Source organism: Phycisphaerae bacterium (assembly GCA_035384605.1).
In the GTDB taxonomy this organism is placed as follows: domain Bacteria; phylum Planctomycetota; class Phycisphaerae; order UBA1845; family PWPN01; genus JAUCQB01.
Genome location: DAOOIV010000033.1, coordinates 1 through 46,025, shown reverse-complemented (window position 1 = coordinate 46,025; position 46,025 = coordinate 1). Strand labels below are relative to the sequence as shown.

Annotated in this window: 33 protein-coding genes; 17 read left to right on the top strand and 16 right to left on the bottom strand. The window is 60.8% G+C overall.

Going from position 1 to position 46,025, the window contains the following annotated elements:
- Positions 1–160 precede the first annotated feature (160 nt).
- The 4 genes from PLL20_09665 (at position 161) to PLL20_09650 (ending at position 4,531) form a co-directional block, all read left to right on the top strand.
- On the top strand, positions 161–532 hold the full coding sequence (locus PLL20_09665) for an STAS domain-containing protein (protein HPD30250.1): 372 nt from the start codon (positions 161–163) through the stop codon (positions 530–532).
- A 235-nt stretch (positions 533–767) separates the two neighbouring features.
- Positions 768–2,144, top strand: a complete 1,377-nt coding sequence (locus PLL20_09660) for a dipeptidase (GenBank protein HPD30249.1) — start codon at positions 768–770, stop codon at positions 2,142–2,144.
- A gap of 213 nt (positions 2,145–2,357) precedes the next feature.
- Positions 2,358–3,323: a PEP-CTERM sorting domain-containing protein gene (locus tag PLL20_09655; protein ID HPD30248.1), complete on the top strand. Its 966-nt coding sequence runs from the start codon at positions 2,358–2,360 to the stop codon at positions 3,321–3,323.
- A 164-nt stretch (positions 3,324–3,487) separates the two neighbouring features.
- Positions 3,488–4,531, top strand: coding sequence for a DUF2225 domain-containing protein (locus tag PLL20_09650; GenBank protein ID HPD30247.1), 1,044 nt, complete (start codon positions 3,488–3,490; stop codon positions 4,529–4,531).
- Between the two features lie 425 nt (positions 4,532–4,956).
- On the opposite strand, the gene clpB is transcribed toward PLL20_09650, so the two are convergent.
- Entirely contained in the window at positions 4,957–7,572 is a 2,616-nt protein-coding gene (gene clpB, locus PLL20_09645; protein HPD30246.1) for an ATP-dependent chaperone ClpB, read from the bottom strand.
- Between the two features lie 872 nt (positions 7,573–8,444).
- Between clpB and PLL20_09640 the strand changes: the two genes are divergently transcribed.
- The 3 genes from PLL20_09640 to PLL20_09630 all read left to right on the top strand — a co-directional run bounded on the left by PLL20_09640 (position 8,445) and on the right by PLL20_09630 (position 12,152).
- Positions 8,445–10,658 (top strand): hypothetical protein, encoded by a 2,214-nt coding sequence (locus PLL20_09640; protein ID HPD30245.1) that lies wholly within the window; start codon positions 8,445–8,447, stop codon positions 10,656–10,658.
- Positions 10,659–10,688: 30 nt separating this feature from the next.
- Complete coding sequence (locus PLL20_09635; protein ID HPD30244.1) at positions 10,689–11,315, top strand: hypothetical protein; 627 nt, start codon at positions 10,689–10,691, stop codon at positions 11,313–11,315.
- A gap of 390 nt (positions 11,316–11,705) precedes the next feature.
- The gene (locus tag PLL20_09630; GenBank protein HPD30243.1) at positions 11,706–12,152 is read left to right on the top strand and encodes a hypothetical protein; all 447 of its coding nucleotides are present in this window, start codon (positions 11,706–11,708) and stop codon (positions 12,150–12,152) included.
- A 427-nt stretch (positions 12,153–12,579) separates the two neighbouring features.
- Here the strand turns inward: PLL20_09630 and PLL20_09625 are convergent, their stop codons facing one another.
- Together PLL20_09625 and PLL20_09620 are read right to left on the bottom strand one after the other, a co-directional pair.
- Positions 12,580–13,251, bottom strand: coding sequence for a hypothetical protein (locus tag PLL20_09625; protein ID HPD30242.1), 672 nt, complete (start codon positions 13,249–13,251; stop codon positions 12,580–12,582).
- A 60-nt stretch (positions 13,252–13,311) separates the two neighbouring features.
- On the bottom strand, positions 13,312–14,652 hold the full coding sequence (locus tag PLL20_09620; protein HPD30241.1) for an SH3 domain-containing protein: 1,341 nt from the start codon (positions 14,650–14,652) through the stop codon (positions 13,312–13,314).
- Positions 14,653–15,002: 350 nt separating this feature from the next.
- Here PLL20_09620 and PLL20_09615 point away from each other — a divergent pair, with 350 nt between their 5' ends.
- The 3 genes from PLL20_09615 (at position 15,003) to PLL20_09605 (ending at position 18,215) form a co-directional block, all read left to right on the top strand.
- Complete coding sequence (locus PLL20_09615) at positions 15,003–16,064, top strand: aminotransferase class IV (protein ID HPD30240.1); 1,062 nt, start codon at positions 15,003–15,005, stop codon at positions 16,062–16,064.
- A 12-nt stretch (positions 16,065–16,076) separates the two neighbouring features.
- Positions 16,077–16,937: a 5'/3'-nucleotidase SurE gene (gene surE, locus PLL20_09610; protein ID HPD30239.1), complete on the top strand. Its 861-nt coding sequence runs from the start codon at positions 16,077–16,079 to the stop codon at positions 16,935–16,937.
- Positions 16,938–17,258: 321 nt separating this feature from the next.
- Positions 17,259–18,215, top strand: coding sequence for a sigma factor (locus tag PLL20_09605; protein ID HPD30238.1), 957 nt, complete (start codon positions 17,259–17,261; stop codon positions 18,213–18,215).
- 347 nt (positions 18,216–18,562) lie between these two features.
- Here the strand turns inward: PLL20_09605 and PLL20_09600 are convergent, their stop codons facing one another.
- The 3 genes from PLL20_09600 to PLL20_09590 all read right to left on the bottom strand — a co-directional run bounded on the left by PLL20_09600 (position 18,563) and on the right by PLL20_09590 (position 21,739).
- Complete coding sequence (locus PLL20_09600) at positions 18,563–19,183, bottom strand: OmpA family protein (GenBank protein ID HPD30237.1); 621 nt, start codon at positions 19,181–19,183, stop codon at positions 18,563–18,565.
- A gap of 343 nt (positions 19,184–19,526) precedes the next feature.
- Positions 19,527–21,134, bottom strand: a complete 1,608-nt coding sequence (locus PLL20_09595) for a radical SAM protein (protein ID HPD30236.1) — start codon at positions 21,132–21,134, stop codon at positions 19,527–19,529.
- A 71-nt stretch (positions 21,135–21,205) separates the two neighbouring features.
- Positions 21,206–21,739 (bottom strand): thioredoxin domain-containing protein, encoded by a 534-nt coding sequence (locus PLL20_09590; GenBank protein HPD30235.1) that lies wholly within the window; start codon positions 21,737–21,739, stop codon positions 21,206–21,208.
- A gap of 302 nt (positions 21,740–22,041) precedes the next feature.
- Between PLL20_09590 and PLL20_09585 the strand changes: the two genes are divergently transcribed.
- The gene (locus PLL20_09585) at positions 22,042–23,436 is read left to right on the top strand and encodes a Gfo/Idh/MocA family oxidoreductase (protein HPD30234.1); all 1,395 of its coding nucleotides are present in this window, start codon (positions 22,042–22,044) and stop codon (positions 23,434–23,436) included.
- A gap of 36 nt (positions 23,437–23,472) precedes the next feature.
- Here PLL20_09585 and PLL20_09580 read toward each other — a convergent pair whose 3' ends face one another.
- The 8 genes from PLL20_09580 to PLL20_09545 form a co-directional block, all read right to left on the bottom strand.
- Positions 23,473–25,164 carry a tetratricopeptide repeat protein gene (locus PLL20_09580; protein ID HPD30233.1) on the bottom strand — a complete coding sequence of 564 codons (1,692 nt, stop codon included), beginning with the start codon at positions 25,162–25,164 and terminating at the stop codon, positions 23,473–23,475.
- A gap of 12 nt (positions 25,165–25,176) precedes the next feature.
- Entirely contained in the window at positions 25,177–26,424 is a 1,248-nt protein-coding gene (locus tag PLL20_09575; protein ID HPD30232.1) for a tetratricopeptide repeat protein, read from the bottom strand.
- Between the two features lie 221 nt (positions 26,425–26,645).
- Positions 26,646–28,679, bottom strand: coding sequence for a nucleoside-diphosphate sugar epimerase/dehydratase (locus PLL20_09570; GenBank protein HPD30231.1), 2,034 nt, complete (start codon positions 28,677–28,679; stop codon positions 26,646–26,648).
- Between the two features lie 233 nt (positions 28,680–28,912).
- Positions 28,913–29,956 (bottom strand): hypothetical protein, encoded by a 1,044-nt coding sequence (locus PLL20_09565; GenBank protein HPD30230.1) that lies wholly within the window; start codon positions 29,954–29,956, stop codon positions 28,913–28,915.
- Between the two features lie 380 nt (positions 29,957–30,336).
- A complete protein-coding gene (cheB, locus tag PLL20_09560; protein HPD30229.1) occupies positions 30,337–31,407 on the bottom strand; it encodes a chemotaxis-specific protein-glutamate methyltransferase CheB in 1,071 nt (356 codons plus the stop codon).
- A 57-nt stretch (positions 31,408–31,464) separates the two neighbouring features.
- Entirely contained in the window at positions 31,465–31,824 is a 360-nt protein-coding gene (locus tag PLL20_09555) for a PilZ domain-containing protein (GenBank protein HPD30228.1), read from the bottom strand.
- A 172-nt stretch (positions 31,825–31,996) separates the two neighbouring features.
- Positions 31,997–33,112 carry a transcription termination factor Rho gene (gene rho / locus PLL20_09550; protein ID HPD30227.1) on the bottom strand — a complete coding sequence of 372 codons (1,116 nt, stop codon included), beginning with the start codon at positions 33,110–33,112 and terminating at the stop codon, positions 31,997–31,999.
- Positions 33,113–33,255: 143 nt separating this feature from the next.
- Complete coding sequence (locus PLL20_09545) at positions 33,256–34,125, bottom strand: homocysteine S-methyltransferase family protein (GenBank protein ID HPD30226.1); 870 nt, start codon at positions 34,123–34,125, stop codon at positions 33,256–33,258.
- 324 nt (positions 34,126–34,449) lie between these two features.
- Between PLL20_09545 and thyX the strand changes: the two genes are divergently transcribed.
- Positions 34,450–35,226 carry an FAD-dependent thymidylate synthase gene (thyX, locus tag PLL20_09540; GenBank protein ID HPD30225.1) on the top strand — a complete coding sequence of 259 codons (777 nt, stop codon included), beginning with the start codon at positions 34,450–34,452 and terminating at the stop codon, positions 35,224–35,226.
- A gap of 1,067 nt (positions 35,227–36,293) precedes the next feature.
- Here the strand turns inward: thyX and PLL20_09535 are convergent.
- Positions 36,294–37,154, bottom strand: a complete 861-nt coding sequence (locus PLL20_09535) for a PP2C family protein-serine/threonine phosphatase (protein HPD30224.1) — start codon at positions 37,152–37,154, stop codon at positions 36,294–36,296.
- 325 nt (positions 37,155–37,479) lie between these two features.
- Here PLL20_09535 and PLL20_09530 point away from each other — a divergent pair, with 325 nt between their 5' ends.
- A complete protein-coding gene (locus tag PLL20_09530) occupies positions 37,480–38,304 on the top strand; it encodes a sugar phosphate isomerase/epimerase family protein (GenBank protein HPD30223.1) in 825 nt (274 codons plus the stop codon).
- 71 nt (positions 38,305–38,375) lie between these two features.
- The gene (locus PLL20_09525; protein ID HPD30222.1) at positions 38,376–40,079 is read left to right on the top strand and encodes a GH3 auxin-responsive promoter family protein; all 1,704 of its coding nucleotides are present in this window, start codon (positions 38,376–38,378) and stop codon (positions 40,077–40,079) included.
- Positions 40,080–40,187: 108 nt separating this feature from the next.
- Here the strand turns inward: PLL20_09525 and PLL20_09520 are convergent, their stop codons facing one another.
- Positions 40,188–41,051, bottom strand: a complete 864-nt coding sequence (locus PLL20_09520; protein HPD30221.1) for a hypothetical protein — start codon at positions 41,049–41,051, stop codon at positions 40,188–40,190.
- A 1,032-nt stretch (positions 41,052–42,083) separates the two neighbouring features.
- Here PLL20_09520 and PLL20_09515 point away from each other — a divergent pair.
- The 3 genes from PLL20_09515 to PLL20_09505 all read left to right on the top strand — a co-directional run.
- The gene (locus PLL20_09515; protein HPD30220.1) at positions 42,084–43,379 is read left to right on the top strand and encodes a Gfo/Idh/MocA family oxidoreductase; all 1,296 of its coding nucleotides are present in this window, start codon (positions 42,084–42,086) and stop codon (positions 43,377–43,379) included.
- Between the two features lie 35 nt (positions 43,380–43,414).
- Positions 43,415–45,589, top strand: a complete 2,175-nt coding sequence (locus PLL20_09510; protein HPD30219.1) for a HEAT repeat domain-containing protein — start codon at positions 43,415–43,417, stop codon at positions 45,587–45,589.
- 9 nt (positions 45,590–45,598) lie between these two features.
- On the top strand, positions 45,599–46,025 hold a 427-nt coding region (locus tag PLL20_09505), incomplete at its 3' end, for a VCBS repeat-containing protein (GenBank protein HPD30218.1).

Genomic DNA, 46,025 nt, shown 5'->3' with positions numbered 1-46,025 from the left:
CCCATGCAGCATGAGGAGAGTACTCGGAGCGATGCCCCAGAGCAATTTACACAGGGGTTGACACTACCTCCGAAACGGCGATTGCCCTCTCGCCAAGGGCCTGGTCTTCGCTTAGAATTGCGGCTCGGATAACCAGGGACCCGTAGTGGCAGGAAGAGACATGCCCGAATCACAACGATTACTGATCGAGACCATCAAGGACGTCACCGTCGTCACCTTCCAGGACATCTCCATCCTGGATGCTCTTCAGATCGACGAGATCGGTGAGGAGTTGTACGAACTGGTTGAAAAGAAGGATTGCAGGCAACTGATTCTCGACTTCACGAACGTCAAGTTTCTGTCGTCGTCGGCTCTCAGCGTGCTCATCACGCTGCACAAGAAGGCTGCTCAGAACAAGGGGCAGGTCGTGCTCTGCGATCTGCGCGACGACCTCAAGAAGGTCTTTGAAATCACCCGTCTCGACCGAATGTTCACATTCTGCCCCACCCTTGACGATGCACTGGCGGTCTTCGGACGAACCACCGCCGGCTAGGCACCGCTCATCGTGGTCCTTACGAGGCCGCTGTCGGGGAATCGGCGCAGCGCGTACGGGATGGAGGCCGCCCAGACACCAAGGCGTTGCAGGTTCCGGTGCCCGGACGCGAGCGCCCCAGCCATTACCATGGAGGAAGGACGTACCCTTCCAGGCAGCCGGGCTATTATCCGGGCTGCGTATCCGGCATAATGTGCCCACGGTCGAGTGATGACCCTTGAAGCGAGGAAGCGCCATGAGTTCGAAAGCTGCAACACTGCTATTCGAGCGGAACAAGGACGTCTGGCTAGCCGAGCTGCTGACCTTTCTGCGTTTTCCGACCATTTCCACGCTGTCCGAACACGTGGCGGATATGGGGCAATGCGCTGAATGGATCCGCGACAGACTGATTGAGTCCGGCCTGCAAGCTGAGGTCGTGCCGACTGACGGTCACCCGGCGGTGTTCGGCGACACCGGTCCGGTCGCCGGTGCACCGACGTTCCTGGTTTACGGCCATTACGACGTCCAGCCGGTCGGGGACCTGAGCCTCTGGCAAAGCCCACCGTTTGAGCCGACCATTCGTGACGGAGCCATCTATGCACGCGGCAGCGCCGACGACAAGGGCCAAGTCATGATTCATCTGGCGGCTCTGCGCTGCTGGAAAGATACCGGGGCGTCCTGGCCGGTGCGGGTCAAGCTGCTCATCGAAGGCGAGGAGGAAATCGGCTCAAAGCATCTGTCGACGCTCATCGAGAACAATCGCGAGAGGCTGGCCTGCGACAACGTTCTGATCTCCGACACGGCCAAGCTCAACGCCGAAACGCCGGCCCTGACCTGTTCCACGCGCGGCCTGGTTTTCAAGGAGATCACCGTCCAAGGGCCGACTCATGATCTTCACAGCGGTGTCTACGGGGGTGCGGTGGCCAACCCGGCCAATGTGCTGGCGACGATCATCGCTTCATTGCATGACGAGCGTCGGCGGGTCGCCATACCGGGCTTCTACGATGACGTTGCGACGCTGTCGGATGAGCAGCGGCGCAACCTGGCCTCGTACGGCATTTCGGACGCGGATCTGCTGGCAGCCACTGGCAGCCCGACCCCCTACGGTGAGGAAGGGTTCTCCACCGCGGAGCGTTGCGGCGTTCGTCCCACGCTTGATGTCAATGGGATGGTCAGCGGTTTCACGGGCGAAGGCTCGGCAACCATCATTCCGGCCAGCGCGACGGCCAAGATCTCCATGCGTCTGGTAGCACACCAAAAGCCCGACAAGATCTCCGCCGCTTTCGACGAGGCTGTCCGACGGGTTGCACCCTCGGCCGTGCGTTTGAAGATCGTTACTCGGTCCACATGCGAGGCATACCTCTGCCCGCTTGATTCTCCGGGCATGCAGATGGCTCGGCAGGCTCTGGCCGAGGGCTTCGGGCGCGAACCCGTGCTGACACACGAGGGCGGCACGCTGCCGATCCTCCCACTCTTCAAGAGGGCGCTGGGGGCTGACAGCCTGTTGATGGGTTTCGCCATGCCGAACTGCAACTTGCATAGTCCGAACGAGTTCTTCCATGTTCGGGATTTCGAGCTCGGGGTGCGAAGCATTCTCAGGTTCATCGAAATCGCGGGCGACAGCGTCCGATAACAGAGCACAATTCCTCAGTCCCGCGTCGACAGCTCGAAAAGACGCATAAGCTCTGATTTCGCCGGCACTCTTGAGTTGAACACCTTCCACAGGACGGCCGATGAACATACAATAATGGTGACTGGGCGGTCGGGGTTTGCGCCGGCGGTTTCAACAGGCCGGGCGTTTCCAGTTCCGCTTCGATACCGGACCCGGGATACGGGAGACACGAGGATGAATACCCCGCAATTGAAACGGGTGACTGTGCTGGCCGTTCTGCTCGGCATGAGTGTCACGAGCATAGCCGCGGCTGGAATCGGCGATGATCTGCGATATGGGCTTCAGCTCTACGGCGTGAAGTTCCAGAAGAAGTACGACCCGCTAAGCAAGGGCTACGTGTTGAACGTGTCTTTCACCAATCCTGATACCGGATTGCCCTACTACAACAATACCCATTTCTATCTCGGTTTCGGCGACCTGGTCATGGAAAGCGGTGGGGTCTCCCTGAGCGCCACATACAGCGAAAGGCTCGTGCCGGCCGTCAGATTCGCGTTGTCAACCAGAGGCTCTCCGCTGGACTACCGCTACGAAAGCTACCTTGGCTCCGAGGACATGGTCATCGACGGAAGCCTGCTGCTGAACATCGACACCTATGTGAACCAGTGGGGTTTCTACGACATCACGCTTCAGGCATCCAACCGCGCGACCGCCACCAGCAAACATGGCGAGCTTGAAGACCTCTCGGCCAGGCTCGACTATGACATCGGCCCCATCAACCTGTCAGGGAATATCTGGTTGGATGCGGCGGCGGTTCTGACCAACCCGTTTTTCGAGCGTTTCGGAACCGAGAACCCCTTCGCGGCATTCGGCAGCAGCCTGGCCAGCCTGAGCGCGACGGGTGGCCGCATCGAGGACTTCATCGCCCGCCTCCAATCCGGTCAATTGCTGAATGACGACGAGTTGGCACAGTTGATCAACAACTCGCTGCTGGCCAGCCTGCTGGACAAGCAGCCATCAAGCGACCTGTTGTCCAAACTGATTATTCCCGACGGGTTGCTGAATGGTGATTGCCCGGCCTGTGGCGAGAAGCCGCAGGCAACGGTGCAATGGCTGGCGGTACCCGAACCGGGCATGCTGATCCTGCTGGCCGGGGCTGGTGCCGGTTTCTATCTGTTTTCGTGCCGTCGCGGCAAACGCTGAACCCTTCTGCGCGTCACGGGGCCTGCAGGATCACCATCAGGCACGACTTTCCGCCGAGTCGGTATGAGTCCGTCCTGCCATCGAGCCGCCCGCAGCGGCCGGCGCATCTTGGTTGCCGTTCCGGGTTTGCCGCGAGAGAATGTGCACATTGGGCGAGGCGAATCATGATCGGGTTGTGTCTTTGGATGGTCATCGTCGCGGCGGGCCCTGCTGACGACAGGGAGGACGCTCCCTCGATCCTGGGAAGGACACAGCTCGAATGTCCGGCCTGTCATAAGAGCTTCACGACCATTGTGTGCGTTCGCAGCAATACCCGTGCCGGCGTCGATCGCGACCTGTTCGCAAGGTCACTTGGGGCACAACCCGAATTCTACCGCATCTCGACCTGTCCGCACTGCGGCTACAGCGGCTATCTCGCCGATTTCGATCCGAGCGTCACGTTGATGCCCGACGTGGCAAACCGGATTCTTCGATCGCCGGGGCTGAAGCTGCCGCCCGGCTTCGGCCCGGACAGCGATCCCAGCGAATTGGATGCCTCCGTGCGTTATGCGCTGGCGGTAACCTGCTATCAATGGCGACAAAAATCAGATGAGGCGATCGGGTGGCTGTATTTGCGGTCATCCTGGGTGGAACGTGAGAAAGGGGCGCACGTCCCGCCTGAATCTCGTTTGAGACGCGCCCTTGCTTATATCGAGCGATGGCGGCCTGCGCTCGGCCCGACTGATAACCAGTTGGATGTCGAGATGAAGCTTGCCACGCGCACAAGCGAGGCCCTGTTGACGGGCAGATTCACGCGCTACCAGCGGCCCTACATTGAGCTTGCGTTGGCTTTGATCCTCCGGAGGCACGGCGAGAACGCGCAAGCCGGATCGATCCTCCGCCGCCTGCAACAGGCCGATGGCAACCTTTTTTCGGAAGATCTTCGGACAGGCATGACCGCCATGCAGCAGTCGATCATTCGGGAAAAAGAACACCAGGAGCAGGCAGCGAACGCCTTTGAACGAGCGTTGCTCGCCGGTCTGGTGTCTGCGGATAACCGGCCGGCGGCAATGTACCTGCTGGGGGAACTGTTCAGGCGGTTGAGCCGTGAGGCTGAGGCCGTGACGTGGTTTGACAGGGCACTGAAGGAACCCAATTTGCCCGCCAATCTCCGGGAATGGGCAGAGCAACAACGGTCTCACTGCCTGGGATCCCGGCCCCGACAGTGACGCCTCGCCTCGCGTTGAATGCGTGCAGCTCGCTTCTCATCTGCGTCCTTCTCGTTTCTTATAGCGGCAACCGGCAGCAACGGGCCAACGGGGGTGTGAGCCCTACACTGGTCGGATAAGGATCAAGTCCCCGCAGGGCGGTGGACGTGGCGCTTGGCGGGGGCGCCGGCACGTACTAAGAAACCAATAAGGTCGGCACCTGCGGATGGTCAGGACGACAGAAGCGATCTGCGGGACGGATACAAGAATCGCATGTGATTTCGACAGGTGTCAAAACAACCTGCCGTCAGACGATCATATCAGCCCAGGGATCGGGCCGGAGCACAGACCTATGCTTGTCGGCCCCGCCGGCAACTCCTGCGGCAACCCGGGCCGCAGACGCCGGCGGCATACGCTCATCACGTTGAGAAAAGCCGCGTGCCGGCTCAATTCGCCGTCGCCGGGGCGACAGTCGTAAAGCGGAACATCTCGCCGTCGCTGTCGATTTCGATGCATTGGTTTTCGCCGAAATCGCCGGCCAGCAAGCGCCGGGCCAGGGGGTTTTCGATTTCCTTCTGGATCAGTCGCTTGAGCGGCCGGGCACCGTAAACCGGGTCATATCCGTCGCGGGCCAACTGCGCCTTGGCCGCATCGGTCAGCCGCACGCTGATCCGTCGGTCCGCCAGCCGCTTTCGCAGCAGATCCAGCTGGATGTCAACGATCCGGGCCAGATCCTCCTGGGTGAGCCGGTGGAAGATGATCGTCTCATCGATGCGGTTCAGGAACTCCGGTCGGAAGTGTTTCTTGAGTTCCTCCCGGACCCGAGACTCGATCTCCACGTCGATGGCCTCATTCTCGGCCATCTGCTGAATCATGGCTCCGGCGATATTGCTGGTCATGACGATGATGGTATTGCGGAAGTCGACGGTCCGTCCGTGACCATCGGTCAACCGCCCGTCGTCAAGCACCTGCAACAACACATTGAACACGTCGCGGTGAGCTTTCTCGATCTCGTCGAAGAGGACCACGCAATACGGCCGCCGGTGGACCGCCTCGGTGAGCATCCCGCCTTCCTCGTAACCGACATACCCCGGCGGGGCTCCAATCAGCCTGGCCACCGCGTGTTGCTCCATGAACTCGCTCATGTCGATGCGGATGAACGCCGCCTCATCGTCGAACAAGAACTCGGCCAGCGCCTTGCACAATTCCGTCTTGCCCACGCCGGTCGGCCCGAGGAACAGGAACGACCCCACCGGCCGGTTCGGATCGCCGATGCCGGCGCGACTTCGCCGCACCGCATCGCTGACCGCGCGAATCGCCTCTTCCTGCCCTACCACCCGGCGAGCCAACCGCTCTTCCATCTTCAGGAGCTTTTCCTTCTCGCCTTCGAGCATCCGGGACACCGGAATGCCCGTCCACTTGCTGACCACCTCGGCGATCTCCTCGGCGGTGACCTCCTCGTGAACCAGCATGCCGCCCTGCTCGCGCAGCCGGGCCATGAGTTCTTCCTGTTCCTTGATCTGCCGCTCCAGCTCCCGAATCTCGCCGTACTGGATGCGCGCTGCTCGTTCCCAATCACCGCGCCGCTGAGCCTCGGCCAGCTCGGTCTGCTTGGCATCAAGTTGTTCACGAAGGGACTTCGTCTGCTTGAGCATCCCGACTTCTTTCTCCCAGCGTGCGGTCAGGGATGCGTTCTGCTCGTTGAGATCCGCGAGTTGCTTTTCGACCTGTTCGAGTTGCTTTCGCGAGGCTTTGTCCTTCTCCTTGCGAAGGGCCTCGCGCTCGATCTCAAGTTGCATGATTTTTCGGCGGATCTCATCAAGTTCCGACGGCATCGAGTCGTTCTCGATCCGCAACCGCGAGGCCGCCTCATCCACCAGGTCGATCGCTTTGTCCGGGAGGAACCGGTCGGCAATGTAACGATGGGACAGCGTCGCCGCCGCGACCAGGGCCGAGTCTTGGATCCGCACCCCGTGGTGGGCGTCATATCGCGGCTTGAGCCCGCGCAAAATGGCGATGGTGTCCTCGACCGTCGGCTCGCTCACGTACAAGGGCTGGAACCGTCGCTCCAGGGCCGCATCCTTCTCGATGTGCTTGCGGTACTCGTCCAGGGTGGTTGCACCGATGCATCGCAGCTCGCCGCGAGCCAGTGCCGGCTTGAGCAGGTTTCCCGCGTCAATGGCTCCCTCGGCGCGGCCGGCCCCGACGATGGTATGCATCTCGTCGATGAAAAGAATCACCTCGCCGTCGCTTTCGACCACCTCGCGGACCACGGCCTTGAGGCGATCCTCGAACTCGCCGCGATACTTGGCTCCGGCGATCATCGCACCCAAGTCCAGGGCAATAATCCGCTTGTTCTTCAGTACCGTGGGGACGTCGGCGTTGACGACGCGGAGAGCCAACCCCTCGACAATGGCCGTCTTGCCGACCCCGGGCTCGCCGATGAGCACGGGGTTATTCTTGGTCCGGCGAGACAGGACCTGCATGATCCGGCGGATTTCCTCGTCGCGCCCGACCACCGGGTCAATCTTGCCCCGGCGAGCCAGCTCGACGAGGTCACGGCCATACCGCTGCAAGGCCTGGTACGTGTCCTCGGGGTTCTCGCTGTCGACCCGGTGATGTCCGCGAACTTCTTTCATGGCCGAGAGAAGCACCTCCCGGCTCGCTCCGGCCAGCGAGAGCACCTCTTTGGCTTGTGAATCCACGTCGGCGAGGGCCAACAGCAGGTGTTCACACGAAATGAACTTGTCTTTGAGTCGATCTGCTTCCTTGTGCGCTTGGGCGAGGACTCGCTGCATCTCGGGCGCGGGCACGAGCTGGCCCCCGCTGACCCGAGGCCGCCGCGACAGCTCGCTTTCCACGAGTTGGCGGACCCGCCCAACGTGAACCCCGGCCTTCTCCAGAATCGGGGCCACGACTCCCCCGCCGTTGGCAGCCCCCTCGTTCAGCAGAGCCAGCAACAGATGCAGCGGCTCCAGCTGCGCGTGCCCGGCTTGGGCAGCTTGCTCCTGGGCCGCCTGCAGGGCCTCTGCTGCTCGCACGGTGAACTGATCTTGACGCATGGCAGAAAACCTTCCTGGAACAGCGCACTGTGCTCCGCGGTTCAGCCAGCAAAGCGCATGCCAGGCGGAAACGGCTCTGGCGAGGCAGAAAAAGCGGCTTCAGACGGCCTAAGCCCCCTTGCTGCCAAATTGGCAGGGCAGGCGTTCGGCATCTGGGAAGGCCCATTCAAAGTGCCGCAAATCCTCGACGCCCCGATGGACCGAAAGGATCTGCAGCCGGCCCCAAGACCTCGGAAACTGAGCGGGCGGAGACCCGTCACACACGGGTTTGTATCAGGACCCTGACAGGTTCGAAGGTAAACGGAGTTAATTAATAATTTGAAAGATTCTACCGACAGATTTGACTGCTAATCAGAACAAATGCTTCTTGTGGGGTCTTGCCTCAATCTTTGGAGTCGATAGAATTCATTATACAGACTAGCCTTCCATAAACAGGCCAGCCTTTCACGGAGGCTTCGGAAGATTGTGTGTCAGGACGACAGCGTTCCGAGAACTGTCGGCAAGTTCGGTTCCTTGTGTATCCGAGTTGATACTGAAGACTGCCGGCGCCGCTACTAAGCTATCATGTTGCAGTTCGGACGAGGTCCTTTGTTAGGAGTACGGATTCGAACCAAGAAAAGTTGATTTGACAGTCCGCGCTTCAGACTTGAGTGCTTGCCCTCGAAATCCTCGAAGGGGGCAATTCCCTGAGTCGTGTTGGGCGCACGAGGACTGGACGCACTCCCGCTTGGGAGTGTCGTCCTTCCCCGTGTCAACACGAAGGGTTTGGCGACCCTCCAAGGCGGCATGGGCGGGTGGCATTCCCTTCTTTGTTTCGGCAACCTGCCCCAGAGCATCGGAGTCCTAGCAGGGCAAAGCCCGGGAGGTCGTTCATGAGTAGGTTCACCAAGCGGCACATGTCGGTGCTCAGTATCCTGTGCGTTGGACTGGTACTGAATCTGGACCTAGCACGCGTTCGCGCACAGGCACCGCCGCAAGAGTATGTGCTGAAGATAGAGCGTATCGAGACGGAAAGCACCGTGATGATGGGTCAAAGCTTCAGGGAAAACGACCTCCTGATGTCCTTCCTCCCCGCAGCGCGGCCCCTCTTTCCCTGTCGGGTCACCAAAATGCAGATCTGGTGGCAGCGTCCTGCTGGACAGTACCGATATCCGGTGAAGGTTGAACCGTTGCTGTATGACGCTGACGGTTGGCTTCGTTATGATTCGGACATCGCGGTCTTGTCGCCCGGAGGACTGAACCAAGTGCCGCTCGCCCGGACATGGTGGTACGACGAGAATCCGGAAAACCGGTTTCTGACGCCGGCGATCTTCGACGAGCCGCCGGTCTCGTTCCAGACCGGAATATACGGGGGGTTCCGGATCGACGGCGAGGTGGACCGATTGATGTCGGAGAACTCGGCCAATATAGTGTGCTCGACAGAAGGCCCCTGGGAATTGTTCAATATCCTCTGGCGGAATGGCTCGTGGTATCTTCTTGAGGATGAAGGCTTGCCCGGCAACCTGGGGATTCGCTTGGTCGTCGAGCCGCTTTGTCCCGCCAAGATCGGCGATATGCCGGTCTGGAACGGTTCCGAGTGGGAGTGGGATGGAGACATCGATCAGGATGATCGCGCCATCCTCCAGAATCAAATCAACGCCTTCAACCCGGCCGATCCCATATTCGACGATTATCGGGTCTACATGGACCTGGATAACGACGGCGATCTGGATGCCGATGACATGGCGATCCTCGACGCCCATTCCACCGGCTCGGGAAACGTGGTCGTTTGCCCAAGGATCGAGATCCTCACCCCGGAGATCGGGAAGACCACGCCAACCGGCGTCCGGCCACCGGACGAGACCTTCCAGGTAAGGAATTCCGGCGGATGCACCCTTGATTTTACGGTGCAGTCGACTGCTTTCTGGCTCAGCGTGTCGCCCGCTCAAGCCAGTTCTACAGGCCAGATCCAGGACTTCACCTTGTCGTTTGATACGGAATCGCTCGGACCGGGGAGCTATCCGGCGTGGCTGCGCGTCGACGGGAACGCCGGCAACTCACCGCAGTGGGCCCACGTCATGCTCACCATCGGGACCGAGGGGGACCTGGACAGGGATGGGGACGTTGACACGGATGACGTCGACCTTTTCGAGAAATGCGCCACCGGCCCGGGCCTGTCTTACGACCCCGAATCACTCCCTGCCGGCTGCACTCTGGTCCCAGACGGCGACGGGATCATCCTCGCCGATCTCGACCACGACGGGGATGTCGATCAAGCCGACTTTGCCGGGCTTCAGGCGAACTACGGCTTGCCGAACGGGATGACCTTGGCGAGCCGGGCCTCCGCAGCCAAAGGCCAACTCACCAGGCCTGTGCTTCTGGTGAACAAGTCCCTGTCAAGAATACCATTGGCGAAAACCGCCCCAGAAGAGAATGGCCTACCCGATGTCCATCCAGCATCTGTATCAGTGAGCGAGCCGGGGGCCGTGTCCGGCGTGTGTTCTCCCGATTCCCGACTGAAGGCGCCGGAGTTCGACGAACAGGCCGCGAAGCAGAACCGGCCGTTGGGTACGCTGGGCCTTATCTTTGGTATTGTGGTGGTAGTCGGTGTCCTGTTGTTCGCGTACTGGCTTTGGGGGTTGTTGAGTCCGGGGGAGTTCTTTGGGAATTCATCATTCCCCGATTCCGGCCAAGAGATCCAGCGCATCCGAGCGGCAATAGACCGGCTCAACTCTCTCGGGCACCCGGATTCGAACCGGGCGTTCGCCGAATTGCTCGGCCAGGACAAGTGGTACAACGCCGAAATCTTTGGTGGGATCGTCCTCAACCGACAGTCGCTTGACGACGTTAGCTTGAAAGCATCGGTATTCAAGGCCTCGAAGACCATTGCCATCCATGAAAGCCTGGTAAATCCGCCGTTTTGGGACGACAATGCCCTGAAGATACTGGCGGTTGCACTCTTTGCCGAGTGGCAGCATACGGATCAGCCGGGAAAGACTGAGAACGAATGCCAGACCTGGCTCGAGCAGTGGCTGCAACAGGTGGGATGGGATAATCTGAACCTTCCTTTCCACCATGGCACAAACGAAGCAGCCGATGACGATTAAGGTCTTCGTCCAAGATTAGAGGGTGGTTACATGTTTCATGATATCGGACATGAAGCGTTCATGTTGGGAGTGTCAGGGCTGCTCGTGTTGGCCGTCGCCTGGCTCATACGCCGAGACAGAGTTAATCTCTGCCCTGCATCGCTGATTCTGCCTTTTCTGTTCCTTGCCATCCTTGCCTTGGATGGGGGCCTGTTCAGGCTGCTCAGAATCGTCGGCTTAGTGGCACGAATGGGTGAAGCGTGGCCACCCATCGGCCCGTGGCAAGCATGGTACAGGGCAGTGTCGCTCGTGCTGGCTGTGGTTTTCGCGGCTTGGGCACTCTGGGTTTTGATCAGAGCAAGATTCCCGCTTCGGCTTACCGTTGCGACCTCGCTTGTCGCGGCAGTAGCCCTGGTGCGCGGGCTGGAGAGCGTCCGTTGGGTCAAGGCATGGCGCGTCGCGGGCGTGTTCACGAGCCATCCGCTTGACGGACCGTGGATGGCGATCTGGGCGGCAGCGCCGGGGGTGTTTGTGGTCACCGCAGTCGTGCTCGTTCTGTGGACCTCCCGTCGGAAGAACGGCAGTGAGGCTCGTCCTGTTCTCGGCGATCGGTGCCCCGAAGAGGGAATTACGCAGCTCCCACACCATGATCGGCCAACTGAAGGCGCGAACGGCTGAAGCCTGGTCCCGTCGCAGCGTGCCGATGAGCCGAACAATACCGAAGGCCAGTGCCAAACCTGGCTTGAGCAGTGGCTGCAACAGGTGGGATGGGGCAACCTCAACCTTCCGTTCCACCATGGCACGAATGAGGCTGCCAGGGATTAGCCCGGCCTGACACCGGGAGCGCGAGGAGCGAGGAATGCTTCGCAGCTTTATCTACATCGGCATCGGCGGTTGGTTGCTCCTGTTGGGAATGCTAGGGCTAATTGCGCTGGCAATCTCTTGCATGATACGCGGGGACAAGCTTCGCTTTCCGGGGCTGTTTCTGTCGTTCATTCTCTTGGCATTTCTGTCTCTGGACGGGGGCTACTCACATTCTACTCGATGCTCAGCGACACGGCCGGATGGATGGGCAAGACTTGGCCGGCTTCCAGCGTAACAAACACATGCTGCGCAGCCGCGCCATTGGTGCTGGCCGTCGCTTGCGGTGCGTGGGCCCTATGGGGCCTGGCCAAGGCGAGATTCCCGCTTCAGCTTACGCTTCCGATCTCGATGGTAATGGTGGTCGCTGTGTGGCAGGGACTGACTCGGCTGGGTTGGGTCTCGGTACGGCGGGTCATCGGACTGTTCACTGGTCTGCCCTTGCACGAGCCCTGGATCACCATCCGAGACATCCGCCCTCGCACATTGGTGGTCGTGGCGATCATATTTGTCCTGTGGACCCCACCATTGCGGTCCACAGATGGCAAGGCCGGGACAGGTGGCTTTCCCATTCTCAGCGATCCCCATTCGAAACGATGGCATCCTGACGCCTCCGCACAGGATGATCGGTCGAGCAATGCTTCAGACGGGTAGGACACGAACAGCGTCATTTGTGCCACGGGCGCTTCAGGGACTTGCGTCTGTCAAGAGACAAGAGAGATGGGCGCCCCGCTTAAGCGAGGCCTTCGGCCTCGTCGATGCTACGTTAGCCAAGCAAAAACGCAAGCGAGTTCTCACCATCGCAGAGTTCTTGCACCCCTCACCGCCCTAAGGGCAGGGCAGCCCAATCATGTCGGGAAACGCATGAAAGTAGGTTATATTGGGCGATAACCCAAAGCGGCCTTTGTCCGCAGTAACAGCCACCCAAGCGGTTGACCCGTGGCTTCAGCCGTGGGGTCGGCAACTCCTGCCACAGTTCGCTACCCCACCCGGCTTCGCCACAGGCTACGCCGGGGCGAACCCGCTGAAGCGGTGGGCCACCCAACAGGAAACAAATGGAAGCCGTCGCTTGACTAACGCCTTACAGGCCGTACAACGAGAAGATGCCGCCCGGCAGGCCGATCTGTTCGTACACCCAGTTGCGGATGAACGAGGTCACAAAAGACCCGCTGGCGTAAAGAATGGCATTCTGAGCCAGCGCGAACTCGCCAGCAAACGCTTCAGGGTACAGGTCGGTGGGCAGAAGCCCCCGCCCGTATTCGAGCATCCATACGCCGGTATCCGTCCGAAATTGTCGGGACTCAAAAGGACCCAGCGAGAGGCTATCGCCGGGCCCCAGAGTCGGGGGATTGAGTTCGCCCGCCGCGTATGCCGTGAGATCTCCAAACAACACATAATCGTGGACCTCGAAGCCCAGGCCGGGTGCCATCGACCACTGAGCCCCGGGGTTGACACCAGCCACGACGAGATACTCATTCGCGTACAGGTAGAATGCCGCAACCTGCCCCGGCACGCCCCTTCCGCTGTTAATCACCCAGTTCGGCTCGGTTGCGACGGGGTATCCTCGGTCCAGTAAGGCGTCATGAACCTGCTGCACCGCATCCTCGCCCGAGGTCGCGGTGATCTGGTCGACGATCTCCTCGAGATCGGAAGGATCGAAGACATACCCGCGAGGCAGGAAGCCACAACCGGCAGCCAGCGCACCCGCCAAGAAGACAACCACCCAGCCAGCACAGTTCCGACTCTTGAACACGTCATCCCCCATCCGGGCTCCACCGTCCCGGGCCAATGATGCCGTCCGCTGGGAACGGGCTCACTTTGTTGTCACCGGCCCGGCGGGACGAGTCATCACCCCGGCCGGCGGTTTGCCGCGAGCAGGCCGCTCAGCCAATTTGATTTGCCGAACAGTGTAGACCGGCACGGGCATCGCCGCCGAACTCAGCTTGCGGGCTTCGGCTTTGATCTCAACATACTTGTCCAGATAGTCCGACGGGTTGATCGAACTGCCCTCGGGAACTTCGATATATGCCAGCGTCTTGGCGGGCGTGACGCCCGGTTCGACCACCCGCCAGCGCTTGGATCGGCCGCCAGTACCGTCAAAGAGCCCGCTGAGACGAATCTCCCCGCGCACGTCGACCCAGTCCGTCGGAAACTCCTCGATCCTCTTTCTCCGCAATTCCTCGAGCCTGACCCGTTCGGCATCGGCCTTCTCTTCGGCCTCGTTTTTCAGCCTGCGCATCTCCTCAATGGCCCTTGAGGCCTCGGCCAGACTGCGAATCTGCTTGATGCGCGTCTCGGCATACAGTTTCGCGACCTCATCGTCCGACTGGGACGCCAGCGGCTCCAAATCCTTGATAAACTGCTCGAAATTCCGCTGCTTGGCAGGCTTGGCAGACTCAGCGTCGATTCCGGCCTCGATCTTGGCAATCGCCGCGCGATGCTCATCATTTTTTGTGGTGAGCAGCTCGGGTTTGATAGGTTCCAGACCGGTCGTTTTGACAATGTTCTCGCCGAAGGCAGGCTCGCTGCCCTTGGCCACCGGCGTCAGCGCCGGTTCCTTGGCGGGTCTGCTTGTCGTGACTCCTGCCTGAGCAAGACTCAGTGTGCCGGGCGGGATCCGCTCACCCGTCGCGGGCTGGTCGCCGCCCGTGGCCCCGGGCCGGTCCACGAAATCACCATGAACCCAGACAGTGGCCCCGAGAGGGGGGGCAATCTTATAGCACTTCCCGTCGGCCGTCTCGCCGAGAATCTGGACCTTCTCGCCCTTCTTGAGCTGCACCTGTTTGGCGTATCGGCGCTCGTCGATCTCGCTGCCGGCATAGACCCACGCGTCGCCATTCAGCGTGCCGCTGCCGTCGTCGGCTTTTTCGACGTAGTTCTTGTCGATCACGCTGAAGCAGCCTTTGGGAGGCAGGATCTCCACCCAGTTGAACGATTCGTGGACGATGGTCACCGTGTCGCCGCGGTTGAGCTTCGTCACGACGTAGTAGTTCGTATCCGCTCCGCTCCGCACGTTGACGTTGGTTCCCTTGATCTTACCTTGAATCATGCGACCGGCCGCCGCCGGCTGCGTGGTCTGACCCAACGCCGAGGCCACCAGACTTGCCGTGATGACCCAGGACATCCATGCCGCTCGTCGTGTGTGCAGGTTCATTGCACCGCTCCTCAGTCCTTTGTACTGGTTAATCGTTCCGTGTCCGCGCAATCCCGGCGCTCAGCGGTCCGGACACGCGGTTTGTCGCCGATGCGAACCGGCGAGCACGGCCGCGCGCCACCGCCTCGCCACTGGTGTGCACAGTACATCTCTGGTTATCGGATGTCAACCAAGGCTACCCTGAACCGTTGCGGCACCGGCCGCATAACCAGTCCTCGCAGCGTCACTTGCGGGCTGTTTCCAACCGGCGTGGCAACGCGGCCTTGGTTTGCCAGCCGGACACAACCTGCCCATGCGGTCTGGTTCGGAGGGGGCCGGATCGCTCCAGGGAAGCCCCAAGGATTCCTCGCGTGGCGGTCGTAAGTCGCCCCATCAGGATCATCGGCACAAAAACCGTCTTCCCTGTACCGTGCCGGGCCGGCTTGTCGGCCGATGGCATGACGGGTGAAGAGTATTCGCGAACGGTGTATACTGCGCCGAATGTGGGCAGACGAGATGCCGCAGGCGATGATCGCCAGCCCGACCTGCGCGAGCGCGATAAGGCAAGGCTGCAGATGAATGAAAAGGTTTATCTTAACGGCGACATCATCGACCTAGCCAAGGCTGTCGTGACGGTGTCGAATCCCTCGCTGCTCCACGGAGTGGGCCTCTTTGAAACCCTGCGCGCCTATGACGGTCGAGCTTTTCTCCTCCAACGACACATTGACCGGATGACCGACTCTGCCAAGCACTTCGACATGCCTGTGCTTCAACTGGTGGAGCAGATTCCAGACGCGGTGGCTGCGGTGCTCGCCGCCAACAGGCTCAAAAACGCCCGCATTCGATTCACCGTCATGCCGCCGGGTGCGCAAGACGGCCACGAGCGATCTACCCTCCTGGTTGCCGCTCAAGAGACGGCCGGCTACCCGCCCGTCCTGTATGAACGGGGGATGACCGTCCACCTAAATACCCGTTGGAGACAATCCGATCTCGACCCGCTGGCCGGGCACAAGACCACGAGCTATTTCTCCCGCCTGCTGGCTCTTCGGGATGCACAGGCCGCGGGCTGCGGCGAAGGATTGTGGTTCACCCCCGAAAACCGGCTGGCCCAGGGATGCATCAGCAACGTTTTTGTCGTTAAGGAAGGCGTACTTCGCACCCCGCCGCTGGATACTCCCGTTGTGCCCGGAATCACCCGTCAAGTGGTCATCGAACTTGCGACAGAGGCCGGCGTTAAGACCGAACAAGTTCCCCTGACCGTCAACGACCTGCTCGATGCCGACGAGGTCTTTCTCACCAACTCGGTCATGGAGATCATGCCGGTGACCCGGATCGAGAGAAAAGCGGTCAGCAACGAGAAGCCGGGACCGATCACCGGGCAATTACAGCAAGCCTACAACGCGATGACGCGACAGACCAAATCGACAAGCTGAGGCGATGGTATCTTGCGGTTCCTCCTGACCAACGACGACGGTTACGACGCCCCAGGCCTGCGAGCCCTTCATGAAGCCGTTGGCAGCCTGCCCGGCGTAGAGATCGGCATCATCGCCCCCGCCGTTGCTCAGAGCGGCACGAGCCATTCAACAAGCGAGAGTTTCATCTGTCGCCAGGTCTGCCTGGAAGGCATGGGGCAGATCACGGTGGCTGAGGGTACTCCGGCCGATTGCGTCCGCGCGGCGCTTCATCTGCCCGGTCATCCAAGGCCGGATTGGGTCATCGCCGGAATCAACCGCGGGAGCAACCTCGGCGTTGACATCTTCTACTCAGGTACGGTAGCCGCCGCCCGCGAGGCTGCCATCCTCGGAGTGCCGGCCATCGCGATCTCGCAACTGGTGAAACCATCGATGCCCGACGATTGGCTCAGCTCGGCGCGCCTTGCCGCCGCGATCATGGCCGCGATCACTTTGCCTGAGCAACCTCCGTCGCCTTGGGTAGACCAGAAGTGCTTCGACATGGTGCGCAGGGCGTTGCTCGACGCCGCCCTATCGGCCGCAGCCTTGTCCCCAAGCCACCCTGTCGCTCCCGTCCGGCCGATGACTGGTTTCCCATCCCAGGGTTGCCCGGCCGCACCCTGCTGGAACGTGAATCTCCCCAGATCATCAGATGGCCGCCCGCCGCTGGGGGCCTGCGTCGCTCCGATCAGCTCCGATCCGCCCGCCTTCGGCCTCACCCCTATGTCCCAGGGCAACGGCATCACCCGCTTGACGTATGTCGGCCGATACCACGAACGCCAAGCCACCCCGGGTACCGATGTGGCATTGGCTTTTGCCGGATACATCACCTTGAGTCCACTGGCCCTGGTGTGACTTGCCCTGATGACTGAGATCCACAAGGGACAAATTGGATTGGGCCGCTTGACTTTGTCGTATGTTTGGTTTATGTTAGGTATATGCGAAATGTCCATTGAGGGGGCGGAGGGGATGGCGATGAAGGTTGGGGCGGGATTCCCTGTTGCGGCGAGGGCGAACTGTCGATGGTGTCGAGGGGGTACTCAAGAAGAGGGATCAGGGCAGCGCAAAACGGAACGGGAGGAGACAACGGGACCAATCCCGGAGGCGAAAAACGGTCCGGCAATTCGATCCTCCGAATCAAGGCGACCCTCGCCAACAGCCGGGTCGGACCAGCGAATGATCGGGCGGGATGCTTTTGCCGGTCGGCTGACGGAGGCGCAACAAGAACTGGTCGTTCAGAACATCGGCTTGGTGGGGCTGCATCTCCGCAACCGCGTCCCGACACCCCGCCGACCGACCCGAATGCGAGAGCGCGCGGATCTGTTCCAAGTGGGTTGCATGGCACTGATCCGTGCAGCCATAAGGTACGATCCGGCTTCACACGGTCCGTTTCCCGCCTACGCCCTGCCGCGCATCCGCGGGGCGATTTTCACGGCCGTGCATGAATACTTCGCGACCATCCGCGTGCCGCGTGACGTCATCGTGCGTCGGCGAAAGGAGCTTGCTCTCAACGGCCGGACGTCGATCCAACGGTTGCCGATCGTGCACCAGTGGCGCGGCCAGGCGAACATTGTCACTCCCCACCGGGCGGTCACGGAAACGCAGGAATGGGGTGATCCGACGATCCGGGCGCTGGCTCGCAGCCGATTCGAGCGAGCAGTGCAGGCCGCCTTGGAAGAGCTGAAATCCCGCAGGTGGCGTAGACGGGACACTTCCGAGGTCATGGCTCGCATCGCCGCCGAGCGAATCCTTGTGTCACCGAGCCCTCAACAAACGCGTACACGGCAGCTATCGAGCCTCCTGGGCGTCTCCTCGGGCCGCATCAGCGAGTACGAGCAGCTTCTTCGCGAAACCATTCAGCAACACCTCAGCCGAGACGCGCTGCTGCCGCTTCTCCTGCAGTTTGCTCGCGAAGACCCTGCGGGGATGGACGGCTGCATCACGTGCGAACGTCGCGAGCGCCTGCACACCGCCGAAATGAAAGCATTCGAGAGTCAACTGGCGGCCATGGAGCGAAGCCGGCGCGCTGAGCTACTCTACGGCCTCGTCGAGCAGTCCGGCAAGAAGCCTGACGACGTGATCCGCAAGCTATACCGCAGACAAGTATGGAACAAGAGTCTGGTGCCGATGTAGCCTTCTTGTCGTGCTGCCCGGGCGGAAATGTTGCAATGCACGCGGAGACGCGATCAACGGGGCGCCCATTATCTCATACACGCCGCAAAAGGAGATGTCTTGAATACGTTCCGGATGGTTTGTCATATTGGCTTGGGATGCACGGCCACTCTCCGGTCCCATGCCCTGGTCGACCTTGTTGGCTGCATGCCTGTTGGGCCCCCACCGCCGATGGGGACCGTCACAGACAAAGAGCCACCCTGCCCGGCAGCGACCAGCGACAAACGCCGGACCTTCGGTTGGCGGCCTCTTTGACGATGTCTCTTCTCGCGCCTCGAATACGGCGATGGGGGCCGACACGGATCCCACTATTTTGCAGGAGTCACGTAGATCTCTACGCGACGGTTGCGGGCCTTGCCCTCCGGCTTGCGGTTGTCCGCAACCGGTTCCGTTTCCCCCTTGCCGATGGTGGTGATCCGCGAGGCGTCGATGCCATTCACCTCGAGCACAGCGGCCACCGCCTCGGCCCGGGCCCGGCTCAGACCCATGTTGTCCACACTCTTGCCAAGCTCCTTAAGCATTGCGATGGTTGCCGGCTTAACCACTCGGTCGGTATCGGTATGGCCGACGAGTGTGACCCTGCGGTCCTTCACCTCATCCTCATTGAGAATAGCCGCGAGTTTCGCGAGCGCCGCCTTCGCTTCGGGCTTCACGGTGGCCGAACCAGAGTCAAACGTGGCATCGGCGCTGAAATACAACAGTCCCTTGTCTTTGTCGAACTTGAACAGGTCGGGATACTTCTCGTTCAGTTCTTCAATTGACTTCGTGACGGCCGGCGGAAGCGGCTCCGGAGTAGGCGGAGGTGGCGGTTCCTTCAGAACGGGGGGCGGAACCTCGGCGGGAGCTTGCTCAACCTCCGGACACCCGCAACCTAAGGTAGCAAACAATATCGCAGACAGCACGAACGCAGTTTTGATGTACCCAAACATCGCCATCTCTCCTTGAATTGGGTTGACCGGCATATTTCGGACGGATTGGCCCAGCCCGGTCGGGATCACCCGCCGCCACCAGCCCAGCCGTCCCCGGTTCGCAACCAGAGTTAATCCCAGAAACGCACAACCAGTTGACGTAAGGCAGACCGCCTTTTTGCGGGCCGCAATCCACATACACCGCGATCCAGAAACGTGCGCGCAAGCCGCACAGATGTCTGGCCGCAAGACTCTAAGCCCCGCCGACCTGCGACAGGCCTGGTATAAGGCTCGCGCCGCGTCCCTGGCCTCCGACCATAGTGGTCTGTCGACACCGGCCGATCGAGTGGGCTTCAATACCTTTCTATCGACAGATAGGCGCCTTAACCGTTAAGGGTTTGACTGTCGGATTGCCGCCACTGCTATTGTAGGGCTGTTCCGGGATCGTCCATTCTGTCTCCTTGCCAACGACGCCATATTTCTTTGAGAGTTTTTCCAGGATCGGGTTGCGGTACGGATACCATAGGCAAGCCGGAATGTACTTAACGCTGCCATCTTCGGCGTCCTCATAGGCAAAGACCGCTTTGCATTTCTCCAATCGGGCGGCGTCGATCGAGTGTTCTTCCTCAAACGGAAGCACACCCACGCGCAGGACCAACCGCGGCCTTCGTCGGATGTGCTTACCACCGCTCAACAGGCGACCCGGACGGCCAAATACCCGGCCACCCAAAGCCGACAAGTGGCTGCCAAGCAAGCGACCCAATCTGATCCTCACCAGCATCCACGGCAACAAGGTCAACAGGATCAGCACCTGCCCGCAGAGTCGCGGAAACCGTCGTGCCGGATCAAGCCGGTCAAGCTTGGGCTGAAGCTTGCGGCAAAGAGCGGCGCATTCCACCGCAACCTCGCGAAGGGGTTTCCTCAAATAGTGGTTCATGCCACGATAGGACTTGCCGTCGGAAACCAGCAGAGTGATGGATTCGCAATTGGGGTGTACGCCGGCCAGCAACAGAACCTCGGATCGCAGGTTCTTCCGGAAAAACGACCGCGGCGTCTTCAAGGCCCATGAGAGCCCGGCGGGTACAAACTCAACCTGCCCGCCAGGGATAGCGTCTCGGACCATTGCCTCAACGTCTTCCATCGTCGTATGCACCCCCGCATCGAACGTACCCGGCCTCCAGTTCTCGGTCAGCGGAATGAGCCCGACGTCTGAAATCAGATCCCGATTCTCGTGGCAGAACTGGAAGAAGTCGCCAAGATGCTGATCGTTGAAACCCCGTCCGATGGTGGCCATGATCGTGTGCTTTCGCAGGCTGTACTTACGGAGGTTCTGGAGGGCCCTCATCTTCTTGTCATAGGCGGATCGATTGCGGCGAAGCCGCTCGTAAATCTCCGGACTGCGGCCGTCGAAGGCAAAACGGAACGAAACCCGAGCCTCACAGAGCCTACGACAGTATTGCTCGTCCGCCAGCCTGATGCCATTGGTCACCACGTGTGGCCTCAGACCGTGTTTCTTCGCGGCGGCAATGATCTCCAGCAAGTCATCGCGGACCGTAGGCTCGCCGCCAAAAAACAGCAGAACCGGCTTGGGCTCCAGGCGCGCCACCTCAGCAAAAAGCTTGTCAAAGTACGCGAGCGGCGGGTTGAAATCGAAACCCATATCCTTGATCGTGGCGATACATATGGGACAGTTCATGTTGCAGCGATTGGTGACATCGACGAAGACGATGTTGGGCTTGTGATCGATCTCGCATCGATCGCAGTTCATGCGGCAGGCAACGCGTTGCATGGGCACGTACTCCCAGAGCTCGCGCTTGGCCTGCCATGCGCGCGCATCGGAACTTACCATCGACTCGGTCGAACCACAGTCAGGGCACGTTTTCCGAAGCCACATCTGCCCGTCCCTGGCAAAGAACTCGCAAGGCACGCGCCCGCGGCACTTGTTGCACAGACCCAAATTGATGCTCTCCATACAGGCGTTGTCTCCCTTTGCCTCTGGGCGATCCGACAGCCTCGCCGCGACGGTCGTCCCGTCAGAACAACTCACCTCTTGGCCGGCGCGACAAACACCTGCGGCTTCGGGGTACCCAGGACTTCATCCAAGGCCTTCCGGTAGCTCTTCTCGTCGAAATGCGTCACCCACCGCTTTTTCTCCCGCCCGTGAACGAACAGAATCACCGTAGGATACCAGCCGATGTCATACTTGCTTCTGATTTCCCAGTTGGTAACGCCCCCAAGCCAGTCCTTCAGGCAATACTTAGCGAAAACCGCACGGCCGCTGTAATCGCCGGCCAAGCGGTCCAGGGCGGGTTCCTGCAACGAGCACCACATGCATCCGCTCTTGTAGAACTGCACGAGAACAGGCTTCCTGGAATCGAGAACATGCCGCTGGAAATCGGCCGAACTGTGGAGGGGGATGAGCTTACTGCCGCCGCAGCCTCCGGAGAGAAGGACAAGAAAGACAAGGCCGAATCCGGCAACCGATCCACGACGCCCCGCGCGGCCAAGGTGGGCCGGCCGGCGGTATAGCGGGTACACCTCGAAAGCCGCCGCGGAAGCCGTAACCCTGTTTGTCATCAGCTTGTCCCTTTCATGATGTTCACTTCGATTCGCATGGACTCGCCGGAAAAGGCTTAACCAAGACTGGCAGGTTTGCGCCACCTTCAGCGGCTCCGACCGTGCCCCACCGTTTGGAGACACATTCTTAGCCGCACTGAACACTGACAGTCAAGAGCCGAAACCTCGCATGGCAACGGTCCGGTGGCGGGGGCGTGTTGGGTGTCAAAGAGCCACCTGCCGCGACTGTTGGACCGTCCGGCCATCGGGCTGGTATAATCCCAGCCGTAAACCTCGATCCATTCTTTATATGGAGAACCATCATGAGCGGAACCTCATCATCCAAGGCGACGTCGCGACGCGAATTCCTGAAGACCTCCGGCCGGATCGCCGCCGTCTCGGCTCTGGCAGGCACGGCCGTGCCCGCCGTGCATGCGGCCGGCTCGGACACCATCCAGTTGGCTTTGATCGGCTGCGGCGGCCGGGGCGGGGGAGCAGTCAACAACGCCTTCGCGGTCAAGGGTGCGTCTATGAAGCTGGTGGCCATGGCCGACGTTTTCGAGAACCGGCTCAAGGGTTCTTACGAGGGCTTGAGTAAGGGCCGCGCCGACAAGGTGGACGTTCCCCCGGACCGCCGATTCCTGGGGTTCGATGCCTACAAGAAGGCGATGGATTGCCTGAAACCGGGCGACGTGGTGATCTTCGCCACACCGCCGGCGTTCCGTTGGGTTCACTTCGCCTATGCGATCGAGAAGGGCCTGAACGTCTTCATGGAGAAGCCGGTGACCGTTGATGGTCCGACGTCAAGGCGGATGTTCGCGCTGGGTGAGGCGGCGGAGAAGAAGAACCTCAAGGTGGGCGTGGGGCTGATGTCTCGGCACAGCCGGCATCTGGAGCAACTGGCCAAGCGCGTGCACGACGGCGAGATTGGAGAGATTGTGCTTCAGCGGGGCTACCGCATGGCCGGGCTGATCGGCAGCTTTGCGTCGACGCCCAAGCCCGAAGGCATCAGCCACCTGATGTACCAGATCCAGCGGTTTCACAGCTTCCTGTGGTCCGGTGGTGGGTGCTTCAGCGACTTCAACATCCACATCATCGATCACCTGGGATGGATCAAGAACGCGTGGCCGGTCAGGGCCCAAGCGGTCGGCGGTCGCCACTACAAGGTGAATGACAAGGGCGTGCCCTACGTGGACCAGAACTTCGACAGCTACAGCGTGGAGTACACTTACGCCGACGGGACGAAATTCTTCTTCGACGGCCGCTGCATGCCCGGTTGCAGCGACTTCTACGCGAGTTACCTGCACGGCACAAAAGGCTCGGGGATTGCCTCCGCGGGCGGCGACTGCGGAGCCCCTTCCAGTCTCTACAAGGGACTGAGCATCAAGGACTCGGACAAAATCTGGGAGTCCAAGAACCTGCCGGGCGATGAAGGTCCCTACCAGAATGAATGGAACGACCTCGTGGACGCCATCCGCAACGACAAGCCGTACAACGAGGTCAAGCGAGGGGTCGAGGCCAGCCTGGTGACCTCCATGGGCCGCATGGCCGCTCATACGGGTCGAGAGATTACGTACGAGCAAATCCTCAACTCCGACCACGAATTTGCGCCCGGGCTGGACAAGCTGACCGAGGATTCGCCGCCCCCCCTGCAGCCGGACGCCGACGGCAGGTATCCGGTGCCGATGCCGGGCAAGAAGACGGACCGCGAGTATTGAGACGAGGCCCGGCAATCGGCCGCGGGAACGCTGCGGTCAACCGGCGGTATGTCGAAAGATGGCGTGGCGGGCGCGCTGGGCGTGCTCGCTCTTGGGGGACATTTCGCAGATCCGGTGCCACATGGCCTTGGCCCGGTCGATCATCCCCATGCTCTCCAGGGCCAACGCCAAGCTTTCACGGAACTCGACGTTTTGCGGGTTGGCCGCGACTGCCTGCTCGAAATGCTCGACCGCCAGCCGAAACTGCTGCCGGTCGGCGAACATCACTCCCAGTCGATAGTGCAGCTCAATGTATTCGGGATGCAGGGCGAGGGCCTCTTGCAGGGCATGGATGGCCTCATCGGACCGCCCGGCTTCATAGAGGGCGAGGCCAAGTTTTATCAGAGCCTTGCTGTACACCGGGTTGATGCGGACGGCCTGCTGGAATTGGGCAATAGCCTCTTCAAGCCGCCCGCGCTGTCGGAGCAGCAAACCGAGCCGGTAGTGCAGATCGGCATGAGCCGGCCGCTCCCGTACCATCTCGCGGTGCCGTTCGATCTGGCGGTCAATCAGGTCGGAGATGCGGTCCTCGGGCGGCCCGACCTCGTCCGGCGGTGACAGGTGCAAGGACGCCTCGGCCTCCTGCTGAGCGGCGCACTTGAGGTGGATGCGGGCCATTTCGGAGTAAAGCAGTGTAGTGTTCGGCTCCACGCTGGCAGCCAGGTCAAAGCTCGACCACGCCTCGGCCTGCCGCCCGGCAGAGTGTTGGGCCACGCCCAGACCCACGTAGGCTGTCAGGAGCCGGTCGTTGATCTCGATTGCCCGGCTGAAGAATGCAGCCGCGTCGACATAACGGCCAGATCGCAGGTGTTGGGTCCCAACCTTGACCGTCGCTTCCAGATAGCCGGGGTGCAGCTCGAGGGCCCGGGTGTACGATTTCAGGGCCGCCTCGTCATGACCGATTTTCGCATAAAGATCGCCCAGTCGCAGGTGCGTTTCGGCGCACTCAGGGCGTTGCTCGCACATCATGTGGAGCTGTTCGATCGCTTCGCGATACAGGCCGGCCTGCTCGAGCGTCTCGGCCATATCGTTCCGGGCGCCCCAGTTGTCGGGCTCGATGAGCAGGGCTCGTTCGAATTCGCGAATGGCATCCTCCGCGCGCCCCAGCCGGAGATAGAGATTGGCGACCGTGATGTGCAAGTCCACATCCCCGGGTTCGTCAACGAGCATCTCCTCGTATTGCTCGACGGCCTCTTCAATGCGATTCTGGCGCAGGTAGATGGCCGCCAGGCGTTCGTGGGCGTTTCGCAACGAGGGGCAGAGGCGAAGAGACGCCTGATAGTGTTCGATGGCCTCGTTGGTTCGACCGGCCCGTTCCCGGCAATACCCCAACCCGAATTGAATGGCAACATCGTCGGGCAAGAGGTTACAGGCCGCCTGCAGATCGTTCGCGGCGTCGTCAAATAGACCCATCTCTTCCTGGCAGCAGGCCCGGCTGACCAGGGCCAGGATGCTGCTGGGGTTCAGCTTTAGCGCCGCCCCGAACGCATTACGTGCCTGGGAGATCCTGTGCCTGGCCAGCAGCGCAAAGCCGAGCTCCATATGCAAGTAATGCTCTTCGGGGTTCTGCTCGATGAGAGCCTGAAGCGTTTCGCAGTCGCGGGCGGGAATGCGCGTCAGACGATCTTGAAAGGCGTCCGACAAGCGTCCCAGCCACCCGCGACCCAGCATTTCGAGCAAATATGACATTCATTCCCCTCTTCACGTCCCGAGAGCTTCAAGCGCTTCGCGTGCCGCGGGAAAATCGCTCTTGAGGCTCAGGGCACGCCGGTAGGCCTGGCGGGCCTGCTCCGGCTGGTTGGCCTTCTGATAAAGCCGTCCGATGAGGTAATGCACGTCCGGATAGTCCGCGCCGGCATCAATCGCTTGGCGCAGCCGCTCGATGCCGTGGCCCCAGCGGTCGGTCTGCCCATAGAGCCGTGCGAGGAGGATAAGCGCGTCCACATATCGCGGGTTGATCTCCACCGCCTTCTCGATGTGGCGTATGGCCTTTGCCTCGCCGCCGAGACGGTGATAGACCCGCCCACAGTGGTAGTGCAGGTCGGCGTACTCGGGGTGCTTCTCCAACGCCTTTTCCAGCGTCGCCCGAAGGACGTTGAAGACCTCCTGATCCACCTCGGTCTTGGGCAATTGAAGAAAAGCGTCAACAAAGTCGGGTTCGGCGACCACGGCCTCCCCAAGCCGCTCGATATCGGCCTGATCGTATCGTGGCGAGGAATCACCAGGCTGCGGAATAGTGCTGAGACGCAGATTCCGGTCGGTGATGGTTCCGGCAAGGACGCTGATCTGCATCGCAACTCGGGCGTTTTCCGGATCAAGCGCATGGGCCTTCTGCAGTTCCTCCGCCGCCGCTCGCGCATCCCCGGCAACGCCATGGCACTGCGCCAGTCGCTCATGGGCTCCCGCGTGGGAAGGATCGATCTCTAATGCTTTTTCAAAGCATTGTCTGGCCTCATGAAACTGCTCGTTTGCGGCGAACAGGACGCCCATCTGGTAATGGAGATCGGCGTTGCCCGGGCAAGCCGCAAGACCTTCTTGGAGCGTCGCCATCGCCTGACCGGGCTGTCCGATCTTCCATTGAGCCAAGGCCAGCCTGACTCGGCTGCCCGCGTCGGCGGGATGATGCCGGACCCACTCGGCGTAGCGATGGGCTGTCTCAGCCAAGCGTTTATCGCCTCTGCAACAGCGGGCCAGGAATCCGGCAAACCCTCCTCCCGAAGGGTTAGCCTGCGCGGCCAGACGAAAGTGGTGACTGGCATCCCGAAACAATCGCTGGTCGAAGAACCGAACGGCGAGGCGGTAGTGCGCCTGGCCGAGATAGAAACGACTCATCACGCGTGTCGCCCCTTCGCCGTCTGAGGCCAAAGGGGTCAGCTTGCGAACGGCGTCCTCATAGCGGCCGGCATGATACGCAGCCATCCCCTCGCGGTAGGAATCGCGATCGCTCATAGCATCCTCGTGGTGCGCGTGGCCTGGCCGCGTTGTCGTTCGCGATAACGGCCGTCAGCGCGGTTCGTCCCGGCCTGTGGTTGTATCGGTTACGGCAACCGCGGCGTTAAGCAGCGCAGAATAAGACAATTGCGCCATTCGGACCGACCGGATCGCTGCTGAAACAGCCCGATAAAAGCCTGCAGGGCGCTGAATGCATCCGGGGTGGGGTCAGGAAGGTCTTATGCGGCGCCGGGCCCGGCCGGAGCCACGCGGGCGGATACGGGCCGTTCCCCCGTCCGAGCGGCCTGGGAAGCACGGTCAACACCGTGGGGGGATGGCGAAACATACGGCACATACTCGGGCACCGTTGCGGCCAGCTCGGCGCGGAGTTCCTCGGCCGAGGCTGTATCCGCCATCGCCGCCAACACGTCGATCCGCTGACGGATGCGGTTGAAGTCCTCCGGGCGCTTGCGCATGATGCCGATCTTGGGGTGCTGGGTGGGGCTGACATCCTCGCCTGCGATCGAGAGCTCTTCAAAAAGCTTCTCGCCCGGTCGCATGCCGGTGAAGCGAATCTCGATATCCTCGTTGGGGCGAAGCCCACTCAAGGTGATCAGGTCGAAGGCCAGGTCGACGATCTTCACCGGTTCGCCCATGTCGAGCAGAAAGATCTCGCCGCCCTTGCCCATGGCCCCGGCCTGTAAAACGAGCTGCGCCGCCTCAGGGATGGTCATGAAATAGCGGGTCATCTCCGGGTGCGTCACCGTGACCGGTCCGCCTCGGGCGATTTGTTCTTTGAAGATCGGCACCACGCTGCCGCTACTGCCAAGGACGTTGCCGAACCGGACGGTGACGAATTCCGTTTTGGAGCCCGTGTGGCTGCCGAGTTGCTGGACGTACATTTCGGCAATGCGCTTCGTACATCCCATCACACTGGTCGGGTTGACGGCCTTGTCGGTTGAGATCATCACAAACTTTTCGACTCCGGCCTCCGAGGCGCAGTCGGCCAGGATGCGAGTGCCGATCACATTGTTCTTGATCGCCTCGCCCGGGTTCCACTCCATCATGGGCACGTGCTTGTGAGCCGCGGCATGGAACACCGCCGTGGGACGGTGCTTCCGAAGCAACCCCCTGATTCGGGGAGCGTCGGCGATGTCAGCAACGCAGGGCAAGCGGCAGAGATCAGGAAAAAGCCTTTGCAGGTCACGGTCGATCTCGAACAAGGCGTTCTCCATCCGCTCCACCAGCAGGAGCATCTTGGGCTGGAAGCGGGCGATCTGCCTACACATCTCCGAGCCGATCGAGCCGCCGGCTCCGGTGACCATGACCACCTTGCCGCGGATGTATTCACCGATTGCATGGGTATCGAGGGTCACAGGTTCACGGCCGAGGAGGTCCTCGATGCTCACAGGGCGAATCTGACTGACCTCCACCCGGCCTTCGATCAGATCGCTTATCGCCGGTACCGTGCGAAAGAGAAGATTGCTGCCTTTGCATTTCTCGATCAGTTCGCGCACCCGGCGCTGGGGGGCCGACGGCATTGCGATCAACACTTCATCAACGTCATGCGATTCGCAAATCTGGCGTATGTCGGCGGTCGTGCCCAGTACACTTACACCGCGAATCCTTGCGCCCTGTTTATTCGGATCATCATCAAGGAAACCCACGACCTGATAGCGATCCTCGGATGACCGGATGATCTCGCGAAGAACGGAATCACCGGCATCACCGGCACCGACAATCAGCAATCTTGCCTGGGACGTGCTCTCCAGGGGCCTGAGTTCCTCGTTATAGAAACGAAAGCCGATTCTCGCCCCGGCGACCAGGCCGATCGTCAGCACCCAGTCCTGCAGGAACACCAGCCAGGGAATTTCGAGCAGGTATCGCTCCTGCAGCCATTCCCTCCCCTGGGAAAACGCAACCAGCAACCAAGTGTAGACCGCATAGAGAATGACGCACACAAAAATGCTGATATGACAGGCTCGAACAATGGAGAACAGGTCGCGAAGACCCACGTAGCGCCAGGAATCTCTGAATATGCCGAAAAGACCGAAAACGGTCAGTTTGACCGCGAGTGAGCAGGGTAGATAAGGCAAGTACTGCTTGAAGAACCACGATTCATCGGCTGCGGCCCCGCGGAAATCGTATCGCAGACCGAAGGCCAACAGCAGAGCAAGGCTGAACAACACCGTGTGCCCCAATATGGAAAGCAGCACACGGCTCGAAAAATGCACACCGGAGCCATTGTGTTGATCCGAATCCGCCATCGGCATTCTGGCTTCCTCCCCCAATCCGCCAACTTCCCCCCGGCCATCCTGGGCCCCGTTCGACAACCACTTCACAACAAAACATGCGGCAACATAAGCCCGGCAGCAGCTTCCTCAAACGAATTCTCCCTTCGTGCGAGGTGTCTGCACACCGCCGCAAACCTTCCCTGGTTATCGGGCATTTCTTTGTTCAAGTCCATTATGCTGTTGGCCGCCCGTTTGCGCCGCTTGCGGGATCTTCAACTTCCCTCCGAGCGTTCCCAGGGAAGGCGGACATCCGTCGCTCGCCCGCCTGTGCCTGACCCTTCCAGCCGGCCGCCGTACAGGGCGGCCTCGGCCGTAGCCATCGCCTGCGAGAGTGCTCGCCAGGGCAGCGGCAACTGGTTTGCCGTGAATCGAGCATTGATCCTCGACTCTCGGTTCTCGCCATCACTCCACAGCATGAATGCCCTGAGAGCAAGCAGTTCCACGAGTTCCCGAGTCGCCCCCTGGCCTCCCGCAACGGCCGCCTGCCGCTGCGCGGCTGCTACGTATCCGCCCAGCTCGGCGAGGTGAGCATCGAAGGCCCGCTTGTCCCCGTACTTCTCGCGGATATTCTTCACCGTCGTCAGAAATAGCGGATCAGGCAACTGACCCGTTGCAGCATCAGCCTTTCGGGTCGGGACGTTGCTGTCGACGGGCGTGAGGAGCCAGGTCAATTCGCCGGCGGCCTCTGAATAGCGGCCTGCGGCGACCGCGGCGTAGATGAATGCGACCTTGCTTTGTGCTCGCTGCTTGAGCAGTTGGGGTCGATCACCAAGATCACCCGTGACAATACCCTTGGCAAGGTCAAAGTTTTCCGCAGCCTCGCGGTATTTTCCCTCTTTGAATAATGCCCAGCCCGCATCCAGGTAGGCTGCCCGCCTTGCCGCCAGGCCGGCTTGCGACAGGGCCCCCGTTGGACGGCTGATTTCGAATTCCGCCGGACGCGAGTCTGTGACCCGTGGCCGGTCGGGAGTTCCCGCCCCGACGCTTGTTCCCACCTCGACCTCGGAGGATCCAGAAAGAGCTGAAATGCCTGAATACCTGCTCCGCGAGTCCCACCTGCTCGGCCTTCGTTCCAGCCCCAGCGGGCCCTTTGTCTCCGCCTCCCGATACAGCCGTTGCAGTGCGGTTGCCCCCTGCGGGCGATACCAGTTCTGTCCCAGACCACCGGCGGTTCCGCCCTGGATCGGCCGCACAGCCTGCCCCATAAAGACGGCACGCCCACCACCTTGCGTGCCCGGAGGAATCACCGTGTTCACCGGATAACTCGCAACCCGGCTCCCCTCAGTGAGTCCCGCCCCGTCAGCCTCTCTGGGAACGTCGGAAAACGCCAACGCTATGCAGCAGGCAAGTAGCATTACCACCGAATGCCCACGTTCCGGAAATAATTTTACGGCTAGTCGGTCTATCATCTTAAATCCTGACGGAAGGAACCCTTACGGCAAGACAGGGGCCACGCCCGCAAGGGTTGCCTTGGCCTCAGTCTAATTCCCTATAAACCTCAAATCAAGATATCGACGACCTTGCCGCCTTAGTCTAAGACAACCTGCCGCTAATCTGGTTGTTCCGGAGGTTAGGTTGCCGTATGATGACTTGGCATACGACGTAAGCAATCTGGCATTAGGTCGACAAGACGAAATTACGACGCCGTGACCGTTTCGCGGCAGCCCTGAGCCATCAACGATACAATCGCCCTGGGAATCTTTGGGAGCGGCAACACCTGGTCAACGACACCGGCTCTGATGGCCGCGCCAGCCATGCCAAATACATAGCTGGTGGCACGATCCTGTGCCACGGTCCATGCCCCGTGTTCACGCAGCTTCGCGAGACCGGCAACCCCGTCACGACCCGCCCCGGTCAAGAGCACCCCGACCGCCTTGGCACCACATGCGCCGGCGATGGACTCGAACATCAAGTCCGCCGCAGGGCGATGGCCGGACACCCGAGGACCACCCTCCAATACAACGATGAGCTCCTCACCCCGGCGGGCGACCTGCATGTGCAGGCCTCCTGGTGCGATCAGGATCTCGCCGGTCTTGACCGGCTGTCCATCGACCGCTTCCCGCACAACCATCCGGCACGTCGCGGCCAGCCGCTCGGCCAGAACGGTGCTGAAATAAGGCGGCATGTGCTGGGCGACCAGAACAGGCGGGAAATCCGACGGAAACGACGGCAACATTCTCGCCAGCGTCTGGGGGCCGCCGGTGCCGATCCCGATTCCCACCACCCACCGGCCCTTGATTCCGCTCGCAATCAGCTCCTCCGGGACGTCGGCCAAAGGCCCGCGAGACCCCCGCGATTTCGCGGCACGCACTGCGGCGAGAATCTTCTCGCAGAGCAGTTCCCTGAATCTCGGAATGCCATCAACGCCCGTCTTCCTCGGCTTGACGACAAAATCAAAAGCCCCTCGTTCCAGCGCCTCCATGGCCATGCTCGCGCTTTCCCGGTTCAGCGACGCGATGACCACGATCCTCGCAGAGCATCTGGACTGAACCAGATTCAGGATCTCAAGACCCTGCCGGTCAACCATGTCGACATCCACGGTCACCACGTCGGGCTGCAGGTGATCGATCTTCTCGATCACCTCCTCGCAGCCGGAGGCGAAACCAACGACCTCGATGTTACGTTGGCCGGACAGCGCGCTTCGCAGGATCGTTCGAACAAACGTGCTGTCGTCGATGATCAGAAGTCGGATGTTCGAGTGAGCCACCGGCATCCCCCTGCGTTCTCTCCGCTCAAGCGGCTCGGCCGTCGCCACGGCAAGAGGCTACTCCACGAACCGGACGCCGACGTAACGAATAGAACCCTCGACGCCCACATGGCGCACTTCAGCGTCCAGAACGTAAAAGTTGTTGTTAACATTGAACGAGAGCGAAAGAATCTCACCGATAGCAGGCACATAGTCGGTGATCACCCTCGCACCGCCGACCACGATGTCGGCCAACAAGCCGCGTGCGGTCAATCCGAAGCGCGAACAAACCTCGACGGGCACCGAGCCCGATTCAAGCTCATATCGCGTATGTCGCCGCCGGTTGCAGGAACCCGGCCAGTCATTTCCGATCTCCACCAGTCTGAAATGCCGCCGCAGTTCGGCCAGCAGTTCTTCGCCGGTTGCGATGGTCACCATGTGAGCTTCTGCCTCCGTTATTTCGTCGCCAGCAGGTGCGGCTTATCGGACGAGCGATCACCGTCGCGCATGCCGCCCGTTCTGTCTTCGGCTAGCAGGCACCATGAATCGAGATACAAGCGGACGCATTGAGGAATCGCAGCGGCAAACCACTGGAAAGCCGCGCACGAGTTCACAAAGGCATGCTGTCCAGAAAAGCCTGGTTGCTCGGGAATTTTCTCAGGGAATCGAGCAGCATTTCCATCGCCTTGTTCGGCGGCTGATTGCAGATCTGTCGCCGGATCCGGTAGGTCTTCTCCGTAACTTCCTTGCCCAGGAGCAATTCCTCCTTGCGTGTGCCGGACTGATTAAGGTCGATGGCCGGCCAAAGCCGCAAGTTGGCCAAATCACGGCTGAGCATGATCTCCATGTTGCCCGTACCTTTGAACTCATTGAAGATGACCTCGTCCATGCGGCTGCCGGTTTCGATAAGGGCCGAGGCCATGATGGTGAGGGAACCTCCATGCTCGATGTTGCGCGCCGAGCCGAATATCGCCTTGGGCTCGGCAAGGGCTCGGATATCGATGCCCCCGCTCATGGTCCGGCCTGAGGAGCGAATGCCCGCGTTATAGGCCCTGCCCAGGCGGGTCAGCGAATCAAGGAGAATGAAGACGTTCCGGCCGGTCTCGACCATCCGCTTGGCTTTTTCGATCATCAGGCGGGCGATGCGAATGTGGCTGGCGACGTTCTGGTCATTACTGGATGCGACGACCTCGCCCCGAACCGTCCGCCGCATTTCGGTCACTTCTTCCGGACGCTCGTCGATCAAGAGAACCATCATGTAAACTTCGGGATGGTTCGCGGCAAGCCCGGCGGCCATCTGCTGCAAAAGGACCGTCTTGCCGGTCCGGGGAGGGGCGGCAATCAGACCCCGCTGCCCCAGCCCGATGGGCGTCATGAGATCGATAACGCGCATGGAGAGCGAACCGCCGGGCGTCTCGAACCAGAGCCTGCTGGTGGGGTCAATAACGGTCAGCTCGGCGAAATCGGGCAGTTCCCCGTAGGCCTCGGGTTCCAAGCCGTTTACCGATTGGACGGCGGACAGAACCAATCGAGAACGTCCGCCATGCCCGTTCACGACCCCCAGGCCTGTGACCGTCTCGCCGCCGCGGAGATGCCATCGCCTGATGATTGAGTCAGGAACGAATGCATCCGTCGAATGGACGGCGTAGTTGCGCCTGGGAGAGCGCAAGAACCCTCCGCCGTTCTCCTGCAACTCCAATGTGCCATCAACAATCGACTCGGGCATCCGCCTCTCCTGAAACCTGTTGCCTGCTTTTGCTCGTGGACGAGTAGGCCCGTCATGATCGCCCGCCGTCAAGCACCCAGCGGCCCCGGAAAACCGAAGGAGTGTGCCGACGGCTGCTCGTTGGCCAGGAACGAACGGAAAAGCTACCGCACTGCCGCCGCCAGCACATTGATGAATTCCGGTGTCGTGCCACAGCAGCCCCCGATAATGTTGGCCCCGGCCTCAATCACCTCGCGTGCCTTCTGGGCAAACTCCTTAGGGGTCATCCTGTACACCACCCGGCTGCCATCGATTTCGGGCAGCCCGGCATTGGCCTTGACCCAGATCGGCTTGCTGGTCGCGGCTCGCAAGCGGCCGGCTACCTTGATATAGTTATCTATGCCGATTCCACAGTTGCATCCGATGACATCGGCGCCGGCCTCGGTCAGACCCTGTACCGCCTGTTCCGGCGTCACCCCCATGAGCGTGCAGGACTTGTCTCGGCCGGAATCGAAGGTCATGCTGCCCACCACCGGCAATCCGGTGGTCTTGGCTGCTCGAACGGCGGTCATGGCCTCCGTCAAATCGGCCATCGTCTCGACGACCAAGCCGTCCGCCCCGCCGGCCGCGAGGGCCTCGGCCTGTTCCCTGAAGACATCATAGAGCGTCTTCTCGTCGACCTCGCCGATCAACAGCATCTTGCCGCTGGGACCCATTGACCCGAACACCTTGGCCCTGTGGCCGGCAGCCCGCCTGCTGATACAGGCACCCGCCTCATTGAATTCTCTCATCCTGGCCTCGAATCCATGGCTGGCAAGCACGATCCGATTGCCCCCAAAGGTGTTGGTCAGAATGATCTCAGAGCCTGCCGCGACATACGAGGCGGCGACCTTCTCGACCAGCTCCGGCTTGCTGATATTCCATTCCTCGCGGCAGTAGCCAGGCGGGCACCCGAGCTTATCGAGTTCGGTTCCCCAAGCACCATCGGCCAGCGTCACTCTGCCGACGTAATCCTGAACATTCGCAACCATCATCTGCCCTCATTCGCACTGGAGGGTCTGCGGACCACCCTGGTCGTGTCCTGCCTTGGCGCGCCATGCAGCTTGGCCGTGTCAGAATGTGGCCACGCGCCGTAAGCCAGCCATGGATGTCGGGCGTACCCATCCACACCCGCAAGACTCACAGGCGCCTTGAGTCCTGCCCAGAGAGAAATTCACAAGGGCCGCGTCTTCCGGACATCGGCCTGATTGAAAAGGCCGTTCAGATGACTAGAGTAGCCCGAGTCGCCTCCGCGAGCAACCCTGGCGAGCAAACAACGAACGACGGGGGTTTCTGAAAGCTGAAGAGGATTTCAAACCTTGAGAATCATCCGCGAGCCAAAGGTCTATCTTCTCGGCCGGCAGACGATCGACCCAGAGGAACTGAGCCGTTTCCTGGCCGACCACGAGGTGGCCAATTGGACCACCGACACGGATATCGCCGGTCAGAAGCTGTGCGAGATCGCCGGCCGGGTCTGCTACATGAGTTTCGCCAAGCCCCGTCCCGGAGGCAACAAGGCTTATCTGGGACATCTTTTGGAGGTCGGACACGGCAGTGTGCTGGAACACGCCGTGTTCAACCTGCTGATCACTGGCGTCTCACGGAGCTTCACCCACGAACTGATCAGGCATCGGGCCGGTTTCGGTTACTCCCAACTCTCGCAGCGCTACGTGGACGAATCCACGGCGGATTTCGTCGAGCCCGACTGCATCGCCCGGGACCCTGGCCTGCATGCCGTCTGGCTGCGGGCCATCGAAAAAAGTCTGGAGGCTTATCGGGAACTGGTAAACGCCCTGATGAACGCCCCTTGGCAGGTCCAGGATAAGACTCTTCAGCGCAAGATTGCCCGACAGGCGGCCCGGTCGGTCTTGCCAAACGCGACGGAGACCAAGATCTTCGTCACGGCCAACGCCAGAGCCTTGCGCCACTTCATCGAGATGCGATGCAGCGAGTCTGCCGAGGTTGAGATTCGGAAGGTGGCGGCGGAGGTTCTGCGGGTTCTTCAGAAAGAGGCCCCAAACCTGTTCGGCGACTACGAGCTGCACCCGCTTCCGGACGGCACTTTCGAGGCTCGCACTCGTCATCGCAAAGTGTAGCAAAGAATCAGGACCCTTCACGCCCGAGACGGCTGGGCCTCGCAGACCCAGCGCCGCGCCCTGGGTAGCGTCGCGACCTTTCAGTTGTTGATAGCAGGAATACGTTCCGAACAAAAAAGCACGGCCCGCGTGCGTTGTCTCGCACATGGGCCGCGCTGCGTCCCTTCCGCCTCTCATTGCCGCATTCTGCGGCCGTCATTGTTTGCGCATTTCACGGCCGATTGAACAACCCAATCACTGTGAAATGCCACAAGGCTTCCTTCCCCTCCCCTCCTCCTCATCCTCCAATGCGCTTCATTCCCTGCCGGCTTCTCTTTCCCCGCTGGCGCTCCGAGGCCCCTCCGGCGCCTCGTGCGTCAAATAACCATCGCTCAGCGCGAACTCCACACTTGGCGCCGATTGTTCACACCGACCAGCCAGCCGACCGCGATCATCAGACTCGACATAGCGCAGGCTGATTAGACCAAACCTCGCTGTTGTACATGCACGAGAACGTGCGAATAAGAATCGCGAGACCAGACAGAAGAACCGGTCGTCGCATCTGAATCCTCAGCATCCGCCACGACAGAACATCACAGCGGAATGGCGTCTCCTCTACCCATATTCTAACAGCAAGCGGTGTGCCAGTGGAAGTGGGTAGTTTTGCCGATGCCACTAAGGCTTTCCCAAGCTTCGCTTCTATCGTGGATTACACCAAAGAAATCTTTGTTCAAAGGCACATTTGATCAATTGCCGCCATCCGGGCCAACGCCACGATGATGTCGGCGAGCAACAGCGATAACCTATGCCAATACAATGAAAGCAGACCTAATATTGTGTCCTATAAAGAGATATCACCAATGAAAAGCATGTGGCACCCGCGCGCGACCAAGATGCTTTGCGTCAACACTCGACTGGCATGCGGCAGTCTGCGCTTGCGGTCCTGAGGTCCGATAACAGCGAGTTTGGGCCGTCAGCGTCACGAATGGCAAGCCTTTTCAGCACCGGATGCATAACAGAACGGGATTGCTTTCTGGCTCAATCAGCATAGAGGGGAGGCGCTCTAGCCGCTGGGCAGATGATCGTGGTCAGTAATCCACCAGACCAATGAGCTTCCCCAGCACCTTCACGGTTGTGGAGAAGCTCGGCCAAGACGGCCTCTCGCCGTTTTGCCGTAGGAGCAATAGGGTCGTGTCATCATCGAGTCGTACCGGGCTTGCCCACTTGCGGACGCCGGCAACTATCTCGTGGTTCAAGCCCTCCGGACGGCTGCCGTCAAGTCTCTCAAGAATACCGAGCAGCTCATCGAGACCGAGTCTTGCCCCCGCGGGATTTGCCGCTTCGATCAACGAATCAGTATAGAGAAGCACGAGATCGTCTTCTGACAACGAGACGGCGAATTGTTGATAATCCGTCGGTTCGATCACGCCCAGCGGAAGGTTGCGAACCCGACTCACTTGCTCGGGCATGGTGGGCACGAGGGGCCTCCAGCGGCGGTCACGGCTCCGGTACCACAACGGAGGCGGATGGCCGGCGTTGCAGAGAATGAGGTGACCCGTAGGAGCGAAGTAGGTGGCGAGAACGGCGGTGGCGAAGCTCCCATCGTTGGCGACCAGACCGAATTCGCGGTTCAGGTCTCGCGCAAACTTTGTCTGATCGAGTCGGTTAATGTGCTTCTTCATCAGATTACGCAGGACAACCGCCAAGTCGGCAGCGGCGTTGCCATGGCCGGCCACATCAGCCACGATGAACCGAGCGATCCGCCCGCTGCCACACATCGAGACATAGTGGATATCCCCGCCCTGCTGCCCCTCGGCATGCGGAAGACTCAGAACCCATGCGTCGATGCCAAACACCGAGACGGTGTCCTCAACGGCCCTGTTGCCGCCCCAGATCTCCATACACTGGAGCCGGTGGCGGTCGTGAGTTCCCTTGGGCGTGGCGATCATCGGGCTAATGCTCCGGTATGCACGTGCAACCCAACCCCAGGATTGTAGCACCCGGCCCCCATCCAAGCACACGGGGCATCGGCCTTGGCTCTTCACTGAAGAACCGGGAACACGTGCAGTAGCGGGAGCCTGCACGCACCCTGAGGAGTCCGCCAGCCGACCCACCCCTCGCTTTGGCAAAGTGGGCAATCTTGCCGGCATCGGTGACCGCGATCGACCCGGTGTACCCGCCGGGACGCTAGCCCCGCGCTTCGACGGTCGGCCAGCAGGTTGCTAGAATGTTCCCGTTTGGCAAAGGGCGTGAGAACCAGTAAGGAGCTGAGCAATGGCCAGGATTCAGATCGGCATCAACATGGAGTTCGTCCGCCATCACGACATGTCTTTCGTCGCGGGTGTGGAGAAGGCGGCCGAGATCGGCTACGAGTTCATCGAGCCCATGGTGCATTGGGGACGGGAACTGATGAGCGAGGCCGGCTACTTCCATACGGTCTCAATGTTCGAGGATCCCCTCGACATTCGGGCAATTTGCGAGAAGTATAAGGTTCGCTGTTCAGGTCTCAGCGCCCACTCGCCGTTGTGCAAGCCCGATATCAGCGTCAACTATCTGCGATCCGCGATCCGTTTTGCCGCCGAGCTTGCGGCCCCGATCGTCAACACGGACGAAGGACCCAAACCTGATTTCACCGACGAAGCCACCGACCACGTTCTTATGACCTATACGCTGACGCTAGCGACTCGCGCCGCCGAAAAGCGCGGCATCTTGATCGGCCTGGAGCAGCACCAGCAGTACAGCAAGACTCCCGCGGGGCTCGACAGAATATACGGCCTGGTCAAGTCCAAGTCGCTGGGCATCAACTTCGACACGGGCAACGCGTACCTGGCCGGTGCCGACCCGTACGAGTGGCTCGAACGCTGCCGAGACCGCGTCATCCATATGCACGCCAAGGACATCAGCCTCAAGCAGAGCCAGGACGAACGAGGCAAGGTTACCGGTACGCCGGTTGGATGCGCTTGCGGTGAAGGGGTCATCGACTGGAAACGTGTCATCGACATCCTCAAGCCCGTCCAGCGGACGATCTGCTTCAGCGTGGAATGCGGCACGATCGACCAGGCGGCGGCCAGTCTCGACCACCTCAAATCACTGATTTGAGCCGCGGGTGAGGCCATACCGCACGTCGCACCGTCCGGGGGGACATAACGGGCACGTCCGGCACAGGCAACATGAGATCGACACCCTCATTGACCGACCGCGTCATGTACGTGATCGCCAGGCATCATGCCGAGGCGGTTTACAGGCGGTTCATGGCTGCGACTCGCAAAGCGACGGAAGTCCAGAAGCAAGTCCTCGCGGCGCATGTTCGCCGCAATGCCGACAGCGACTTCGGGCGCGACCATCTCTTCGATCGGATCGGATCAGTGGACGCGTTCCGAAGGCAGGTTCCGATTCTGCGTTATGAGGATCATCGACCCTACATCGAACGAGTCTGCAATGGACGCCTCCAAGCCATGTTCGGGGGGCGGCAACGCGTCAGAATGTTCGCCCTGACCAGCGGAACGACCGACCGCCCCAAATACATACCGGTCACAGATGAATTCTTGAGGACGTTCCGTCGCGGCTGGAACGTCTTCGGCATCAAGGCCCTTCTGGACCATCCCCAGGCGTTTCTGCGCGGAATCGTGCAAGTAACGTCCAGAATGGATGAATCAAGGACCCCTGCGGGTATTCCCTGCGGGGCGATTACGGGCTTGATGGCCGCAACCCAGAAACGTTTGGTCCGCAAGTACTACGTTGCACCCCAGTGCACCGCCCAGATCACCGAGCCTGTCGCGAAGTATTACGCGATCATGAGGCTCGCGATCGCTCAGGACGTCGCCTTCATGATCACCGCGAATCCGGCCACCCAACTGAAGCTTGCCCGCACTGCCGACGAGCATCGGGAAAGGTTGATCCGCGACGTCCATGACGGGACGCTGTCTTTCGAGTTATTTGTTCCTGCCCAGGTTTTCGCAAGCCTGAAAGACCGGCTGCGACCTGATCATGAGAGAGCGCGGGAGCTCGAGGGCATTGTTGAACGATATGGGGCCCTTTTGCCCAAGCACTACTGGAATCTGGCCTTCATTGCCAATTGGACCGGCGGCACCATGGGCCTGTATCTCCAGGACTTTCCGAAATACTTTGGGGACGTGCCGGTACGAGACATCGGTTTGCTGGCCAGCGAGGGGCGAATCTCCATCCCGATGGAGGACTACACGCCGGCGGGTATCCTCGACACCCAGAGCCACTTCTTCGAGTTCGTGCCGCCGGATCGAATCGAAGAAACCAACCCGAAGACTTTTCTGTGTCACGAACTCGACGTCGGTCAGGAGTACTTCGTGTTGATGACCACCGCGTCGGGGTTGTATCGCTACCACATCGGCGATCTGGTCCGAGTAGTCGGATATGAGGGGCAGGCACCGTTGATCGAATTCCTGAGCAAGGGAGCCCACATCTGCTCGCTGGCCGGCGAGAAACTCACCGAGCATCAGGTTATGCAGGCGGTGAGTCAGGCGGCCGGTCGGACGGGGATCGGCGTGACCGGTTTCGTGCTGGCCCCGCGCTGGGGTGACCCGCCGTATTACATGCTGCATATCGAGACACGGGGCGCTGGTGACGAGGTTCTCGAAGAACTGACAGCAGAGGTAGACGTCCGGCTGTCAACGCTGAACATCGAATATGCTGAACGACGCCGGAGTCTGCGACTCGGCGCCATCCGTGGGAACGCCCTGCCCGATGGCTTTCTTGCACGACTGGATCACGAGCAGGCCGAGAGCCGCCGCCGCGGCAATGAGCAGTTCAAACACCGTTACCTTTACTCGCGCCCGGGCGAGGATGCGGCGTTTCCATCGCGGCAGGCCCTGGGTTCGACGGGGCGCCCAACCGAATGAACGTCCGATGCAACTCCACAAACGTGCAAGCAGTGCGCAGAAAACGGACCCCGGGCGTCATCAGACCCGGGGTCCGAATGAGAGAGCCTGTCGAGTGGCCGGCTGCTGTCAGCGCCTGCGGACCAAGAACAAGCCGAGGCTCAGGAGAACCAGAGCCGTCGGCTCAGGGGTCAGGGTGATGTCATCGAAGCGAACGTCGACATCCCAGGTTCGGGTATCGTGAACCGCACCGCTGCTGATGTCCGGCGCCGCGACCTTCAAGAGAATAGTCATGGGCCCGCCGTCGCCAACCGCACTCACCGAAAACTGCACCCATGCATTGGGGTTCGGAGCACCGCCGGCCATATTGTCAATCAGATTCGTGACTTGCGTATAGGTGACGTCCAAGTCGTTGGCATCAGCCAAGCCGTTCTTCAAGCCGATCTGGATATCCGGGAACTGCGCCGGCATCGGGGGAGTGCCGTGATCGACGATCCGAGGATGCATTCCGTCCCACGCTGTACCGTGCTGGATGTATACTGTATTGACCCACCCGGTCAACTCGTACGTCGTGCCTGCGACACTGTTGAAGCTGATATACTTGAGTTGAGTGCACGTGCTTGGCGGGTCGGTTTCACCTTTATTCGGGTCGGCGCCATTCCAGAAAGCGTTGTGTTGAACGACCAGCGTGCCCGGATCGCCAGAGTGGCTCCCCGGATCGGGCTGGCCTTTGGACTTCCTGCCATCCGGCCAGTCGGTAAGGATCTGTCCTGTTGAGCCGAAGTACTCTTTGTGATCGTTGTTGCCGGGCCGGCTATCATAGCCCTTAAACAAGTCCACCTGCCACCCATCATAGGCCGATGCGCCGCCGACGCCCCAGTCTGCGCCGCCGTTGACGCCGCTGGTGAAAGTCTCTGTCCCACCGACAACCACTGCGGCCGACGCCCCGGCAGCCATGACCCCAAACACAAACAGTGCAACCAGGTATCTCATCGCTGTTCCTCCTCGCGGCATTCCGGCAAACGGGTTGAATGGGTCCGGCGCGCCCACGCAGCTCGCCGGCATACGCAAGTCCCGTCCGGAATTGGACCGCCTTCCTGAGAACCTCCCCTATCGAAATGCGACTCACGCGAATCGCACTGTACGCGTGTTTCTCACCTGAGCGCCGATCGCATCCCGCCACGGGTTCAAGCCAAGACCCAACTCGCAGCTCTTGAGCCTGTCGATTCAGTAGGTGAAACAATGCAATGCACGACAAACGGCCCTAACAACGAAAACCCTTGGAGGTGACGACCCTAAAGTACTCCGCAGATGCTCGAAGAAGTGTCTCTCTCCCGAGCATCTGTTGACGCGCTTTAGCGACAGCAAGGCGGGGCCGGATATACACCCCCGCCAAATCAGCATGAACCCATCATAGAGGAACTCTGGAAAGCGTGTCAACAAGAATCTTTGATTCGGGCTATCTTCCGGCATTGTGGAACCCTCCCTCGCTGAGCTCCAGGCGACCTATCCTGCGTTGGTCTGGATGCTCGGGCGGAGGCCTATCTGCCGCCACAACCTAAACTTGCGCTCTGGAAACGAGAGAATTGCCGTGACCGGTCATTCCCCGATGCGTCAAGCTGGGGAATCTGCCGGCTGCCGGCGTCGTTAAGTCGCTGTGACCACTGCTCTGAGACAAGCTCGCTCCCGCAGGCCTCAGGGAGACTCTAAAACGGTAATCTGGGCATACCGAGATTACCGTAGGGGAATAACCACTTCAGGACACTTCTTGTGGTCCGTAGCCGCAACGAAACGCTGTCCTTTGCCGTTGACCGCTTTGTCGTCTGGCCCCGCCCGCCTGCTCGGCCGTGGAGGCCAGCTTCGCTGCGGCGAGGCTCCCGTCCAAGGAGAGCCGCCCCAAGCGTCATGCCCTGGTTCTCTCAGCCGCAACCGTGTTGACGCTCAAGTGATGCCCATATTACAACAGCAACCACACTCGCCGGTCGAAAAGCTTGAGTCGGCTCATCAAACGAGGGTACACAGAACATGCGCATAGGCAGAGATATCAGTCGTCGTCAGCTCCTGCGAATCAGCGGACAAGGAATCGTCTTCGCAGGCCTGGGCCCCCTGCTTCGTACCCGCCCCTGCCATGGTGATATCTCGCTCAACGAGAAGGTGACTATCGCGATCATCGGATGCGGCGGCATGGGAACGCGGCACATCGAGGCCCTCTCGGTTAACCCGCAATGCACGATTGCCGCGGTGTGCGATTGCTTCAAGCCGCGATACGAAAACGCCATCGGCGTCGTCGATAAGCTGTCGGGCAAGAAGCCTGACGGTTATCAGGATTTCCGACGGGTGCTGGATCGCAAGGACATCGACGCCATCTGGGCGCCAACACCCGACCACTGGCACCCCCTGATGACCATCCTGGGCTGCCAAGCCGGCAAGGATGTGTACGTCGAGAAGCCTGTGTGCCCCACCGTTGCCGAGGGGCGGGCCATGGTTCAGGCCGCGCGCCGCTATGGCCGGGTAGTGCAAGTCGGTACACAACAACGGTCAATGACCATCTTCCAGGACGCCATGAAACTCATCCACAGCGGGCGGCTGGGGCAGATCACTTCGGCCACTTGCTGGGTCGGCGTCAACGGCTGGCAGGTTGGTGAGACCCCCAGACCGGTGCCAGAAGGACTGGACTGGGACATGTGGCTCGGACCGGCCCCCAAGGTTCCTTACTCCCCAGAGCGGCACTACGGATTCATGGGTTGGCACGACTACTGCCGAGGCGGCCAGCTCACCAACTGGGGCGTTCATCTGATGGACATCGTGCATTGGGGCATTGGCGAGGACCGCCCCTTGAGTGTTCAGGCCCTCGGAGGCAGCTATCGGGGCGGCGCCGGGGCGGACAACTATGAGAACATTGAGGCTTTGTTCGAGTACAAGGGCTGTACCGTAACCTGGGAACAGCGCCACTCAAACCAGTACAACGGACACGACTACGGCATCAAGTTCCAGGGAACCAAAGGTTCGCTGACCATCGACCGGAACACGTTCGAGGTCTGGCCGGGACGACTGGGTATACCACAGTATGTCGGCGAACCCGAGCGGAGTTGGGCTCACCCGCCGCATCACAACAACTTTTTTGACTGCATCCGAAGCCGCAAGCTGCCGGCCGCGGACATCGAACAGGGCTTCCGTTCCACGATACCCGTGCTGCTTGCGGGCATCGCGTTGAAGGTGGGCCGCAAGCTTCTGTGGGACGGCGAGAACGAGCGGTTCATCCGCGACGCGGAGGCCGACCGTCATCTGTCACGAGCTTACCGGGCTCCGTGGCACCTGTAGAATCCGGGGATCGGAACCAGAACAGGAGCATACCTGTGATCAATAGACTCTCTCGACTCACGTGTGTCGCCGCGATTTCGACGGTTACGCTGGCGGGCGGTTGCAGCGGCGTGGCCGGGCCATCCGGCGTGGTCGTTCCGCAAAAAAGCTCGGTCGAGCAGGCCTTTGCAGCCCTGCCCGCCATGGCTTCCCAGAGCGATGCTCTGATCGCCCAATTGGCAGGCGATGATGAGAAGGCTCGTTCCGAAGCCCGACAATTGCTGCCCCGCGAAGGCATCGAAGTGGTACCCAAGCTGGTGCCGCTGGTCGGGCATGAGAAGGCCGCGGTCTGGAGCGCAGCTTTCAACGTGCTGGCCGACTTCGCCAACCAGGTGAGTATTCCGGGTCGCGAGGCCGACCGAGTCAGAGTGGCTGCTTGCATCATGACCCTCGTGGCCCCCGATCGGCCGGAGGAGGTAAAGATCCGAGGACTCAGACTCCTGCCTCTGGTCGTTCCTGAAGGGTTTGATGTCGGCCCCATGGCCGCTCTCCTATACGACGCGAGTCTTCAGGAAAAGGCACGCGCGGCATTCGAGGAGATGGGCACGCCCGAGGCGAGCACCGCCCTCCGAGACTACCTTCCCAAGGCGAAACCGGATTTCCAGATGGCGATCCTCAACTCGTTCGCCCGCCTGCAGCGCATGGCCAACGTGCAGGCGGCCCTGGCCATGACAAAGAGCGAGAACGCGGCCGTGCGGGCCGCCGCTCTGCGAGCCATTGCATGGACCGGTGATCCCAGTTTACTGAACGTCGCCAGGGCGGTTGTGGCTGTTGCTGACGCCTCGACACATGCGGAGGCTATGGACGGAATGCTGCGGCTTGTTGGAGCCATTGCCGACAGAGGAGGGAACTGGCAGCTGGCGGTGAACACATACCTTGACATTCTCAAGACCGGCCAGGGAATGGATCGCGACGGCGCTATAGCCGGATTGGGACAGATCGGCGACGGCACTTGCGTCAGGCCGATTCTCGATGCCATTCAGGACGCGGAGCCACATACCTGGCGTGCCGGCATCGGGGCCCTGACCTCGATGCAGGGTGTAGACGTCACCAGAGCAATCGTTGAGTCCTATCCGCGCGTTCCTCGCAACACTCAGCTAGCTCTGGTTTCCGTGCTGGGGGACAAGAGACACGCGCCGGCCGCACCGATTCTCACGCAGGCAGCACAGTCGGAGGATCCGGCGTTTCGCATGGCGGGGCTCAAGGCCTTGGCGGCAGCGGGGTTACCCGAGGGCATTGATCTGCTGACGACGGCCGTCCGGGCCGGCAGTGACGAGGAGAAAGCGGTCGCCCGGCAGGGTCTGCTCGCAGTGGCGGATTCGCTGAGGGCCGCCGGCAGGAAGAACGAGGCCGGGACGGCCTATCTGGCATCTTTCGACAACGCGGCTGCGACCGACCACGATACCCGTCAGCGGGCGATTGAAGGCATTGCCGCCTGTCCGATCGCAGATGCCGCCGAAGCGGTAAAGGCCGCCGCGACGGACAAAGACCTGCGACCGTCCGCGATGAGTGCGCTGCTGAGCGTCGGCTCGGCTTTGACAGCCGCCGGCAAGAAGGACGCGGCTCTTGAGCTCTATCAGACGTTGACGCAGATGAGTCCGCCACTCGAAATCATGCGCGAGGTCGCCAAGGGAATGGCCGCAGCCGGCGCGAAGGTCGATCTGCAAGGTCTGCTGGGCACGATTACGAACTGGTGGGTGGTTGGGCCGTTTGAGTTGGGCGAGGAGAACAAAGGTTGGAATATGAGGTACGTCGACGAGCCAAACGTCAACTTGTCCGGCCGCTACATGTCCGGCAAGCGACGGGTTCAGTGGAAGGCGGTGGTATCCGAGGATCCCAACGGAAAAATCGATCTGAGAAAAACGGTCGCCGACGGCGAGCAGTGCATCGCCTACGCATATACGGAGATCACGGTCGAAAAGCCGACGGACGCCGTTCTGTTGGTGGGCGTCGATGACAGCGAGAAGATTTGGGTTAACGACGAGCAGGTGTTTGAATTGTGGCAAGCACGGGCGATGGTCGTCGATAATGACCGGGTACCGGTCAAACTCAAGGCCGGGACCAACAGGATTCTGATGAAGATCTGGCAGAACACCATGGGCTGGGAGTTCTGCATGCGAATCACCAGACCGGACGGTTCGCCGGTTTCGTTTGCCCAGAAGACCGAGTGAGGAAGCAACATGCTGATTCATCTGCTGGCCATCGGCGCGGCAATGGCCGTTGCTCAGGCAACCGAACCACCGCTGCGTTTTGAGCGGCTGCGCATCGGTGACGTAACCTTTGAGGCTGCGGCCGCGTTCGACGTGAATAACGACGGTCGCCTCGATATTGTCTCCGGCGGGTGCTGGTTCGAGGGGCCGGAATTCTCGCGAAAACATAAGATCGCCGACGTCATGCGGGTGGAGGACTATTACGACGATTTCTCCTGCTATCCGATGGACGTTAACGGGGACGGTTATCAGGACATCATCACCGGCGGCTGGTGGGGTGGGACACTCCGCTGGCGGGAAAACCCCAGGGGCCGGCCGATCGAGTGGGTCAGCCACGACATCGACAAGTGCGGCAACATCGAGACCACGCGGTTCTGGGACGTGGACGGTGACGGGC

Bases quoted from the DNA above. Each gene is read 5' to 3' on its own strand.
- PLL20_09665 (HPD30250.1), top strand. From the start codon at position 161: ATGCCCGAATCACAACGATTACTGATCGAGACCATCAAGGACGTCACC.
- clpB (HPD30246.1), bottom strand. From the start codon at position 7,572: ATGCGTCAAGATCAGTTCACCGTGCGAGCAGCAGAGGCCCTGCAGGCG.
- rho (HPD30227.1), bottom strand. From the start codon at position 33,112: ATGCCCGAGTCGATTGTTGATGGCACATTGGAGTTGCAGGAGAACGGC.
- PLL20_09515 (HPD30220.1), top strand. From the start codon at position 42,084: ATGCGCATAGGCAGAGATATCAGTCGTCGTCAGCTCCTGCGAATCAGC.
- PLL20_09520 (HPD30221.1), bottom strand. From the start codon at position 41,051: ATGAGATACCTGGTTGCACTGTTTGTGTTTGGGGTCATGGCTGCCGGG.
- PLL20_09620 (HPD30241.1), bottom strand. From the start codon at position 14,652: ATGAACCTGCACACACGACGAGCGGCATGGATGTCCTGGGTCATCACG.
- PLL20_09650 (HPD30247.1), top strand. From the start codon at position 3,488: ATGATCGGGTTGTGTCTTTGGATGGTCATCGTCGCGGCGGGCCCTGCT.
- PLL20_09655 (HPD30248.1), top strand. From the start codon at position 2,358: ATGAATACCCCGCAATTGAAACGGGTGACTGTGCTGGCCGTTCTGCTC.
- PLL20_09570 (HPD30231.1), bottom strand. From the start codon at position 28,679: ATGCCGATGGCGGATTCGGATCAACACAATGGCTCCGGTGTGCATTTT.
- PLL20_09605 (HPD30238.1), top strand. From the start codon at position 17,259: ATGATCGGGCGGGATGCTTTTGCCGGTCGGCTGACGGAGGCGCAACAA.
- PLL20_09660 (HPD30249.1), top strand. From the start codon at position 768: ATGAGTTCGAAAGCTGCAACACTGCTATTCGAGCGGAACAAGGACGTC.
- PLL20_09535 (HPD30224.1), bottom strand. From the start codon at position 37,154: ATGATCGCCACGCCCAAGGGAACTCACGACCGCCACCGGCTCCAGTGT.
- PLL20_09525 (HPD30222.1), top strand. From the start codon at position 38,376: ATGAGATCGACACCCTCATTGACCGACCGCGTCATGTACGTGATCGCC.
- PLL20_09580 (HPD30233.1), bottom strand. From the start codon at position 25,164: ATGTCATATTTGCTCGAAATGCTGGGTCGCGGGTGGCTGGGACGCTTG.
- PLL20_09545 (HPD30226.1), bottom strand. From the start codon at position 34,125: ATGATGGTTGCGAATGTTCAGGATTACGTCGGCAGAGTGACGCTGGCC.
- PLL20_09595 (HPD30236.1), bottom strand. From the start codon at position 21,134: ATGGAGAGCATCAATTTGGGTCTGTGCAACAAGTGCCGCGGGCGCGTG.
- PLL20_09635 (HPD30244.1), top strand. From the start codon at position 10,689: ATGTTTCATGATATCGGACATGAAGCGTTCATGTTGGGAGTGTCAGGG.
- PLL20_09630 (HPD30243.1), top strand. From the start codon at position 11,706: ATGGGCAAGACTTGGCCGGCTTCCAGCGTAACAAACACATGCTGCGCA.
- PLL20_09585 (HPD30234.1), top strand. From the start codon at position 22,042: ATGAGCGGAACCTCATCATCCAAGGCGACGTCGCGACGCGAATTCCTG.
- PLL20_09590 (HPD30235.1), bottom strand. From the start codon at position 21,739: ATGACAAACAGGGTTACGGCTTCCGCGGCGGCTTTCGAGGTGTACCCG.
- PLL20_09600 (HPD30237.1), bottom strand. From the start codon at position 19,183: ATGTTTGGGTACATCAAAACTGCGTTCGTGCTGTCTGCGATATTGTTT.
- PLL20_09530 (HPD30223.1), top strand. From the start codon at position 37,480: ATGGCCAGGATTCAGATCGGCATCAACATGGAGTTCGTCCGCCATCAC.
- PLL20_09575 (HPD30232.1), bottom strand. From the start codon at position 26,424: ATGAGCGATCGCGATTCCTACCGCGAGGGGATGGCTGCGTATCATGCC.
- PLL20_09640 (HPD30245.1), top strand. From the start codon at position 8,445: ATGAGTAGGTTCACCAAGCGGCACATGTCGGTGCTCAGTATCCTGTGC.
- PLL20_09555 (HPD30228.1), bottom strand. From the start codon at position 31,824: ATGGTGACCATCGCAACCGGCGAAGAACTGCTGGCCGAACTGCGGCGG.